Origin of the sequence: Nocardioides agariphilus (assembly GCF_015352445.1) — a bacterium.
In the GTDB taxonomy this organism is placed as follows: Bacteria; Actinomycetota; Actinomycetes; order Propionibacteriales; family Nocardioidaceae; genus Nocardioides; species Nocardioides agariphilus.
This window is the reverse complement of record NZ_JADKPO010000007.1, coordinates 57335-115005: the sequence shown is the minus strand read 5'-3', so window position 1 is coordinate 115005 and position 57671 is coordinate 57335. Positions and strand designations below refer to the sequence as shown.

Below are 57671 nucleotides of genomic sequence, written 5' to 3'. Positions count from 1 at the left end.
AGGACCTGGCCGACGCCGACTTCGTGGTCGAGGCGGTCGTGGAGTCCATCGACATCAAGAAGTCGGTCTTCAGGGCGCTCGACGACATCGTGTCCGATGAGGCGGTGCTCGCGACCAACACCTCGTCGCTGTCGGTCACCGAGATCTCGACGGCCAACCATCACCCGGGCCGCGTCGTCGGTGTGCACTTCTTCAACCCCGCGCCGGTCCAGCAGCTGGTCGAGGTGATCCGCACGGTGGTCACCGAGCCCGACGTGCTGGCCGATGTCCAGGAGCTCCTGACCAGGGTGGGCAAGAGCCCGGTCGTCTGTGGCGACAAGGCCGGGTTCATCGCCAACACCCTGCTGTTCGGCTACCTCAACCACGCCGTGTCGATGTACGAAGGGCACTACGCCACCCGCGAGGACATCGACGCGGCGATGCGCTACGGCTGCGGCTACCCGATGGGGCCTCTGGCGCTGCTCGACCTGATCGGTCTCGACACGGCCTACGAGATCCTCGACACGATGTACAAGCAGGGGCGCGACCGGCTGCACGCGCCCGCGCCGATCCTCAAGCAGATGGTCACGGCCGGACTGCTCGGTCGGAAGTCCGGTCGTGGCTTCTACACCTACGAACAGCCCGACAGCTCCCGGGTGGTGCCGGACCACCTCACCCCGTCGGCCGACGACGAGCCCCGGCTGCGCCGCGACATCAGCAGGGTCGGCGTGGTCGGCACCGGCACCATGGCCACGGGCATCGTCGAGGTCTTCGCCAAGGCCGGCTACGACGTGCTGTACGTCGGCCGTTCCGAGGCCAAGGTCGAGGGCGTCCGCCAGACCATCGAGCGCTCGCTCGACAAGGCCATCCAGCGCGGCAAGCTGGAGGAGTCCGCTCGTGACGGCGTGCTCGGGCGGCTCTCGGGCACCACCTCGATCGAGGACCTGGCCGACTGCGACCTGGTGGTGGAGGCGATCGCTGAGGACCTGCGGGTCAAGACCACCTTGTTCGAGAACCTCGACGAGATCTGCAAGCCCGGTGCCATCTTGGCGACCACCACCTCCTCCTTGCCGATCATCACGTGCGCGATGGCGACCAAGCGGCCAAGCGACGTCATCGGGATGCACTTCTTCAACCCGGCTCCGGTCATGCAGCTGGTCGAGGTGGTCTCGACCGTCGCCACCGACGACGAGGTGGCCGAGACGGTGCGCGCGTTGTGCGCCAAGATCGGCAAGGTCGCCGTCTCCTGCGGCGACCGATCGGGCTTCATCGTCAACGCCCTGCTCTTCCCCTACCTCAACGACGCGGTGAAGATGCTCGAGGCCCACTACGCGACCGCAGACGAGGTCGACACCGCGATGAAGCTCGGATGCGCGCTGCCGATGGGCCCCTTCGAGCTGCTCGACGTGGTCGGCAACGACGTCTCCCTGGCGATCCAGCGCGAGCTCTACCTGGAGTTCCGCGAGCCGGGCTTCGCGCCGGCGCCGCTGCTCGAGCATCTGGTGACGGCGGGCTACCTGGGTCGCAAGACCCAGCGCGGCTTCAGGGACTACACGCACCGCTGATGTCCCACCCTCGGGGGTGAGGGGCCGACCGTACGTTGCCTTCCCAGGGGTGAGGTACCTCGCCCCGGGCCGGCTTTAGCGTCGAGAGGCTTGCCCGGGAAGCACCACCCCCGCAACCTCTCGGGCGGAAAGGCGGGTGCCATGACCGTCGAGACCGGACGCATCACCACCGACATCCCGGCCCGGATGGACCGGCTGCCTTGGGCTCGGTGGCACTGGATGATCGTCGTCGGGCTGGGAGCCGTCTGGATCCTCGACGGCCTCGAGGTGACGATCGTGGGATCGATGTCGGAGGCGCTGAAGCCAGGCGACACCGGCCTGGGGCTGAGCAGCTCCGACATCGGCATGGCCGGCGCGGTCTACGTCGCGGGCGCGTGCCTCGGTGCGCTTGTGTTCGGGCAGCTGACCGACAGGTTCGGCCGCAAGAAGCTGTTCTTGATCACGCTGGGCGTCTACACGGTGGCCACCGTGCTGACGGCGTTCTCGATGAACCCGCTGTGGTACTTCGGCGCGCGCTTCCTCACCGGGGCGGGCATCGGCGGCGAGTACGCCGCCATCAACTCCGCGATCGACGAGCTGATCCCCGCCAAGTACCGCGGCCGCGTCGACGTGGCCATCAACGGCTCGTTCTGGGTCGGTGCCACGGCCGGCTCGCTGCTGACCATCCCCCTGCTCGACCCGACACTGGTCGACGAGGCATGGGGCTGGCGGTTCGCCTTCGGGCTCGGAGCGATCCTTGCGGTCGGCATTCTGATCGTCCGCAGGCACGTTCCGGAGAGCCCGCGCTGGCTGTTCATCCACGGTCGCGAGGACGAGGCCGAGAAGATCGTCCAAGACGTCGAGCGCACGGTGGCACAGGAGACCGGCAAGGAGCTTGGCTCGGTTTCCGACACCATCACGATCCGGCAGCGCCAGACCGTCAGCCTGGTGCTGATCGCCAAGACGGTCTTCACGCTCTACCCCAAGCGCACGATCCTGTGCTTCTCGCTCTTCGTCGGACAGGCGTTCCTCTACAACGCCTTCTTCTTCACCTACGGCGACAGCCTGAGCACCTTCCTCGACGTCAAGCAGACCGGCTATTACATCGCGGTCTTCGCGATCAGCAACTTCTTGGGCGCACTGGTCCTGAGCACGCTGTTCGACACGGTCGGACGGGTGCGGATGATCGCGGGCACCTACATCCTCTCGGGGATCTTGCTGGCAGGGACGGGCTTCTTCCTCGGCGAGGTGACCGCGGTGACGCTGACCCTGCTGGGCTGCATCATCTTCTTCTTCGCCTCGGCCGGCGCCAGCGCGGCGTACCTCACGGCCAGCGAGGTGTTCCCGATGGAGACCCGAGCCCTGTGCATCGCGTTCTTCTACGCCATCGGCACCGCCGTCGGGGGTATCAGCGGCCCGCTGTACTTCGGCAAGCTCATCGACGACGCCTCTGCCTCCAAGGACATCACCGGTATCGCCATCGGGTACTTCGTCGGGGCAGCGCTGATGATCGCCGGCGGCATCGTGGCGGCCTTCTTGGGCGTGCACGCCGAGGGCAAGTCGCTGGAGTCCTTGGCGCAGCCGTTGACCGCTGAGGACGACGCACCATCCGGCGGGGCCGGAGCGACCACAGCTGCAGACGCGGCCAACCCGACCGGCACCACCACCGGAACAGGAGGAGGACGATGACCCCCATGCCACCCCCCAAGGCGTCCACCGAAGGACCCCGAGACCGCCACGTGCACTACGAGATCGGCCAGATCGTGCGCGCCGTGCAGGCGGAGGGCCCGCAGGCGCCCGACGACCTCAAGTCCCTCGTCGGCGCGGAGTACTGGGAGCAGGCCCGCTTCGACAGGGCCCTGGCCCTGGCCGTCGCCGACGGCATGTTGACGCGTCAGGGCGACGGGCGGCTGGCCGCGGTCTGAGCTGTCGGTCTGAGCTGTCGGTCTGAGCTGTCGGTTCGGGCCTTCAGTCGAGGCAGAACTCGTTGCCTTCGGGGTCTTGCATCACGATGTGGCCGAAGTTGAGGCCGTCGGGCTCGTGGCGCTGCACGCGCGTCGCTCCGAGCACGACCAGCGAGTCGGCCTTGGCCTCCAGGGCGGCCATCCGCTCCTCGCCCTGGAGCCCGACGGCCGCACGCACGTCGAGGTGCACGCGGTTCTTGGCGGTCTTGCCCTCCGGCACCCTCTGGAACCACAGCCTCGGCCCGTTGCCCTCGGGATCGACCGAGGCCGAGGCGTCGTTGCGCCGCTCCTCAGGGATGTTCCAGGCATCGAGCGCCTCGTCCCACGACTCGTAGGGCGGTGGTGGACTGTCGAGCCGGTAGCCGAGCACCTCGTTCCAGAACCGCGAGAGCGCGGCCGGGTCGGCGCAGTCGAAGGTGACCTGGATCGGGAGTGTCATGGGGGCATCGTGCCTCCAGCCACCGACATTTGCCGCGTTACGTAGGGTGGCCGCATGATCTGGCTGCTCGCGGCCCTCCTGCTCGTGGCGATCGGCGCTGCGGGCCTGACGATGCGTCGCAGTCGAGACCGTGAGCTGGAGCGCAAGCGGGCCGAGCTCGAGCCGGTCAAGAAGCTGGCCTATGAGGACATCACCGCGCTCGGCATGGAGCTGCAAGACCTCGACGAGGACCTGACCGGGCGCGAGCTCGACAAGGGAGCGCGGGCCGACTACCAGCGAGCGCTGGACGCCTATGAGTCCGCGAAGTTCGCCGGCGACTACATGACCAAGCCCGAGGAGGTCACCAACGTGACCAAGATCCTCGACGACGGCCGCTACGCCATCGCCTGCGTGCGGGCCCGCGTCGCGGGCGACCCGCTCCCGACCCGTAGGCCCGCCTGCTTCTTCGACCCGCGTCACGGGATGGCTGTCGAGGACGTCCCCTATGCCCCGCCCGGAGGCGTGGAGCGCGACGTACCTGCCTGCGCCCTCGACGCCGAACGCGTCAAAGCCGGCGCCGACCCCGACTCGCGGATGGTGATGGTCGGCTCCCAGCGGGTGCCCTACTGGCAGGGAGGCCGCACCTACGCTCCCTACGCCAGCGGCTACTTCGGCGCCGTCGGGCCGATGGAATGGATGTTCATGGGGATGCTCTTCGGCGGCGGCTTCGACGGGCTCGGGGAGGGCCTGGGCGAGCTCGCCGGTGGCATCGGTGAAGGTCTCGGCAACATCGGCGAGGGCATCGGCGACCTGTTCGGCGGCTTCGACTTCTGAGCGAGCTGGTTGGTTGAGGAAGGCGCAGCGCCTGTCTGTCTCGTTGGTTGAGGAAGGCGCGCAGCGCCTGTCTGTCTCGTTGGTTGAGGAAGGCGCGCAGCGCCTGTCTCGAAACCATCCTCACGGGATCCTTCCCGGCGGTTTCGAGACGGTTGCTGCGCAACCTCCTCAACCAGCGGCACGAGGGCTGGGTAGCCTCGCGGGGTGCTGCACGCCACCACCATCGGCGACAGGGGCTCGTGGGTGCTCTTCTGCCACGGCCTGTTCGGCCAGGGCAAGAACTGGACGCAGGTCGCCAAGGGCCTCGCCGAGCGCCATCGGGTGCTGCTGCTCGACATGCCGCAGCACGGACGCTCTCCCTGGACGTCCGGCTTCGACTACCTCGACGCAGCCGACCAGGTGTCCTCGTCGCTGGGTGAGCAGGTCGGCGACGAACCCGTGGCGGTCGTGGGCCACTCGATGGGCGGCAAGATCGCCATGGTGCTGGCCTTGCTGCACCCCGCTCGGGTGGAGCGGCTGTGCGTCGTTGACGTCGCGCCGGTGGCCTACCGGAGCGCGCACTCCTTCGACCAGTACGTCGATGCGATGCGTGGTCTCGACCTGGAGGATCTGACCTCACGGGCCGAGGCCGAGCTGGCACTGAGCCAGGCGGTGCCCGACCCGGTCGTACGCGGCTTCCTCCTGCAGAACCTGCGCCGCCACCGCGAGGCGGACCGGGGCGGCCCGGGCTGGTACTGGCAGCCCAACCTCGAGGTCATCGGTGAGCGGCTCGACGCCATCACCGGCTGGCCGGCCCAGGAGCTCGCGGGGGTCGCGCCGTACGACGGGCCCGTGCTCTGGGTGCGTGGTGAGAGGTCCGACTACGTCGCCGACGAGCACGTGGCCGCGATGGCGGCCCTGTTTCCCAAGATGCGCAAGGTGACCGTGAAGGGCTCTGGTCACTGGGTGCACAGCGAGCAACCGGAGGCCTTCGCGAGCGTGATGCGAGCCTTCCTGGGCGACTAGCCGGCCCACCGCTCCGGCTACGGGGTCGGCATCCGGCCGTCGTACCAGCTGGTCTCGCCCCGACCGCCGGCGCGGGTCAGCGAGATGTGGAGGTGGTCGCGGTGGCGAAGTGTCGGCGAGCACCTGCTCACGCGCCGGCACGAGGAGCTGAGGTAGTCGTCCTTGGCGAAGCCGTCCCACGCCGACCACATGTGGTCGTTCCAGATGATGTACATGACGCCCATCCGGCGGGCCAGGGCGTGGGTGTTGCCTCCGCCGTCGGTGGCGAAGAGACGGGCGCGCAGCCGCGCGGCCCGTCGGCGGTCGCTTCGCTTGGTGGCATCGAGGGTCCAGTCGAAGGCACGTCCTTCGTGGTGTTCCGACGTCGAGCCGCTGCACGGGCGCCAGATGCCCCCGAGGCCTCCGCCGAACTTCGCCACGACCCAGGCCGCCAGCACCTCGGTGCCGGGCTTGGCACCCGAGGCGCAGTGCTGGGCGGGCTCGTAGGTCGCGTAGTCCTCGATCGCGGATGCGTCCGCGCGCCACGAGCTGAGCGTGACAGTCAGGACAGTGGCGACGACGACCGGCACCAGGCGATGGGGGGACATGGCCCGTCGAGGCTACGTCGGACAGGAGGAGGGTGGGACCGAAATGCCAAGTGTCATGGGTCAAGATGTTGTTGACACATGACAGCCGGCATCGGTAGCGTCACATGACATGGCGACGTTGGCAGATGACATCGAGGTTCTTGCCCCTTCGCCTCGCACGCTGTCCGGGCTGGCGTTCGCGCTGTTGTCCGCCGCGTCGTTCGGCATGTCCGGAGCGCTGGCCAGGGGCCTTCTCCACGAGGGCTGGACGCCCGGTGCGGTATCCGTCGTCCGCATCGCGCTCGCCGCGCTGGTGATCGCGCCGTTCGGCCTGACGGCGCTGCGGGGGCGGTGGCACCTGCTTGCCGCGCAGTGGCGCACGTTGCTGGCGTTCGGGATCGTGGCCGTCGCGGCTCCGCAGTTCTTCTACTTCTCGGCCGTTGCCCACATGGAGGTCGCGCCGGCGCTGCTGATCGAGTTCATCGCGCCAGCCGCCGTCGTGGTCTGGCTGTGGTTGCGTCACGGCGAGCGGCCGGGCCGCCTGACTCTTGCCGGCGCGTTGACCGCGGCTCTCGGCCTGGTGCTGGTGCTCGACCTGTTCTCCGGCGCCGGACTCAGCCTGACGGGTGTGCTCTGGGCCCTGGGGGCGATGGTCGGGTGCGCGACCTACTTCGTGATGTCCGGTGATCACAGCGGCGGGCTCCCGCCGATCGTGCTGGCCGCCGCCGGGCTGCTGGTGGCCGCGCTCACCATGGCCGTCTTGGGTGTCACCGGGCTCGTCGAGATGGCCGCGTCCGACGCGTCGGTCGATCTCGCTGGTGCCACGGTCGCCTGGTGGGTGCCAATCGTGCTCCTGGGCGTGTTCACCGCCGCGCTCTCCTATGCCTCGGGCATCGCCGCGATCCGACGGCTGGGATCGCGCCTGGCGTCGTTCGTGGCGCTGGCCGAGGTGCTGTTCGGCGTGCTGTGGGCCTGGGCGCTGCTCGATGAACTGCCACGCGCCGTCCAGGTCGCCGGAGGTGCGCTCATCCTGGCCGGCGTCGTGGCGGTGAAGCTGGGGGAGCGGACGACCGCGACGGCTACCGGGCGTCCTGACGCCTGATGAACACCTCGCGGACGATCAGGAGGATCGCGGCCGCCGTGGGGATCGCCAGCAGCGCGCCGACCACGCCCAGCAGGGCGGTACCGACGAGGGCAGCGATCACGGTGACGGCGCCGGGGATGTCGACCGACTTCGACATCACCCGCGGGTAGAGGACGTAGTTCTCGACCTGCTGGTAGATCAGGTAGAAGATCACGCAGAACAGCCCGATCTTGACGTCGGTGGCGAAGGCGATGGCGGACACGATCACCGCTCCGATGGTGGCGCCGATCATCGGGATCACGTCGAGGATGGCGACCACGAAGGCCAGCGCCACGGCGTACTGGCCCAGTCCGACGATGAACAAGAAGATCAGCGAGCTGATGCCGGCGCACGCCGCGACGACGAACGCCCCGGCCACATAGCCCCCCACACTCTCGACCACCCGGTCGCCGAGCTTGGTGACTCGCTCACGTCGTGACGCGGGGGCCAGGCGGTACAGCGCCCCCTTGGTGGCGTCGAGGGAGGACAGGAAGTAGAGCGTCATGACGATGATCAAGAAGCCGTTGGCGAGGGCGCCGAGGAGGCGGAGACCCAGGCCGAGGACGCCGCCGAAGATGCTCTGGCCGAAGTTGCCGTTCTGGACGTAGTCGCGGACCTTGTCGATGACGTCGAACCGGTCGTCGAGCTCCTGGACCCGCTTGTTGCGCTGGAGCTGGTCGAGCCAGCCGGGCGCGTTGTCGGTGATCTGGGTGACCTGCTCGGTGATGACGGGGACGATGGCCAGCACGAACAGGCCCACACCCACGAGGAACAGGACGATCACCATCGTCACGGCGACGCTGCGGCGCATCCCGCGGCGCTCGAACCACTCGACTGCGGGGTTGAGGCCAGCGGCCAGGAACAGCGAGACGACGATCAGGATCAGCACGCCGCCGATGCGCTCGAACTGCCCGAACAGCCACCCGGCCAGGACGAAGCCCAGGCCACCGAAGAAGCCGATGTAGAACGGAGAGTGCCGGTCGAATCGTGGCCCCGGCCGTCCGAGTTCGTCGGCTGAGTCCTCGGAACCGTCCTCGGAAGCCTCCTCGGGAACGGCTGCAGCGGAGTCGGGCGCCGTCGCGACACGGGTGGCCGGCCCGGGCGCCGACCTGGCGGTGCCCGGGACGTTGCTTGATGGGGTGCCGGGTGACTTCCGGCGCCCGAAGATCAAGCCCCGGCCTTGGCGTCGTCGGGAGCCTGCTGGTCGTCGTCGCTGCCGAAGCCTGCGACCACGTCGCGCAGCGAGGCCAGCTGCGCGGTGATCGCGTCGCGGCGCTTGGTGATGCGCTCGACCTCGGCGCGGGTGCTGGCCAGCTGCCGCTCGGCCTCGGCCCGGGCGGACGTGCCGACGGACTCGGACTGGCTGCGGGCCGAGGCGATGATCTGCTCGGCCTCCCGGCGGGCCCTGGCCAAGGTGGCCTCGGACTCGGTGTGGGCCTGCTCGCGGTGGGCTGTCGCCTGAGCCATCGCCTCGCGGGCGCGCTGCTCGGCCGCGGTCGCTCGCTGCTCGGCCTCCTGCACCAGCCGCGTCGTCTCGGCCGTGGCGGTGGCGTGGTGGTCGGTCGCCTCGCGGGCCAGACGCTCCTTCTCGACCGCCAGGGTGCGCCGTGCCTCCTGCACCTCGCGGTCGGCAGCAGCGCGAGCCTGCTCGGCCTCCCGCTTGGCCGAGATTCGCACCTCGTTGGCCTCCTGCTGTGCGCCCAGCCGGACCTGGTCGGCCTCGCGCTTGGCGCCGGCGAGCACATCGGCGGCCTCGGTGCGAGCCAGGCTGCGCTCCTGCTCCGCCTCGGCGATGATCCGCCCCCGACTCTCGTCGAGCTCCTTGAGCTGGACCAAGCGCATGTCCTCCGCCTCGCGGGTGGCATCGGCGCGGGTGGCTTGCGCATCACGCTGGGCCTGCTCGCGGATCTCGGCGGCGTCGCGCAGCGCGGCGGCCCGGACCTCGGCAGCTTCCTCCTCGGCCAGGCGCAGCATCGCTGTCGCACGGCCGCCGAGACCGGCGTACGACGGGTTCTTGTTCTCCTCGAGCTCTCGGCGGGCCGACTCGAGCGACGCCTCGAGCTCGGAGATGCGACCGTGGGCCTGACCCAGGCTGGCGTCGAGCCGTTGGTGCTCGCCGCCGAGCTGGCGCAGATGCTGGTCGACGGCGGCCTTGTCGTAGCCACCGCGTCGCACCGTGGGCAGCGCGGGAACAGCCGTTCCAGCGGGTGCCGGAGCAGCAGGCTGCGCGGCGGGCCGGGACGGAGGCGCCGCCGCCGGGGGGAGGACCCTCTGGACGGGTTGCGTGGGCGCGGATGCCTGGGTGGTCTGCCGCGCGTGGACCTGCGCGGCCTCGGCCACGGTTCGGGCCGGAGCGGGCGCCGGGGTCTGCGGCTTCGGCAGGTCTGCGGCCACCTGGCGGATGGGCTGGGTCGGCTGCGCTGGCGTCCGCTGGGGCAGCGGGGCGGCCTGCGGTGCACGGGGTGGTGGCTGGTCGACCGGGACCGCCGGCATCACCCGGGTCGCCTCGGTGTCGGGACCAGCCTTGCCCGCGCTCCGAGCCGCCTCGATGTCGTCCGCGTCCTCGAGGGCGTCGTCCTCGGGGTCGTCGTCGAAGATGGACAGGCCACGGTCGCTCATGCGGCGTTCACTCCCTCGGGTGGGCTCGGGCACCTGGACCCCAGTCTCCACGATCGGGCATGGTCAGCCCACCCCACCTCGCGGATCAGGCGAGGGGCGAGACGCTCACACGCCGCGGAAGCGGTTGATCGCGCTCTCGTGCTTGGCTCGCAGCTCGGGGTTGCGCACCCCGAGACCCTCCTCGGGCGCCAGGCAGAGCACGCCGACCTTGCCCTGGTGGGCGTTGCGGTGCACGTCGAGGGCGGCCTGGCCGGTCTCCTCGAGCGGGTACGCCTGCGACAGGGTCGGGTGGATCATCCCCTTCGCGATCAACCGGTTCGCCTCCCACGACTCGCGGTAGTTGGCGAAGTGGGAGCCGATGATCCGTTTGAGGTTCATCCAGAGGTACCGGTTGTCGTACTGGTGCAGGTAGCCGCTCGTGGAGGCACAGGTGACGATCGTGCCGCCCTTGCGTGCGGCGTACACGCTGGCGCCGAACGTCTCCCGGCCCGGGTGCTCGAAGACGATGTCGACGTCCTCGCCACCGGTGAGCTCGCGGATGTCGTTGCCGAACCGGCGCCACTCCTTGGGGTCCTGGGTGTGCTCGTCCTTCCAGAACCGGTAGCCCGCCTCGGAGCGGTTGATGATCAGCTCCGCGCCCATCGCCCGGCAGATGTCGGCCTTCTCCTCGTTGGAGACGACACATACGGGCACCGCGCCACCGTTCAGGGCGTACTGCGTGGCGAACCCGCCGAGGCCGCCGCTGGCGCCCCAGATCAAGACGTTGTCCCCCTGCTTCATGCCGGCCCCGTTGCGGCTGACGAGCTGGCGGTACGCCGTGGAGTTGACCAGCCCGGGGGACGCGGCCTCCTCCCACGTGAGGTGCGCGGGCTTGGGCATCAGCTGGTTGGACTTGACCAGCGCCAGCTCGGCGAGCCCGCCGAAGTTCGTCTCGAAGCCCCAGATCCGCTGCTCGGGGTCGAGCATCGTGTCGTTGTGACCGTCAGGGCTCTCCAGCTCCACGCTTAGGCAGTGGGCGACGACCTCGTCGCCGGCCTTCCAGAGGTGCACGCCCGGGCCGGTCCGGAGCACGACGCCGGAGAGGTCGGAGCCGACGACGTGGTAGGGCAGGTCGTGGCGCTTCGACAGCGGGCTGAGCCGGCCGTACCGCTCCAGGAACGAGAACGTCGAGACCGGCTCGAAGATGCTCGTCCAGACGGTGTTGTAGTTGATCGCGCTGGCCATCACCGCGACCAGTGCCTCGCCGGGGCCGAGCTCGGGGACCGGTACGTCGTCGAGGTGCAAGGTCTCGCGAGGGTCCTTGTCCTTGGTGGCCAGGCCCTCGAAGTAGCCGACCTCGTCCTTGTGCACGGTGACGGCGCGGTAGGAGTCGGGCACCGGCAAGGCGGCGTACTCGTCTGCTGTGGTGTCGCCGGCGAGAATGGCGTCGCGGATGTGTTGCATCCTCGGGAAGTTAGCGGCCATTCACCGCGGGTGGGCCGCACTGTGGGTCACCTAACACCGCCCGGGGGTTGAGGAGGTTGCGCAGCAACCGTCTCGAAACCCCGCGAGTGAACCGCCGACGTCGCGGTCACCGGGTTTCGAGGCAGGCGCCAGCGCGCCCCTTCCTCAACCAACGGGGGTGGCCGGCTCGACCAGCTCGACGAGGACCCCGCCGGCGTCCTTGGGGTGAACGAAGTTGACGCGGGAGCCGGAGGTACCGCGGCGAGGCTCGTCGTACAGCAGGCGCAGACCACGCTCGCGGAGCACGGCGCAGACGGCGTCGAGGTCCGCGACGCGGTAGGCCAGCTGCTGGATGCCCGGGCCGGAGCGGTCGAGGAACTTCGCGATCGTCGACTCGGGAGACAGCGGGGCGAGCAGCTGGATACTGGGGCCTCCGGGCTGCGAGGGGTCGCCGACCGCGAGCATCGCCTCGCGCACACCCTGCTCCTCGTTGGTCTCCTCGTGCACCACCCGCAGCCCGAAGGTGTCGCGGTAGAACACGATGGCCTCGTCGAGGTCGGGCACGGCGATGCCGACGTGGTCGATGGCGGTGAAGAGGTCGCTCGGAAGGGCCATGGCGTCATCGTCGCCGCGCGACACCTGACGGGCCAACGGTTGTGAGCATTTCCACGCTGTGTGCGGGCCGTTCGCCATGGCCGGGCGGTGAGCGCCGTGGGTACTCTCGCCAGAGGCACACCCAGCTTTCAGGAGGCACCGCATGTCCGGATCCGTCATCGTCGCCGGGGCCCGCACGCCGATCGGCCGGCTGCTCGGAGGGCTCAAGGACCAGTCGGCAGCCCAGCTCGGCGGAGTAGCGATCGCCGGTGCACTCGAGAAGGCCGGAGTGTCCGGTGACCAGGTCGACTACGTGATCATGGGCCACGTCATCCAGGCCGGAGCCGGGCAGAACCCCGCCCGCACCGCTGCCGTGGCCGGCGGCATCCCGATGAGCGTCCCGAGCATCACCATCAACAAGGTGTGCCTGTCCGGCATCAATGCGATCGCCCTGGCCGACCAATTGATCCGCGCGGGCGAGGTCGACATCGTCGTCGCCGGCGGCATGGAGTCGATGACCCAAGCTCCCCACCTGCTGCCCAAGTCACGCGAGGGCTTCAAGTACGGCGACACCTCGCTGGTCGACTCGATGGCCTACGACGCGCTGTGGGACCAGGCCACCGCCCAGGCCATGGGCATGCTCACCGAGCAGTGCAACGCTGCCGCGGACAACCTCACCCGCGAGGAGCAGGATGCCTTCGCCGCGCGTTCGCACCAGCGTGCCGCCGAGGCCTGGAAGAACGGTGTGTTCGACGACGAGGTCGTCCCCGTCACCGTCAAGGCACGCGGCGGAGACATCCAGGTCAGCGCCGACGAGGGAGTTCGCGGCGACACCACGGTCGAGTCGCTGGGCAAGCTGCGCCCGGCCTTCAGCAAGGACGGCACCATCACCGCCGGCTCCGCCTCCCAGATCTCCGACGGCGCTGCGGCCGTCGTGGTGATGAGCAAGGCGAAGGCCGAGGAGCTGGGGCTCAGCTGGCTGGCCGAGATCGGCGCGCATGCCCAGGTGGCCGGCCCCGACTCGACGCTCCAGCAGCAGCCCGCCAACGCGATCGCAACGGCGTGCGCCAAGGACGGCATCACCGCCGCAGACCTCGACCTCGTCGAGATCAACGAGGCCTTCGCCGCTGTCGGCATCGCCTCGGGCCGCTCCCTGGGCGTGTCGGAGGACATCATCAACGTCAACGGTGGCGCCATCGCCCTGGGTCACCCGGTCGGCATGTCCGGGGCCCGGATCGTGCTGCACCTGGCTCACGAGCTCAAGCGGCGCGGCGGCGGTGTCGGGGCGGCGGCCCTCTGCGGTGGTGGCGGCCAGGGCGACGCCCTGATCGTGCGTGTTCCCTGAGTGGGTCTCGACAGGCGCGACCATCGCAAGCCGCGGGGGTCGGTCGACGAGCTGGTCTCGCGAGCCCGCGAGGGTAACGCCCGCGCCGTCGCGCGGCTGATCTCCTGGGTCGAGGACGAAGCCCCCCAGCTACGCGAGGTGATGGCCGCGCTGGCGCCGTACGCCGGGCACGCCCAGATCGTGGGCATCACCGGCTCGCCGGGGGTCGGCAAGTCGACCTCGACCAACGCCATCGTCGGCGAGCTGCGCAAGGCCGGCAAGCGGGTCGGCGTCCTCGCGGTGGACCCCTCCTCTCCGTTCTCCGGCGGCGCCCTGCTCGGGGACCGCGTGCGGATGCAGGACCACGCGCTCGACGCCGACGTCTACATCCGGTCGATGGCCTCGCGCGGGCACCTCGGCGGACTGGCGTGGAGCACGCCCCAGGCGCTGCGCGTTCTCGACGCCGCCGGATGCGACGTGGTGGTCATCGAGACCGTGGGTGTCGGTCAGAGTGAGGTCGAGATCGCGGGTCTCGCCGACACCACCTTGGTGCTGCTGGCTCCTGGCGCGGGGGATGGCATCCAGGCCGCCAAGGCGGGCATCTTGGAGATCGGTGACATCTACGTCGTCAACAAGGCCGACCGCGAGGGGGCCGACCAGCTGCGCCGCGACCTGCGGTCCATGATCGCGTTGGGCCAGACGGTTTCGGGTGAGCGCCCCGAGGGTGGCTGGAAGCCACCGATCGTCAAGACCGAGGCCCATCGCGGTGAGGGTGCCGCCGAGGTGGTCTCCGAGATCGACCGGCACTTCGCGTGGCTGGTGGAGTCCGGCGAGCTCGAGCGCCGACGTACTCGCCGGGTCCGCGACGAGATCGAGACCATCGCCGTGACCGCCCTGCGCCGGCGCTGGGACGGTGTCCATGCCCGGGTCGAGCTCGACGACCTGGCGGCGGAGGTGCTCGCGGGCGACTCCGATCCCTACACCGCGGCCGACACGCTGCTGGAGAACTTGTAGCGAGGCGGGCCGAAGAGGTCACGATTTCGGCACATCGGGGGGTCCGGCGTGGGAATCGTCGGTGGCGATCCCTAAGGTCGCTCGGGTGAGCGGTGTCGGGGGAGGAGCGCGCCTGCTCGTGGGGCACGACCTCAGCTTCGACGTCGAGGGACGTCGGGTCCTCGACTCGGTCTCGCTGCGCGCAGAACCCGGACGCATGCTCGCGGTGACCGGCACCTCCGGATCGGGCAAGACCACGCTGCTGTCGCTGGTCGGCGGGCTGGCCAGACCGGCAGCAGGGGAGGCGACCTACGACGGCGGGCCGGTGACCACCAAGCAGGGCGAGCCGCTGCCGACCACGGGGTTCGTGCTGCAGAGCTACGGCCTGGTGGCGACCTTGACCGCGGCAGAAAACGTCGCCGTCGCCCTTCGCGGCCGCGGCGCCGCCGCCACGGAGGCGACCGACAGGGCCCTGGAAGCACTGGCTCGAGTCGGCGTCGACGAGCTCGCCGACCGCCTGATCTCCGAGCTGTCGGGCGGGCAGCTGCAGCGCGTGGCCGTCGCCCGCGCTCTGGTCGTCGGGGCAGACGTCGTGCTTGCAGACGAGCCGACCAGCGAGCTCGACGAGACCAACCGCGATGTCGTGGTGGCCCAGCTGCGCCTGGAGGCCAACCGTGGCGCGGTCGTCCTGGTCGCGACCCACGACCCCGCGGTGGCCGAGGAGTGCGACGACGAGCTCCACCTCGTCGACGGTCGCGTCGAGCAGATGCAGGCGCCGCCCCCGCCCCCCGAGCCCGGCCACGAGCACGATGCGTTCATGCGGCCCGTCACGGACCCGGGCCGGCCCTGATGACGCTCGACAGCCTGGTCTCGGCGAGTCCCGCCGGCCCCGCTCGGTCGGCCGGCATCGGCGTTCGCTGCCAGAACGTCGTCCACATCTACACCACCGTCGCCGGGCACGATGTCGTGGCGCTCAGGGGCGTCAACCTCGACATCGCGCCCGGCGAGCAGGTAGCCCTGCTCGGTCCGTCGGGTTCGGGCAAGTCGACCCTGCTGGGCTTGTTCGGTGGGCTCCAGCGCGCCTCTGCCGGCAAGGTCCTCGTCGACGGCATCGACATCAGCCGCATCCCCGAAGCCGAGCTGACCCGGCTGCGGGCGGGCAAGGTCGCCTCGCTGCTCCAAGGCGCTCGCCGCAACCTGCTGACCTACGCCACGGCAGCCGGCAACGTGGATTTCGCCCGGCGTGGCATGGCCTCCGCCGACGTACGCCGTCTGCCTACCGCCCGCCAGCTCCTCGAGCAGCTCGGGCTCGGCGAGCTCACCGACACTCCGGTGAACTCCATGTCTGGCGGTGAGCAGCAACGCGTCGCTCTCGCCGTGACCGTCTCCAGCGGCGCCGGCCTGCTGCTCGCAGACGAGCCGACCTCGCAGCTGGGCCACGCCGACCGCGACGCGATGGTCGACCTGATCCAGCGCGTCAACGCCGGGCTCGGCACGACCGTGGTGATCGTCACCCACGACCCCGACATCGCCGCCCGCATCCCCCGCCGGATCACCATTCGCAACGGCCGCATCGGCTCGGAGGGGGTCCACGGCCGCGACTACGCCGTCATCGACCAAGACGGTGCGGTCCACCTGCCCGAGGACTGGGCCGACGACTACCCACCCGGCTCGCTCGTGGAGTTCGAGGAGACCGACGACGGCTTCTTCGTGCGGCGCGTCGACGTCGCACCTCCCGGTGAGCACTGATGGGCACCTTCATCGCCGGGCTCCGGTCGCGAAGGTGGCTCAACCTCGGCGTCTTCGCGCTCGGCGTGCTCGCCATGGTCGTCGCCGTCGCCACACCGCTCTATGCCAGGTCATCGGCCGAGCACCTGCTCGACCAGCGCGTCGAGCAGCGTCCGGTCTACGAGACCGGGCTCAGCATCCAGACCGCACCCCAGTCCGACCACGCCGATGGTGCCAAGCCGCCGCACCCGCTCACCTCCGATGAGCGCGCGCAGATGCTGGCCAAGGTCGCCGACCTCGTGACCACCGACGGGCCCGACCGGTTCTGGCAGGCGCCCACGACCTATCTCTACAGCCTGGGCGACTACCACTCCGGCCCGCGGACCTACCAGATCAAGACCTACTGGCGAGACGGGATGTGCGGGCTGGCTCACGTCGAGGGACGCTGCCCGTCGGCTCCGGGTGAGGCCCTGATCGACCCCCTGATGCTGGAGTCCATCCACGGGCAGCTCGGCGACAAGATCCAGGTCATCTTCAGCTACTCCACGGGGGACGACAAGCCGGCGGGTGAGCTGAAGGTCGACTACACGATCGTCGGCACCTACGCGATCGACGACCCGGCCTCGCCGGAGTGGTTCAACCCGGCGCGCACGTTCGGCGACGGCACCCTGCGGCCGACCCCGCTCGGCTCGAGGGCGCCGATGACCGCACCGAGCCTGCTCGTCGACCAGTCGTCGATCACCTTCGCTCCCAGCACCGTCGCCGGTGCCGACCGACCGATCGACCTCGACAGGCTCGACATCGACTCGATGGACGCCGCCGAGTCCGCGCTGGCCGCGTGGCAGGTGGCCATCGCCAACGAGGGCCCACCGGTCATCCAGCCCGACGAAGCGATCACGCTGCAGAGCGTCTTCGACGACGTCGACGCCGAGCAGACGCTCCTCTCGCGAGTGACCCTCGCGGCCGTCGTCCCCCTCATCGTGCTGGCGCTGCTCCTGCTCTACGTCCTGGTCGCCGCGGCCGCCGACGTACGCCGCCAAGAGGTCGCCCTGGCCAAGCTTCGCGGCTTCTCGGCGGTCAAGGTCGTCCGGTTCGCGGTCGCGGAGCCGGTCATGGTGCTGCTGCTCACGGTCCCGGTCGGCATCGCCCTGGCCGTGCTGCTCGAGCGCACGGTGTCGCGCACCTGGCTCGGGGGCACGCCCTTCGCGGTGACGCCGCAGGCCGTGGCGTCGGCGGTGGTCGTGACTGCCGCTGCGCTGGCCGCAGCCTTCGTCGCGGTGCTCGGAGTGGTGCGCGAACCCCTGGCCTCGTCACTGGCGTCGGTCAACCGGCAGCGCGGCACCTCCCGGTGGGGCCTGCTCGCACAAGGTGCCCTGGTCATGCTGTCGGTGGCAGCGGTCGTGCAGATGGTGACGTCCGATGCCGAGCAGTCCTCGAGCTTCGTGGAGCTGCTCGCCCCGCTCTTCGTGGCGATGGGGGCCTCGGTCCTGGCGATGGTGCTCATCGGTGTGGTCGCCCGTGGCTGGCTGCGCAACACCGTCAGCCGGGGCCGCCTGTCGTCGTTCCTCGCCTCGCGCCGGCTGGTCCGCCGTCACGACCTCGTCCAGCTCGTGCTCCCGCTCCTGCTGGCCACCGCGATGGCCTCGTTCGCGGCATCGGCGTGGAAGGTCGCCGACGACTGGCGGGTCTCCAAGGCCGCCGCGACCGTCGGTGCTGCCAAGGTCTACTACGTCGACACGGCGCCGTCTCGCCTGCAGTGGGTCACCCAGCAGGTCGACCCCGACGGGCGCTACCTCGCCGCGGCCGTCCCGCCGGCACCACGCACCGTCGGCGGCGGGCGCGTCGGCCTGGTCGACGCGTCGCGCTTCGCGGCGGTCTCGGCGTGGGACGACCAGTGGGGAGGAGGCGGGGTCCAGCGGGTCCAGGACCAGCTGACACCACCTGACGGGCCGGGCCCCATCGAGTTCTCCGGCACCCGAGTCGAGGTCGAGGTCACCGACATCAGCCTGAAGGGCGAGCTCAACTTCCCGCTCGAGGTCTGGGTGCGCTACCTCACCGCCTCATCCGGCGAGGAGCACGTCGTGCCTCTGGGCACGCTGAGGAGGCACGGAGACGTCACCCTCGACGGGTTCGTGTCGGAATGCGAGGAGGGCTGCTCCCTCGAGCAGCTGTTCATCGCGGGCAGTTCCTCGTCGGTCACCGACGCGGCCGGACGCCTCACCATCGGCAGCATCAGGGCCAACGGTGACACTCCAGGCGACTGGCGGACCGACGATCCTGACGCCTGGCGTCCCGCGCGGCCCTTCGGTGACTCCGGGCTCGCCCCGGTCGACATCGAGGCCGGTCCCGACGGGCTGGCCCTGCGACTGACGGGCGAGCCGGCGGTGATCCGGCTGACGACGACCGACATCCCCGCAGCACCACCGCTGGTCGCCACCGCGACCACGGAGCTCGACCCCGACGAGGACGAGCCGGACGCCGTCAGCGGGGCGTCCGTGCTCGGCGTCCGCACGCCGATGGTGCTGGCCGGCACTGCCGAGGCCCTGCCGTTCGTGGGCAGCGACGGGGGTCTGTCCGACCTGACATCGGCGTTGCGCGAGTACGGCGACCAGGCCACCGACGTGTCCATCACCGAGCTGCTGGTCGCCGACGGCACGCCCAGCTCCCTGCTCGACCAGGTCGAGAAGCTCGGCGTCCCGCTCACCGACTCGCGCACCGAGAGCGAGGAGCTCGGCCTGTTGCGCTCCGACGCTTTCTCCCTCGGCTGGCGGGTGTTCCTGCTGGTCGGGGTGCTGACCCTGCTGCTGGCGTTCCTCGGCGTGCTGGCGCTGGCCGTCGTGCAGCTGCGGTGGCGGTCCTACGAGGTCGCGGCGCTGCGCGTGGTCGGCGTACGCCGTCGCGACCTGCGCCGCGCGATCGTCACCGAGTACGTCGCCTTGCTCGGCATGGCCGTCATCGGTGGCGGGCTGGCGGCGGTGGGCTCGCTGCTCATGGTGCTGCCCTCCCTCGACATCGGCACGATCGGGGAGTTCGACCCACCGGTCGACTTCGGCCTGCGCTGGCTGGTGCTGGCCGGTGTGCTGGGGGTGGTGCTGGTCGTGGTGCTGGCGATCGCGTTCTGGATCTCGCGCCGCACCGTCAAGCAGGGCACGCCCTCCACCCTTCGGCAGGCCGACGCGAGGTAGCGCCCATCGGTCGGTCGTGTGGTCGATACTGAGCCCCATGTCACCGAAGGACGGGCCGTTGCCGTTCGACCCGATCGACGAGGCCGCCCGTCAGTGGGGCAAGCGGTGGGACCGCGTGCCGGCCATGCACGCCGTCACCTCGCTGATGCGGGTGCAGCAGCTGGTGATCGGGCGACTGGATGCGATCCTCAAGCCGCACGGCCTGACCTTCGCCCGCTACGAAGCCTTGGTGCTGCTGGTCTTCTCCAGCCGCGGTTCGCTGCCGCTGGGCAAGATGGGAGAGCGGTTGCAGGTGCACCCCACCTCGGTGACATCGATCGTGCGACGGCTGGTCGAGGACGGGCTGATCGTGCGGCTACCGCATCCCGACGACGGGCGCGGGGTCCTGGCCGAGATCACTCCGCGCGGTCGTGAGCTGGTCACGGCGGCGACGCGGGACCTCGTGGCGACCGACTTCGCCCTCGCGTCGCTGACCGAGGAGGAGCTCGGTCAGCTCTCGGAGCTGCTGCGGCCGGTCCGCCGCGACGCGGGGGACTTCGAGGTCGAAGCGAGCTCGTGACGCACCCATGACCGACGCCGACGCCGTTCGTCGCGTGGGGCTGGCGCTGCCCCGCAGCTACGAGGTGCAGGTGCGCGGCCGCTGGAAGCTGCGAGTCGGCCAGATCGTCTACGTCGCCTTCTCTCACGACGAGACCGAGATGGGGTTCGGCTTCCCCAAGGCCGAGCGCGACGGACTGGTCGCCTCGAACCCCGAGACGTTCTACCTGCCGGGCGAGTCCGACCTGCGCTACCAGTGGGTCTGCGCCCACCTCGACCGCCTCGACACCGCCGAGATGCGCGAGCTGGTCACCGACGCATGGCGCATGTGCACCCCGAAGATGCTGCACGACCTGCCGGAGATGCGCGAGCCGGCCATGGCGGCGTACGGGTTCCTCGACGCCGGGGAGTACGGCGAGCTCCGGCCGCTGCTCCACCCCTACCTGCACTTCGAGGACGGCGCGGTGTCCCTACGGGGTCGCACGAAGGTCCTCGACCACCTGCGTGCGCACGGTGCCAGGCCGCCCACCGACGTCGAGGTGCGCGACGGGCAGATCTACCGGTGGACGCGCCGAGTCACCGAAAACTAGTTGGACGTCCTACTATCTTCCTATGGTCTCGACAAGCTCGACCGACGACAGCTCTGCACGCTCGACCGACGACAGCTCTGCACGCGCCCGGTGGCAGGCCCGCTATGACGCGTCTCGCACGCGCGAGGCGGACTTCACGACGCTGTCGGGGATGGTCGTCGAACCGGCGTACGGGACCGACGACTCGGAGTGGCCGGGGGAGTTCCCGTTCACGCGTGGGCTCTACCCGACGGGCTACCGCGGGCGCACGTGGACGATCCGGCAGTTCGCCGGGTTCGGCAACGCCGAGCAGACCAACGAGCGCTACCGGATGATCCTCGGGCGTGGCGGTGGCGGCCTCAGCGTCGCCTTCGACATGCCGACGTTGATGGGCCGTGACTCCGATGATCCCAAGTCGCTCGGCGAGGTCGGGCACTGTGGCGTGGCCATCGACTCCGCGGCCGACATGGAGCGGCTCTTCCACGGCATCGATCTCGGCTCCGTGACCACCTCGATGACGATCAGCGGTCCGGCCGTGCCGGTGTTCTGCATGATGCTGGTCGCGGCCGAGCGCGCGGGCGTCGACACGGGTGTCCTGAACGGCACGCTCCAGACCGACATCTTCAAGGAGTACATCGCCCAGAAGGAGTGGCTCTTCGGGCCCGAGCCGCACCTGCGATTGATCGGCGACCTGATGGAGTACTGCGCCGAGCACATCGCCGACTACAAGCCGCTCTCGGTCTCCGGCTACCACATCCGCGAGGCGGGGTCGACGGCGGCGCAGGAGCTGGCCTTCACGCTGGCCGACGGGTTCGGCTACGTCGAGCTCGGCTTGTCCCGAGGGCTCGATGTCAACGCGTTCGCCCCTGGGCTCTCGTTCTTCTTCGACGCCCATGTCGACTTCTTCGAGGAGATCGCCAAGTTCCGGGCCGCACGCCGGATCTGGGCGCGCTGGATGCGAGACGTCTATGGCGCGACCTCGGAGAAGGCGCAGTGGCTGCGGTTCCACACCCAGACCGCCGGCGTCAGCCTCACCGCCCAGCAGCCCTACAACAACGTGGTGCGCACGGGCATCGAGGCGCTCGCCGCCGTGCTCGGCGGCACCAACTCGCTGCACACCAACGCGCTCGACGAGACCCTGGCCCTGCCGAGCGAGCAGGCAGCCGAGATTGCGCTCCGCACCCAGCAGGTGATCATGGAGGAGACGGGCGTCGTCAACGTCGCGGACCCGCTCGGCGGCTCGTGGTACGTCGAGGCGCTCACCGACCAGATCGAGGCCGAGGCCAACGCGATCTTCGACAAGATCCTGGCGATGGGCGGCAGCACCCTCACCCACGCCGACAGCGCCGAGCTGTCGGTGGCCACGCGCAACGGTGAGAAGCCGGTGACCAAGGGCCTCCTGCGCGGTATCGAGGAGGGCTGGTTCATGTCCGAGATCGCCGACGCGGCCTTCGCCTACCAGGTCGCCCTGGAGAAGGGCGAGAAGAAGGTCGTCGGCGTCAACGTGAACCCGGAGTCGGTGACGCACGACCTGGAGATCCTGCGGGTCTCCCACGAGGTCGAGGTCGAGCAGGTCCGCCTCCTCGCGCAGCGCCGTACCCATCGTGACGACGTGGCGGTCAAGGCAGCCATCGAGCAGATGGTCGAGGTCTCCCGCACCGATGCCAACCTGATCCCGAGCATGCTCGACGCCGTCCGTGTCGAGGCAACCCTCGGCGAGATCTGCGACGCGCTGCGCGCCGAGTGGGGCGAGTACCGGGAGCCGGCGAGGTTCTGAGGCCGCGTGGCGGCACGCTCGGGCCCAGCCGCATGCGCGCGCGCTGGATGGGCGCTCTAGTGTCGGAGCCATGAGCGAGAGCGACAGCGAGATCTACGGCGGCTACAGCGTCGATGACGAGGACCAGCCGCAAGGCGACGGCGACAGCATGACCGACAACCGCGGTCTCCTCGACCCGCTCGACGAGGGCTACTCACCGCCCGAGAAGTGGTCGGTCGCCGAGGGCTGGGGCAACACCCCGCTCGAGGAGGAGCTCGGCGAGACCCTCGACATGAGGCTTGCGCAGGAGGAGCCGGAGCCGGACCCCTACGCCGAGGAGGACGACGACTTCCTCGACGACGGCGAGGTCGGCGACCGGCGGGCCGGCCGGCTGGTGGCGCCCGACGAGGGCTCCCACGAGGACATCGACTCCGAGGACTGGGCCACCGACGTCGGCATCGACGGCGCTGGCGCCTCGGCCGAGGAAGCCGCGATGCACGTCGTCGAGCCCGACGGGCCGGAGCTCTGACCCACATGCCGGCTCTCGCGAGTTGGTGGGCCAGGGCGGGTTCGAGAAGATAGCGACATGACGCAGCAGCCGTTCTCCCGTCCTGGAGCGATCGACCTCTCCGGCCTGAAGCGGCCCCAGCAGCCGGCTGGCGCGGGGGCCGCGCAGCCAGGCGCAGGCACCGCCACCGCGGGCACGTCCGCCTACGCGCTCGACGTCGACGAGCAGAACTTCCAGTCGCTGCTCGAGGCCTCGATGACCGCTCCGGTGGTGCTGGTCTTCTACTCGACGGCGCAGGCGCCCGAGAGCGCGGACATGGCCCGCGACGTCGCGACGGTCGCCGGTGAGTACGACGGGCGGTTCCTGGCCGGCCTGATCGACATCGACGCCACGCCGGCCATCGCCCAGGCCATGCAGATCCCGCAGGTCCCGATGCTGTTCGTGCTGCTCGACGGACGGCCGGCCACCCAACCCATCCCCGGCCTGCTCAAGCTCGACGAGCTGCGGGTGCTGTTCAACCAGCTCGGTCAGCAGCTCACCGCCCAGGGCATCACCGGGCGTCACCAGCCTCGCTCGGCCGGCGCCCCCGCCGTCGGGGGTGACGAAGGCCAGGAGCCGGTCCTCGACCCGCGCTACGCGGCCGCCCAGGACGCGCTCGGCGACGGTGACCTCGAGCGTGCCGTGGCCGAGTACCAAAAGCTCGTCGACGCCAACCCGGCCGACATCGAGGCGGCAGCCGGTCTGGCGATGGCCAAGGTGCTCCGGCGCACGCAGGGCGTCGACCTCACCGCCGCTCGCGAGACCGCAGCCGCCAACCCCGACGACGTCGAGGCGCAGACTCTGGTCGCCGACCTCGACATGCTCGGCGGTCACGTGGACGACGCGTTCAACCGGTTGATCGACGTCGTACGCCGCACCTCCGACGCCGATCGCAACAAGGCGCGAGAGCACCTGCTGGGGTTGTTCGCGGCCGTCGGCAACGCCGACCCGCGCGTCGTCAAGGCCAGGCAGAACCTCGCGTCCGCGTTGTTCTGACGAGCGCCACAGGGAGCCGGCGGACGGCTCAGCCGAGCGCGGCCCGGCCGGCCTCGAGCCGCGCCACCGGCACCCGGAACGGCGAGCAGGAGACGTAGTCCAGACCCACCGACTCGAAGAAGTGGATCGAGGCGGGGTCGCCGCCGTGCTCGCCGCAGACTCCGAGCTTGAGCGTGGCGTTCACCTCGCGGCCGGACTCGCTGGCCGTGCGGACCAGTGCGCCGACCCCCTCGGTGTCCAGCGACTCGAACGGTGAGACGGGGAAGATCCCCTGCTCGAGGTAGGTCGAGAAGAACGAGGCCTCGACGTCGTCGCGCGAGAAACCCCACGTCATCTGGGTCAGGTCGTTGGTGCCGAAGGAGAAGAAGTCGGCCGACCCGGCGATCTTTCCGGCGGTCAGCGCGGCGCGCGGCAGCTCGATCATGGTGCCGATCAGGTGCGGGATCTCGATGCCCTGCTGCTCCTGCACCTGGCGGGCGATCTCCTGGATCTGGCCGCGCACGATGTCGAGCTCTCGCACGGAGGCGACCAGCGGGATCATGATCTCCGGCTCGGCGCGGCCGCCACGCTTGAGATGGGCCGCGGCGGCCTCGAGGATGGCCCGGGCCTGCATGGTGAACAGGTGGGGGATGGCGATGCCGAGGCGCACACCCCGCAGCCCCAGCATCGGGTTCTGCTCGTGCAGGCGCTGCACCGCGGCGAGCAGCTTGCGGTCCCGCTTCTTGCGGTGCCCGCGCGAGTCGGCGAGGGCCAGCTTGACCGAGAGCTCGGTCAGGTCGGGCAGGAACTCGTGCAGCGGCGGGTCGATCAGCCGGATCGTGACCGGGAGTCCGTCCATGGCCTCGAAGATGCGCGTGAAGTCCTCGCGCTGGAGGGGGAGCAGCTCCGCCAAGGCGGCCTCCTGGCCCGCCTCGTCCTCGGCCACGATCAGGTTCTCGACCAGCTGACGCCGGTCACCGAGGAACATGTGCTCGGTGCGGCACAGGCCGATGCCCTGGGCGCCGAAGCGCCGAGCCCGTGCGGCGTCCTCGGCGGTGTCGGCGTTCGTGCGGACCTTGAGCCGGCGGGCCTTGTCGGCGTGCTCGATCAGCCGCGTGACGGCCTGGACGAGGGGCTGGTCGACGTCGTCGCCCTCGAAGTAGCGCACCACGTCGGAGGGTGTCACCGGCACGGCTCCCAAGAACACCTCACCCGTCGAGCCGTCGATGGAGATGACGTCGCCCTCGCGGACGGTCGGCCCGCCCCTCACCTCGAACTCGCCTTCACGGGCGTCCACCTCGAGAGCCTCGGCACCGCACACGCAGGTCCGGCCCATGCCGCGCGCCACCACGGCAGCATGGGAGGTCTTGCCGCCGCGGCTGGTGAGCACTCCGCGGGCCACCATCATCCCGTGCAGGTCGTCGGGGGTCGTCTCCTTGCGGACCAAGATGACGTCCTCGCCCCGCTCGGCCCACTCGACGGCTGTCGCCCAGTCGAAGACCGCCTTGCCCACGGCGGCGCCAGGTGAGGCGTTCATGCCCTTGGCCAGCAGCGTGCGCTCGGCCTTCTCGTCGAAGCGCGGAAACATCAGGTTGGCCAGCTGCTCGCCGGTGACCCGGCGCAGCGCCTCGTCCATGTCGATGAGGCCCTCGTCGGCCATGTGCACGGCGATCCGGAAGGCCGCCTCGGGCGTCCGCTTGCCCACCCGGGTCTGGAGCATCCAGAGCTTGCCGCGCTCGACGGTGAACTCGATGTCGCACATGTCGCGGTAGTGCTGCTCGAGCTTGGACATGATGCCGAGCAGCTCGTCGTGGGACTTCTTGTCGACCTCAGCCATGTCGGCGAGCGACACCGTGTTGCGGATGCCGGCGACGACGTCCTCACCTTGCGCGTTCTGGAGGTAGTCGCCGTAGACGCCTTGGTCGCCGCTCGCCGGGTCGCGGGTGAAGCAGACACCCGACCCGGAGTCCATGCCGAAGTTGCCGAACACCATCGCCTGGATGTTCACGGCCGTGCCGAGGTCCTCGGCGATCTGCTCCTGGCGGCGGTAGAGGACGGCCCGGTCGGTGTTCCAGGAGTCGAAGACGGCCCGGACCGCGAGGTCGAGCTGCTCGCGCGGATCCTGCGGGAACGACCGGCCGGTGTGCTTCTCGATGATCGTCTTGTAGGTCTCGATCAGCTCCTGCAGGTCCTCCACGCCGAGGTCGGTGTCAGCGGTGGTGCCGCGCTCCTTCTTGAGGTCGTCCAGCGCGTCGCGGAAGGTCTCGCCCTCGATGCCGAGAACGGTGTTGCCGAACATCTGCAGCAACCGGCGGTAGGAGTCGTAGGCGAAGCGCGGGTTGTCGCTGCTGCGAGCCAGGCCCTGCACCGACTCGTCGTTGAGACCGACGTTGAGAACGGTCTCCATCATGCCGGGCATCGAGGCAGCGGCGCCCGAACGCACGCTGACCAGCAGCGGGTCACCCGGGGCGCCGAGGCTGCGCCCCATCGCCTTCTCGAGCGAGGTCAGGTGCGCCGAGACCTCGTCGGCGAGGCCTTCGGGCTCGCCGCCGTTCTTGAGGTAGGCCCGGCACGCCTCGGTCGAGATCGTGAACCCGGGTGGCACGGGCAGCCCGAGGTTGGTCATCTCGGCAAGGTTGGCTCCCTTGCCTCCGAGAAGGTCCTTCTGGTCCTTGTTGCCCTGGGCGAAGTCGTAGACGAAGGTGACCATGAGGCATCCAAGCACGGCTGGAGCCGCCAGGGGCAGGTCGGACTTCCGGGGTCACCTACCGGACTCGGTGTACCCGGGCACGCCCGAGTCGGCAGCGGCCAGCGCAGCCCTGATCCGTCTGGCGGTGAAGTCGGCGCAGCGTTCCTCGACCTGGTCCAGGGTGCAGAACTCGGCGGTGCGGATCTCGCGCGGCTGGGTCACCATCTCGGCCAGGATCGCTGCGTCGTGCTGGCCCCCGTCGAAGACGAGGCACACCGCGTCGTCCCACCCGCCCCAGGGCGGCAGCCAGTCGGTCAGCAGCAGGCTGCCTGGCTCGATCTGGAGCGCCAGCTCCTCCTCGATCTCGCGGCCCACGGCCAGGCGCGGCGACTCGCCCACCTCGACGACCCCACCCGGGAGGTCCCAGTCACGCTTGTAGGTCAGCTGGCACAGCAGCACCCGTCGATCGCGGTCGCGCACCAGGAGCTGGCCGATAGCGCGCTTGCGTGGCAGGAACGAGTTGAGCAACGCCCGGAAGCTCTCGGGCTCGGTCAGCGGCGGGTCGCTGACCAGCCGCGCCAGCACGACGTACGACGTGGTCTCCTCGCGGTCCCCGCGACCCCGCTCGACCCGGCGCACGCCCTCGCGCCTGAGCCCACTGCGCGTGGCGACCCGCAGCGAGTCATGGTTGTCGGGCTCGACCTTGGCCTCGACCCGCCAGTAGCCCAGGCCTCCCTGGCCTTCTTCGGAGAGCGCGTAGTCGGCCATCATCCGCACCGCGCGAGTGGCGAACCCGCGCCCGCGCTGACCCTGGAACAACAGCCACGACAGCTCCCCCACGCCGTCGGCGCGTCGACGCAGATCGACGTTGCCGACCAGCTTGCCCTCGGCCTCCACGACGAACGCGACCTCGCTGCGCCCCTCGTCGTAGGCCGTGTGCCAGCGTTCGATGGCTGCCCGCATGCGCTCGGGCGTGACTCCGTCGACCGGCCAGCCGAACCAGTGCGCGATCACCTCGTCGTGCCCGGCGACGGCCTCGTCGACGTCCTCGGCCGACCAGCGCCGCAGGGTCACCACGCCGTCAGTCAGCGTCGGCTGCTCGGGGACGGGGCTGTCCAGGGGCACGAGTCGAACCCTAGCCGGGTGGTCTCGACGCGGTTGCCAGCACCGAGAGGTGATCGCGGACGAGAGCGACCGCTTCTTGGGGGGCCAGGCGGCCGAGGCACACGGCCAGCGTCGTGCCGTCGACGATGGCTCGCAGACGCGGATGCTGCTGGGCGCACTGCTCGGGGTCGAGCCCGAGCAGCTCGAGCGCGAGGTCCAAGCGGGCGGCAACGATCTCCTCGCGCTCGACGCGATGGTGGGCCAACGGGTCGGCCAACGGGTCGGCCAACGGGTCTGACGGGTTGGCTTGGGTGACGTCGGCGGGCGCGTCATCGACGCGCGGGGCGAAGACATACCCACGCTGGGCGATCTGGTAGCGCGCCCAGAGCGGCCCGTCGGGGTCGTCACTGCTCCCGAGGCCTGGTGGCACTCTGGGACCCTCGATCAGCAACCGCGGCCAGACGAGCTCCTCGTCGATGCGATCCGGGGTGTCGGGCATCAGGCTGCGGACGAGCCGGGTCGCCGCATCGGGTGGCTCACCCTGGCGGAGGTTGAACCGGCCCGCGGCCCGGCGGCTCTTCACCTCGCCTGCCGCCAGCACCCTCAGGTCTGCCTCGGCACGGAGAAGGTCGTCGATCCTGTTGCGAGAGGTGCCGAGCTCCTCGGCGATGGCGCGCCGGCTCAAGGCGCCGACGCCTCGGCTGCGCACGATCGCGAAGGCAGCCTCCCTGAAGAACTGGAAGCGACTCGCCTAGTCGACCTTGCGTGGCATCACGCCTTCGTAGGCGATCCAGGAGACGCGACGTGCCCGTCATCCACAGCCCCTGAGGTACGGGCCACCCCGGCACGAATCCCGGTACGACGGCACCTCGGGCCTCGGGAGTTGGGCCGAGGTGGCCCGGAACGTCAGCCGGAGCTCTTGCGGAACCACACCGTCGCGAGCGGCGGCAGGACCAGGGTGGCGTGGGCGGGCTGTCCGTCGTGGTCGCCCTCGACCGCCTCGATCGAGCCGAGGTTGCCGACGCCGGAGCCGGCGTAGGTCGCGGCGTCGGTGTTGACGACCTCCTCCCAGGTGCCCGCGGAGGTCAAACCGAGTCGGTAGTCGCCGTGAGGGACCGCGGCGAAGTTGGCGACACAGACCAGGTCGGGGTCGCCGTCACGGCCGTGGCGGACGAAGGAGAAGACGTTGCGTCCGGCGTCGTTGGCGTTGATCCACTCGAAGGACGCCGCCTCGTCGTCGCGCGACCAGATGGCGGGCGAGTCGACGTAGGCGCGGTTGAGGTCCCGGGTCAGGTCGTGCACACCGCGGTGCTCGGAGTGCTCCAGCAGCCACCAGTCGAGCTCGCGGGCCTCAGCCCACTCCGACTCCTGGCCGAACTCGGCGCCCATGAAGATCAGCTGCTTGCCCGGGTGGGCCCACATGTAGGCCAAGAAGGCGCGCACGTTGGCCAGCTGCTGCCAGCGATCACCGGGCATCTTGCGCAGCAGGGAGCCCTTGCCGTGGACGACCTCGTCGTGGCTGATCGGCAGGCAGAAGTTCTCCGCCCAGGCATAGACCAGCGCGAAGGTGAGCTCGTTGTGGTGCCAGGAGCGATGCACGGGCTCGCGCTGGAAGTAGCCGAGGGTGTCGTGCATCCAGCCCATGTTCCACTTGAAGCCGAAGCCGAGCCCGCCAGAGTCGGTTGGTCGGGTGACGCCCTCCCAGCTGGTCGACTCCTCGGCGATGGTGATCGCGCCGGGGACCCGCTTGTAGACCGTCGCGTTCATCTCCTGGAGGAACTGCACGGCCTCGAGGTTCTCGCGACCGCCGTGCACGTTCGGCTGCCACTGGCCGGCCTCGCGGCTGTAGTCGAGGTAGATCATCGAGGCGACGGCGTCCACGCGCAGTCCGTCGACGTGGTACTCCTCGAGCCAGTACAGCGCGTTGGCGACCAGGAAGTTGCGTACCTCCCGGCGGCCGAAGTTGAAGACGTAGGTGCCCCAGTCGGGGTGCTCGCCGCGCGAGGGGTTGGGGTCCTCGTAGAGCGGCGTGCCGTCGAAGCGGGACAGCGCGAACGTGTCCTTGGGGAAGTGCGCCGGCACCCAGTCGACGATCACGCCGATGCCGGCTTGGTGCAGCCGGTCGACGAGGTAGCGGAACCCGTCGGGGTCGCCGAACCTCGCGGTCGGGGCGAAGTAGGACGTGACCTGATAGCCCCAGGAGCCGCCGTACGGGTGCTCCATCACCGGCAGGAACTCCACGTGGGTGAAGCCGAGGTCGGTCAGGTAGGGCACCAGGTCGTCGGCGATCTGCTGGTAGGTGTAGGCCTCGCCGCCCCAGTGCTTCTTCCACGATCCGAGGTGCATCTCGTAGACCGACATCGGCCCGTGCACCGCAGGGCGGTCGCCGCGGTGGGTCATCCAGTCATCGTCACCCCAGGAGTACGACGACTCGAAGACGACCGACGAGGTCGCCGGGGGAGTCTCGGTGTGGAAGGCCATCGGGTCTGCCTTCTCGCGCCACTGGCCGTCGGCGCCCAGGATCAGGAACTTGTACTTCGTGCCGTTGCCGACGTCGGGCACGAACAGCTCCCACACCCCCGACTCGCCGAGCTGGCGCATGGGGTGCTCGCGGCCGTCCCAGCTGTTGAAGTCGCCCTTGATCCGCACCCCTTTGGCCGATGGCGCCCACACCGCGAACGACGTGCCGTCCACGGGCGCGGTGCCCAGTCCCTCGTAGTGGTGGCGATGGGCGCCCAGTACGGTCCACAGCTGCTCGTGACGGCCCTCGTTGATCAGGTGCAGGTCGACCTCGCCCAGGGTGGGGAGGAACCGGTAGGGGTCGTCGCGGGTGATCGCTCCCTGCCCGTAGTCGACCTCGACGCGGTAGTCGGGCACGTCGTCGATGGGCAGCTCGCCGACCCAGATCCCGGAGTACTCGTGGTCGAGCTCGACGACCTCGTCGGTGCCGTACCGCACTCGCACCGTCTTGGCCAACGGCTTGAACACACGCACGGTGACGCCGCTCTCGCCCAGGTGGGCCCCGAGGATCGAGTGCGGGTCGCCGTGGCCACCGTGCACCAGCAGCTCCAGCTCCTGTGCGGTCTTCTCAATGACAGCCATGGTGACCTCCCTGTTGTCGGTCGAGCTTGTCGAGACCCATCTAGCCCGCCAGCCGCTCGATCGCGGTCAACGGGACGGGTACCCACGACGGCCGGTTGCGTGCTTCGTAGACCGCTTCGTAGACGGCCTTGTCGGCGACATAGGCGTCGAGCAGGGTCTGCTCGTCAGCTGTCAGCCCGCGGTCGCCGACGTAGGCGGCCAGGAACGCCGAGCAGTTGCGCGCGGCCCACTCCGCAGCCCGGAACGCGCGCTGCTCGGCACCGGTGTCGTCGGTGGTGTCGGCCTGTCGCTCGGCCACGCGCGGTGCGTAGTCGAAGGAGCGCAGCATGCCGGCCACGTCTCGCCACGGGGAGTCCGGCAGCACGCGCTCGGCCAGCGGCTTGGCCGGCTCGCCCTCGAAGTCGACGATCTTCCAGCCCTTGACGGTGCGCAGCGTCTGACCGAGGTGCAGGTCGCCGTGCACCTGCTGGACCACGACGTCGGGCACGTCGGCCGCAGCGGCGAACTTGGCTCGCAGACCCGCGGCGTACGGCGCGAGCTCGGGCACCACCTCTACTGCGGCGTCGAGCCGGGCTGCCATCTCCGTGGCCAGGTCGGCCTGCTGCTGCGCCGTGCGCACGTAGCTGGGGAAGTGGGAAGCCAGCGCCCGATGCACGTCTGCGAGCGACTCGCCGAGCCGCGCTGCCTCGGCGGCGAAGTCCCCACCGACCTCGTCGGCGTGCAGGTCGGCCTCCGCGAACAGGTTGCGCACACTGGAGAGTGCCGCGTCCCACCCGTCGGTCGCCGTGCGCAGGAACTGCTGCAGCATCGCCAGCTGCAGCGGCTGTTCCTCGCTTGAGGAAGGCGCGCCAGCGTCCCCGCTGGTTGAGGAAGGCGCGCCAGCGTCCCCGCTGGTTGAGGAAGGCGCGCCAGCGTCCCCGCTGGTTGAGGAAGGCGCGCTAGCGTCCCCGCTGGTTGAGGAAGGCGCGCCAGCGTCCCCGCTGGTTGAGGAAGGCGCGCCAGCGTCCCCGCTGGTTGAGGAAGGCGCGCTAGCGCCTGTCTCGAAACCACGAACCTCAAGCCACCCGTACAGATGCGCCACGTGGTCCGACCCCGCCTCGGTCAGCACCCGATGCACGGCGATGTCGGGGTTGAGGCCAGGGGTCACCTTGCGAAAGACCTTCAGCAGCGCGTCGTCGCCGAAGGCCATCGAGGAGTTCGACTGCTCGCCTGAGAACAGCGTCGAGTGGGCCTCCGTGTCGAGGTCGTAGCCGGGAAGCCGGTGCCAGCGCAGGGTGGTCGAGCTCGTTGAGACCCCGTCGCCCCTCGCGGCCTCGTCGAAGGACCTCAGCCAGCCCGCCATCGCGTCGCGGTCGTGCACCGCGTCGTACGCGTGTACGAAACCGCCGAGCTCGGGCTCCTCCCACCAGCCGACGAAGGCATGGTCGAGCCGGTCCTGGCGCTCGGCGTAGTAGGCCAGCGGCAGCTGGTAGAGCTCCTCGCTCGAGTCGTCGTAGGTGAGCGTGACCAGCTCGATCGAGGCGCGGGCCACCGTGCCGGTCTCCACCCAGCCCAGTCGCCGGACCCTCGTCACCTCGAAGTCGCGTCCCTTGCCGCCGAACCAGCGGGCCGACTCGATGAACGTCTTGAGGTCGTGCAGGGGAAGGGTCACGGCGTCGTCGACTCCTCGTCGGGGCGGGTCAACCGGAACCAGTAGAAGCCGTAGCCGCCGAGCGTGAGCAGGTAGGGCAGCTCGCCGATGCGCGGGAAGGTCACGCCGCCGAGCAGCTCGATCGGCACCATCCCCTCGAACCGGCGCAGGTCGAGCTCGACCGGCTGGGCGAACCGCGACAGGTTGTTGACGCACACGATCACGTCGGTGCCCGCGTCGGTCACGTGCTCGCGGGCATACGACAAGACAGTGGCGTTGCTGCCGCCGAGATCGGTGAAGCTGCCGAGACCGAACGCTGGGTGGCCGCGCCGCGCGTGGATCATCCGTCGGGTCCAGTGCAGCAGGGACGACGCGTTCTCGAGCTGTGCCTCGACGTTCACGCTCTGGTAGCCGTAGACAGGATCCTGGATCGCCGGCAGGTGCAGCTTGCCGGGCGTCGCGGCCGAGAAGCCTGCGTTGCGGTCCGGAGTCCACTGCATCGGCGTGCGGACGCCGTCTCGGTCGCCGAGCCAGATGTTGTCACCCATGCCGATCTCGTCGCCGTAGTAGAGGACCGGCGAGCCGGGCAGCGAGAGCAGCAGTGCGGTGAACAGCTCGATCTGGTTGGTGTCGTTGTCGAGCAGGGGCGCCAGCCGCCGGCGGATGCCGATGTTGGCCTTCATCCGCGGGTCCTTGGCGTACTCGGCCCACATGTAGTCGCGGTCCTCGTCGGTGACCATCTCGAGCGTGAGCTCGTCGTGGTTGCGCAAGAAGATGCCCCACTGGCAGCGGTCGGGGATGGCCGGGGTCTGCTCCATGATCTCCGAGATCGGCCAACGCGACTCGCGGCGCACCGCCATGAAGATGCGCGGCATCACCGGGAAGTGGAAGCACATGTGGCACTCGTCGCCGCCCACCTCGAAGTCGCCGAAGTAGTCGACGACGTCGGCGGGCCACTGGTTGGCCTCGGCGAGCAGCACCCGACCGGGGTAGTTCGTGTCGACGAACCTGCGCACGGCCCTGAGGGCCTCGTGGGTCTCCGGGAGGTTCTCCCCGTTGGTGCCGGGCCGCTCGAAGAGGTAGGGCACGGCGTCGAGGCGGAACCCGTCCAGGCCCATGTCGAGCCAGAACGCCATCGCCTCCAGCATCGCCTCCAGCACCTTCGGGTTGTCGAAGTTGAGGTCGGGCTGGTGGCTGAAGAACCGGTGCCAGTAGTACTGCTGGCGCACGGGGTCCCAGGTCCAGTTCGACGGCTCGGTGTCGACGAAGATGATCCGAGCCTCCTCGTAGAGCTCGTCGGTGTCGGACCAGACGTAGAAGTCGCCGTAGGGCCCGTCGGGGTCGGAGCGGCTGGCCTGGAACCACGGGTGTGCGTCGCTGGTGTGGTTCATGACGAAGTCGATGATCACGCGGATGCCGCGCTGGTGGGCCTCGTCGAGGAAGTGGTGGAAGTCCTCGACGGTACCGATCTCCGGGAGGATGTCGGTGTAGTCGGCCACGTCGTACCCGCCGTCGCGCAGGGGCGAGGTGAAGAACGGCGGCACCCACAGGCAGTCGACGCCCAGCCACTGCAGGTAGTCGAGCTTCTCGGTCAGCCCCCGGAAGTCGCCCGTGCCGTCGCCGTTGGAGTCCCGGAACGAGCGGACCAGCACCTCGTAGAACACCGCTGTCTTGAACCAGTCGGGAGTGGACAGCGACTCCGTCGGTGCGTCGACCTCGCGGACCTCCTCCGAGACGTCGACCCCTGCCGGGGGCGTCGGCGTCTGTTCACTGAAGTCCCCCCGGACCGACTCGAGCACGGCGGGATCGCTGGGGTCCTGGGTCACGACTTCCTCACGCTGAGGATGTGGGCGGGCTCGTGGCCGGGATCGAGACGCACGTAGTTGCGCTCCTTCCAGTTCCAGGTCTGCTCGGTGATCTCGTCGTAGACGTTGAAGGTGTCGTGCCAGCCCATGCCCAGCGCGGGCATGTTGAGGTTCACGGTCGTCTCTCGCGCGCCGTGCGGGTCGAGGTTGACCACGACGATGACCACGTCGTCGGGGTCGTCGGGGTCGTCGCCGGCTCGCTTGGAGAACACGAGCACGTTCTCGTCCTCGGCCGAGTGGATGGTCACGTTGCGCAGCAGCTGCAGAGCCGGGTGTGCGCGTCGTACGTGGTTCAGGCCCCGGATGTACGGCGCGAGCGTGCGGCCCTCCGCCTCCGCGCGGTCCCAGTCGCGGATCCGGATCTGGTACTTCTCCGAGTCGAGGTACTCCTCGCTGCCCGGCTTGACCGCCACGTGCTCGTAGAGCTCGTAGCCGGAGTAGACGCCCCAGCTCGGAGAGCCGGTGGCCGCCAGCACCGCGCGGATCTTGAACATCGCCGGGCCGCCGTACTGCAGCGACTCGTGGAGGATGTCGGGGGTGTTGACGAAGAAGTTCGGCCGCATCAGGTGGTCGGTGTGGTGGGACAGCTCGCGGAGGTAGTCCTCGATCTCCCACTTGGCCGTGCGCCAGGTGAAGTACGTGTAGGACTGGTGGTAGCCGATCGCGCCGAGGGTGCTCATCATCGCGGGCCTCGTGAAGGCCTCGGCCAGGAACAGCACGTCGGGGTCGGTGCGGCGCACCTCGCGCAGCAGCCACTCCCAGAACGCGACGGGCTTGGTGTGGGGGTTGTCGACGCGGAAGATGCGGATGCCGTGCGACATCCACAGCTTCACGATCCGCAGCACCTCGCGGCAGATGCCGATCGGGTCGTTGTCGAAGTTGACGGGGTAGATGTCCTGGTACTTCTTGGGCGGGTTCTCGGCGTAGGCGATGGTGCCGTCGGCGCGGGTGGTGAACCACTCCGGGTGGCTCTCGACCCACGGGTGGTCCGGCGCGCACTGGAGCGCGAGGTCGAGCGCGATCTCCAGCCCGAGCTCCTTGGCGTGGCCGACGAACGCGTCGAAGTCCTCGAAGGTCCCGAGGTCGGGGTGGATCGCGTCATGACCCCCGTGCTTGGAGCCGATCGCCCACGGTGAGCCGGTGTCCTCGGGTCCGGGGTCCAAGGTGTTGTTGGGGCCCTTGCGGTTGACCTCGCCGATCGGATGGATCGGCGGCAGGTAGACCACGTCGAAGCCGAGGTCGGCCGCGTAGTCCAGGCGCTTGCGGGCGGTCACGAAGTTCCCGCTGACGACCTTGCCCGTCGCCTCGTCGACGTAGGCGCCTTCGGAGCGGGGGAAGAATTCGTACCAGGAGCCGTACAGCGCGCGCTGACGGTCGGCGTACATCGGGTAGGGGCCCTCGACGGTCACCAGTTCGCGGATCGGGTGTGCGGCCAGCAGTCTGGTCAGGGCGGGGGACTGGAGGGCAGCCAGCCGCGCCTCGACGGGTCGCGCGAGGTCCTGCGTGGCCGCGATCGCCCCCTCGAGGGTCTCCTTCTCCGCCGCCTCGCTCACCATCTCCTTGACCCGCTCGAGCAGCAACCGGCCCTCGGTGAACATCAGCTCGACGTCGACGCCGGCGGGGATCTTCAGACCGGCGGCGTGCTGCCAGGTGCCGATCGGGTCGGACCACGCCTGCACCTCGAAGGTCCAGGCTCCCTGGGCGTCGGGGGTCACGAAGCCCTCGTAGACGTCGGGCCGCTCGGGATGCTTGACCAGGGCGGCCGGTTCGCGCCGGTTGCCGCGTGGGTCCGTGGCGATGACCTCGGCGCCGAGCTTGTCGTGCCCCTCGCGGAACACGGTCGCCGAGACCGGCATCGGCTCGCCAACGGTGGCCTTGGCCGCCTGCCGGCCGAGATCGACGACGGGCATGACGTGGAGGATGGGGATACGCCCGACCATGCTCCCCACCATTGCGGGTCGCCGGGCACCCGTGCAAGCCGCGCTCCGGGTGTGAGACGGGGAAGCTGAGTCCTCAACCACCGAGATGCGGCGAGAATTTGGAACGATCCAGAGGAAAAGGACTACCTTCCTCAAATGCGCGCGATCCGTCGATTCATCGTACGTCCCGTCCTGCCGCCGGTGTTGGCCCCGCTGGCCGACCTGGCAGGCAACCTCCGGTGGTCGTGGCACCCCTCGACCCAGGACGTCTTCGCCTCCGTCGACCCGCAGATCTGGGACTCCGTGCAGCACGACCCGGTGCGGCTGCTGGGCGCCGTCGGGCGCGAGCGTTGGGGACAGCTCGCCGACGACGACGGGTTCCTCGACCGTCTCGTTGCGGCCAAGGCCGACCTGGACGCCTACCTGACCACGGACCGCTGGTACCAGCGAAAGGCCGGTGCCGACGCGCCGCGCGCGATCGCCTACTTCTCGCCGGAGTTCGGCATCACCGCAGTGCTGCCCCAGTACTCCGGCGGCTTGGGCATCCTGGCCGGCGACCACCTGAAGGCAGCCAGCGACCTCGGCGTGCCGCTGGTCGGTGTGGGGCTGCTCTACAAGTCGGGCTACTTCAAGCAGTCGCTCTCACGGGAGGGCTGGCAGCAGGAGACCTACCCCGTGCTCGACCCCGACGAGCTGCCGCTCTCGATGCTGCGCGAGCCAGACGGCACCCGAGCCACGGTGTCCATCGAGATGCCCGGGGGTCCGGCACTGCTGGCGGGCATCTGGGTGGCGAGCGTCGGTCGGGTTCCGCTGCTGCTGCTCGACTCCGACGTCGAGGGCAACCCTGACCCCTACCGCGAGGTCACCGACCGCCTCTACGGCGGCACCAAGGAGCACCGACTCCGCCAGGAGCTGCTCCTCGGCGTCGGCGGGGTGCGGGCCCTGCGCGTCTACTCCCGCCTGACCGGAGCGCCGGCGCCCGAGGTCTTCCACACCAACGAGGGCCACGCGGGCTTCCTGGGTCTCGAACGCATCCGCGAGCTCACCGTCGGCGACGGGTCGCCGGACGGGTCACCGGACGGATCACCGGACGGATCACCGGACGGGGGTCCGAAGCTCGACTGGGACACCGCCCTCGAGGTCTCCCGCGCGTCGACCGTGTTCACCACCCACACTCCCGTGCCCGCCGGCATCGACCGTTTCCCGCGCGAGCTGGTGGAGCAGTACTTCGGCGCCAGCGGCCCAACAGCCGGCGTACCCGTCGAGAGGGTGCTCGCCCTCGGGGCCGAGGACTACGAGGGCGGCGACCCCTCGGTGTTCAACATGGCCGTGATGGGCTTCCGCCTCTCCCAGCGCGCCAACGGCGTATCCCTGCTCCACGGCCATGTCAGCCGCGAGATGTTCAACGGCCTGTGGCCCGCCTTCGACGAGGCCGAGGTGCCGATCGGGTCGATCACCAACGGCGTCCACGCGCCGACCTGGGTGGCCCGCGAGGTCATCGAGCTGGCCACCTCCCGCGGGGTCGACCCCGACGGCGACGACGTCGACGCCTTCTTCCGCACCGTCGACGAGGTGCCCGGCACCGAGATCTGGGCCGTCAAGCGCGAGCTGCGAGAGCGACTGGTCCACGACGCCCGCCGTCGGTTGCGCAAGTCCAGCCAGGACCGCGGCATCGCCAAGGCGGAGCTGGGCTGGGTCGACACGGCCCTCGACCCCGACGTGCTCACGATCGGCTTCGCGCGGCGCGTGCCGTCCTACAAGCGGCTCACCTTGATGCTGCGCGACCCCGCACGCCTGAAGAAGCTGCTCACGCACCCCGAGCGTCCGATCCAGCTGATCATCGCGGGCAAGTCGCACCCGGCCGACGACGGCGGCAAGAAGCTGATCCAGGAGATCGTCCGGTTCGCCGACGACCCCGAGGTCCGCCACCGCATCGTGTTCCTGCCCAACTACGACATCGCGATGGCGCAGCCGCTCTACCCCGGCTGCGACGTGTGGCTCAACAACCCGCTGCGCCCCTACGAGGCGTGCGGCACGTCCGGCATGAAGGCCGCCCTCAACGGCGGCCTGAACCTCTCGATCCTCGATGGCTGGTGGGACGAGTGGTACGACGGCAACAACGGCTGGGCCATCCCGTCGGCCGACGGCATCGAGGACCCCGACCGTCGTGACGACATCGAGGCCCACGCGCTCTACGACCTGATCGAGAACGACGTGGCGCCGAAGTTCTACGACCTCGACGGCGAGGGCGTCCCGACCCGCTGGCTGGAGATGGTGCGCCACACCCTCAAGTCGCTCGGCCCGAAGGTGCTGGCGAGTCGGATGGTGCGCGACTACACCCGCAACCTCTACACCCCGGCGGCCGTCAACGGGCGGGCGCTCAACGACGACTACGCCGGCGCTGCCAAGCTCGCCGCCTGGAAGAAGAAGGTCAAGGGCGGCTGGGCCGAGGTTCGCGTCGAGCACGTCGAGAGCGAGGGCGTCGGCGACGCTCCCGAGGTCGGTGACTCGCTCACGGTCCGGGCGTTCGTGGCCCTGGGCTCGCTGAGTCCCGACGACGTCGACGTCCAGCTGGTGCACGGGGTGATCGACAGTGACGACGCACTGGTCAACACGACCACGGCCTCTCTGGCGCCGGTGGAGACCTACGAGGGGGGCCGGTACCGCTTCGACGGCACCGTCACCCTCGAGCACTCCGGCGCCTTCGGCTACACCGTGCGCGTCGTACCCCGCAACTCCCTGCTCGCCTCCGTCGCCGAGCTCGGCGTGGTGGCCGTGCCTGGCTGAGCCTCGGCTCAGGAGTGGCGCAGGACGACGACCGTGCGGGGGCCCAATGTGAGGGTCTCGCCGGCCTCGGCCGGGGTGCCGACGGGGTGGTCGGCGCACGTCGAGAGCACCACTTCGCCCGACTTCACCCAGTCGTCCTTCGGCAGGGTCACCTCGACCTCGGCGTCATCGGCGTTGAACCACATCAGGAACGAGCTGTCGCGCTGCTGCTCGCCGCGCGGGCCGGGGGAGCGCAGCGGGTCGCCCGAGACGAACATGCCGATCACGTGCAGCGACTCGTCGAACCAGTCCTGCGCCTCCATCTCACGGCCCGAGGGGTGCATCCAGGCGAGGTCCTTGGGACCCCCCTCGAGGCTCGGGGTGCCGGCGAAGTGGTGCCGTTGGCGCAGCGTGTGGTGGTCGCGGCGCAGGCGCAGCGCGGTCTTGGTCAGCTCGTAGACGTCGAGCCAGGCGTCGTCGGGGCGCCAGTCGACCCAGGAGACCTCGTTGTCCTGCACGTAGGCGTTGTTGTTGCCGCGTTGGGTGCGCCCGCGCTCGTCGCCGGCCGTGATCATCGGGCTGCCGCTCGACAGGCACAGCGTGATCATCAGGTTCGCAGCCTGCCGGCGCCGCAGGGCCAGGATCTCCGGGTCGTCGGTCTCGCCCTCGACGCCGTGGTTCCACGACCGGTTGTGGTCGGCCCCGTCGCGGTTGCCCTCGCCGTTGTCCTCGTTGTGCTTGTGGTCGTAGCTGACCAGGTCGCGCAGGGTGAAGCCGTCATGCGCCGTCACGAAGTTCACCGAGGAGTACGGCGAGCGCCCGTCGTCGGCGTACAGGTCGGAAGAGCCCGACAGCCGTGAGGCCACGGCCCGGATCGGGCCCGGGTTGAGCCAGAACTCGCGCATCGTGTCGCGGTAGGTGTCGTTCCACTCCACCCATGGCGGCGGGAAGAGCCCCACCTGGTAACCGTCCATCGAGGCGTCCCACGGCTCGGCGATCAGCTTCACGTTGCGCAGCACGGGGTCCTGGCCGATGGTGGTCAGGAAGGCGCTCCGCATGTCGATCTCGTGCCCGGTGCGCGCGAGCGCGGAGGCCAGGTCGAAGCGGAAGCCGTCGACGTGCATCTCGGTCACCCAGTAGCGCAGGGAGTCGAGGATCAGGCGCAGCGCGTCGTTGTTGGAGGAGTCGACCGTGTTGCCGCAGCCGGTGATGTCCAGGTAGGCGCTACCGGGTGCCCCCGAACGCTTGTAGAAGCCTAGGTCGTCGAGGCCGCGGAAGGAGTACGTCGGTCCGGTCGACTCACCCTCGACGGTGTGGTTGTAGACCACGTCGAGGAACACCTCGATGCCGGCGTCGTGGAAGCTCTTGACCATCTGCTTGAACTCGGTGACCTGCTGCCCGCGGTCCCCCGAGGAGCTGTAGGCGGCGTGGGGGGCGAAGAACCCGATGCTGTTGTAGCCCCAGTAGTTGACCATCCCGCGGGCGGCGACGGCCGGCTCGGTGAAGAACTGATGCACGGGCATCAGCTCGACAGCGGTCACGCCCAGGTCGTTGAGGTAGTTGGTCACAGTGGGGGTGCCGAGACCGGCGTAGGTGCCGCGCAGGTGCTCGGGGATCTCGTTGTGGAGCTGGGTGAACCCCTTGACGTGCAGCTCGTAGATCACGGTGTCGCGCCAGCGCCGCCGCATCGGCCGGTCCTCGCCCCAGTCGAACTCGTCGTGCACCACGACACTGCGCGGCATGGACGGCGCGGAGTCGACCGCGCTGCGGGTGTTCGTGACCGGGTCGTAGTCGAGGAGGGCCGGCCCCGGAGTCGGCTCGCCGGTGATCGCCATCGCGTAGGGGTCCAGAAGAAGCTTGTTGGGGTTGTGACGGCGGCCGTGCCGCGGGTCCCACGGGCCGTCGGCGCGAAACCCGTAGCGCTGGCCGACGCGAACCCCCGGCACCTGGCCGTTCCAGACACCCAGCGTGTGCTCGGTCAGCTGGTGCCGGGTCTCGACGTCGTCGTCGTCGAACAGGCACACCCACACGGCGGTGGCCTCGGGAGCCGACACCGCGAAGTTCGTGGCCTCCGGACGCCACGTGGCACCCAGGTCCTGGTGGTGGCCGGGCCAGACGGGGAGCGTCTCGTCGCGGGTCCGCCACGCCCAGCTCTCCGGAATCACCCGACACATTGTGCTGCCAGTGCCCGGCAACCCGTCGCAGGACCCGGGAAACGGTGGTCGCTAAGGTCTCCTGCGTCCGCACGAAGGGAGACACGCCATGGGCGAGCACGTGCGCCTCGAGGTGGCCGACGGGGTCGGCACCATCCGACTGGACCGTCCCAAGATGAACGCGCTCAGCGCTGCGATGCAAGACGACATCAAGGCCGCGGCCCAGGAGGCGACCGAGCGTGACGACGTACGCGCCGTGGTGCTGTGGGGCGGCGAACGTGTCTTCGCCGCCGGTGTGGACATCAAGGAGATGGCCGACATGTCGTACGTCGACATGGCGCGGCGCTCGGGCGTCATGCACGGCGCCTTCACGACGGTGGCGCGCATCCCCAAGCCGGTCGTGGCCGCCATCAACGGCTACGCACTCGGCGGCGGGTTCGAGCTGACCTTGTGTGCTGACGTGCGCTTCGCAGCCGAGGACGCCGTGGTCGGCCAGCCCGAGGTCCTCCTCGGCGTGATGCCGGGTGCCGGCGGCACCCAGCGGCTGACCCGGCTGATCGGGCCGAGCAAGGCCAAGGACCTGATCTTCACCGGACGCTTCGTCAAGGCCGATGAGGCGCTGGCGCTGGGCATGGTGGACCGGGTCGTGCCGGCCGACCAGGTGTACGCCGAAGCGGTCGCGTGGGCGGGCCAGTTCGCCAACGCCGCTGCCTTCGCCCTCCGCGCGGCCAAGGAGACCATCGATCGCGGGCTCGAGACCGACCTCGAGACCGGGTTGGAGATGGAGAGGCAGCAGTTCGCGGCGCTGTTCGCGACCGAGGACCGCGACATCGGCATGAGGTCGTTCGTCGAGAACGGCCCGGGGAAAGCGCGGTTCGTCGGTCGTTGACGGCGCGGAAGTGGGATTCTGAGCACGTGTCCGACCAGAGCAACGACCCGCAGAGCTGGCGCAACCGCCAGGCCGGTGGAGCAGGCCAGGACTCCGACCAGCAGCCCGGGCGGGGTGCAGCCGCAGCAGCCAAGGCCAAGGCCGGTGCGGACTTCGTCCGCCTCCGGCTGGCGCAGCTGGTCTGGCTGGTCTGCGTCATCGCTGCGTTGATCCTGGCCGCCGGAGCGCTGTTGATCGCGCTGCAGGACTCCGTCAACCGGGGCAACGACCTCGTCCAGTTCGTGCTCGACGCCGCCGACAAGCTGGACCTCGGGGTCTTCGACCGCGGCAATGGCGTGTTCGGGTTCGACGGCAAGAACGCCGAGACCAAGGACGCCCTGATCAACTGGGGCATCGCCGCCGTCGTCTGGCTCGTGGTCGGCAAGATCATCGACCGAGTCATCAGGCCCTGAGACCAGAACCTCCGGGGCACAGGCCCGGTCGGCTCACATTCTCGAGGTGCGCCACGAGATCTTGGTGACCGACGTGTAGCCCGGCTTGCGCCCGGGTCGGCCGCCGGTCGCGCCAGGAGCGCGCATCGCCAGATGGCGACGCCGTCAGCGCCGTCTGTGAGGCATCGCACCCCGACCGCCGGGGGACGGGCGGTTACGCGCTAGTAGCCTCTGGGCCGTGACTTCGATCGTCGTGTGTGTGAAGTACGTGCCGGATGCCACTGCTCACCGTGGCTTCGAGGCTGACAACACCGTGGACCGGTTGGGTGTGGATGGGTTGTTGTCGGAGCTCGATGAGTATGCGGTGGAGCAGGCGTTGCGGTTGAAGGAGAAGGCCGAGGATCCGGAGTCGGTGTCGGTGACGGCGTTGACGGTGGGTCCGGAGAAGGCTGTGGACGCGGTCCGCAAGGCGTTGCAGATGGGCGCTGATGCTGGGGTGCATGTCTCGGACGAGGCCATCGCCGGGTCCGACGCGATCGCGACGTCGCTGGTGCTGGCCGCGGCGGTCAAGAAGGCCGCCGGCGGCGACGTACCGGATCTGGTGATGTGCGGCATGGCCTCGACCGATGGGTCGATGGGGGTGTTGCCGGCGATGTTGGCCGAGCGGCTCGGTGTGCCGCAGGTGACGTTGGCCTCGGTGGTGGAGACCCAGGGCGACCAGGTCCGGATCAAGCGCGATGGTGACACCGCGACCGAGGTGATCGGCGGCACGATGCCGTTGGTGTTGTCGGTGACCGACCAGTCCGGTGAGGCCAGGTACCCGTCGTTCAAGGGGATCATGGCGGCCAAGAAGAAGCCGATGGCGACCTACTCGCTGGCCGACCTCGACGTGCCGGCCGACCAGGTCGGCCTGTCGGTGGCGTGGTCGGTGGTCGAGGGCACCGAGGCCCGCCCGCCCCGCAGCCAGGGCGAGATCGTCAAGGACGAGGACGGCTCGGGCGCTACGGCGCTGACCGAGTTCATGGCTTCCAAGAAGTTCATCTGACCCCCACGGATTGTCTGAGGAGCACCGTTCCATGTCTGAGGTTCTCGTTCTTGTCGACCATGCCGACGGCGTGGTCAAGAAGCCGACCTTCGAGCTGCTGACCATCGCCAAGCGGCTGGGGGAGCCCTCGGCGGTGTTCATCGGCCCCGCTGATGCCGGCATGGCGGCCGCCGAGTCGCTGGGCCGGTACGGCGCCGAGAAGGTCTACGTCGTCGAGGACGCCGAGATCGCGGGCTTCCTGGTCGCCCCGAAGGCCGAGGCGCTGGCCCAGCTGGTCGAGAAGATCGGCGAGGGGGGCCCGGCCGCCGTGTTGATCACCTCGACGCCGGAGGGCAAGGAGATCGCCGCCCGGTTGGCGATCAAGACCGGATCGGGACTGATCACCGACGCGGTCGACGTCCAGCCCGGTGACGGAGCGCCGGTGACGACCCAGTCGGTGTTCGCCGGCAACTACACCGTGACCGCCAAGGTCACCCAGGGCACCCCGATCATCACGGTCAAGCCCAACGCGGCCAACCCCGAGGAGTCGGCCGGGGCCGGCACCGTCGAGGCGTTCGCGGCCACCATCTCCGAGGCGGCCAAGACCGCCAAGATCGTGGCCGCCCAGCCGCGGGAGAAGTCCGGGCGCCCCGAGCTGACCGAGGCCGCGATCGTCGTCTCCGGGGGCCGCGGCACCGGTGGGGACTTCGCCCCCATCGAGGCCCTGGCCGACGCCCTGGGCGCCGCGGTCGGCGCCTCCCGCGCCGCGGTCGACTCCGGCTGGGTGCCCCACACCTACCAGGTCGGACAGACCGGCAAGACCGTCTCCCCCCAGCTCTACGTCGCCGCCGGCATCTCCGGAGCCATCCAGCACCGCGCCGGCATGCAGACCTCCAAGACCATCATCGCCATCAACAAGGACGACGAGGCCCCCATCTTCGAGCTCGTCGACTTCGGCGTCGTGGGTGATCTCCACACCGTCCTGCCCGCCGCCACCGACGCCATCAACCAACGCAAGGGCTGACCGCCGCCACTCGGGTGTAGACAGAAACGAACGGTCGTACTATTCTGCTCGCATGAGCAAGGGACAGGCGACCAAGGCGTCGATCCTCCACGAGGCGTTGCAGGTCGCCTCGACGGTCGGCTTCGAGGCGCTGTCGATCGGTCAGCTCGCCGAGCGCACCGAGATGAGCAAGAGCGGGCTGTTCGCGCACTTCCGCTCCAAGGAGCAGCTCCAGCTCCAGGCGCTGGACCATGCTGCGGCGTGGTTCACGGACGCTGTGGTCCGCCCGACGCTGAAGGCGTCGCGCGGCGAGCCTCGGGTGCGCGAGCTCTTCGAGCGTTGGCTCGTGTGGGAGACCGAGGTCTTCCCCGGCGGCTGCGTCTTCATCGCTGGCTCCAACGAGTACGACGACCAGCCCGGCCTCATGCATGACTCGGTCGTCAACCACCAGCGAGACTGGGCCGAGTTCATCACCACCGTCGCCGGCACGGCCGTCTCCGAGGGGCACTTCCGCCCGGACCTCGACACCGGGCAGTTCACGTTCCTCCTCCAGGGCCTGATGCTGGGCTACCACCACGCGGCTCGACTGTTGCGCGACCCACGTGCGGTCGATCGCACCCGCTCCGCCTTCGAGCAGCTGCTCGCCTCGTCTCGTTAGTCCCGTCCTCACGTCAGGAGTCCGTCATGTCATCGTTCCAGAAAAGCACGATCGTTCGCATACGTACCGGCCTGGCACGTGGCTGGTTCCGGGTCGTCGACCAGGTGGCGCCCCATGTAGCCGCCCGGATCGCCAGGGACCTGTGGTTCACCGTGCCGCCGCAGCCGGAGGCGGCGGGCCTGCCGGCAGGTGGGACACCGTTCAGTGTCGAGTCGCTCGGCGCGACCGTCCGCGGGCACGTGTGGGGCGAGGGCCCGGTCGTCTACCTCGTGCACGGGTGGGGTGGGCGAGGCTCGCAGCTGGGCTCGTTCGTGCCACCTCTGGTGAGCCGCGGCTACCGGGTGGTGGTCTTCGACGGGCCGTCCCACGGCGACTCCGACCCTGGCCCCTCCGGACCCCAGCGCTCCCACGGCGTGGAGCTGGGCAAGGCGCTCGACGCGGTGTTCGCGAAGTTCGGTCCGGCCGAGGCCGTCGTCGCACACTCGCTGGGTGCCATCTCGACCCTGCTGACCTTGCGCTTCGGCTGGCTCTCCACCAAGCGGCTGGTCCTGGTCGCGCCCATGGTGGCGGCCCTGCCCCTGTTCGACCAGTACCAGCGGATCCTGGGGTTCGGGCATCGCACCCGGCGGGCCTTCGACCGCCTGCTCGACGACTTCGTCGGAGTGCCGATGGCTGAGTTCGACGCCATCCACCAGGCCTCCCACGTGGACCCCGTGCCCACGCTGGTGATCCACGACCGCGGCGATCGCCAGACGCCGTACGCCGGCGCGGTGCGGCTGGTCGAGTCCCTTCCGGATGCGCGGTTGGTGAGCACCGAGGGGCTCGGCCACCGCAGCATCCTCAAGGACCCCAGCGTGGTCCGACAGGCCGTCGACTTCCTGGCTGGCACGGACGCCCGCGAGGGAGCGGCCTGACGCCGCCTACCCTGAGCACATGAGCATCCAGCAAGAGGTCGTGGAGGCGGCTGTTCGCGCCCGCTCGGCCGCGCGCGTACTGGCTCTCGCGACGCGCGCCGAGAAGGACGCGGTGCTCACCGCCCTGGCCGAGGCGCTCGTCACCCACGAGACCAGCGTGCTCGCCGCCAATGCCGAGGACGTGGAGCGCGCCCGGTCCGACGGCACGAGCGCCGGCATCGTCGACCGGCTGCGGCTGGACCCGGCGCGGATCCTCGCCATGGCCGACGGTCTTCGTCAGCTGGTGGCACTGCCCGACCCGGTCGGCGAGGTCGTCCGCGGAGACACGCTCGCCAACGGCCTCGAGCTGCGTCAGGTGCGGGTGCCGTTCGGAGTGGTCGGGATGATCTACGAGGCCAGGCCCAACGTCACCGTCGACGCCGCCGGCATCTGCCTGAAGTCCGGCAACGCCGTGCTGCTGCGCGGCTCCTCCAGCGCCCGCAGCAGCAACCGGGCACTCGTGGAGGTCATTCGCGAGGCGGTGCAGGTCTTCGGTCTCCCGGCCGACGTCGTCCAGCTCGTGCCTGGTGACACCCACGAGAGCGTCAAGGCGCTGATGCGCGCTCGCGGCCTGGTCGACGTCCTCATCCCTCGCGGCGGGGCCGGCCTGATCCGCTCGGTCGTCGAGGAGTCGACGGTGCCCGTCATCGAGACGGGGGTGGGCAACTGCCACGTCTACGTCGACCGCGCCGCTGACCTCGATCAAGCTCTCGAGATCGTGATCAACAGCAAGACCCAGCGCACCAGCGTGTGCAACGCCGCCGAGTCGCTGCTGGTGCACGCAGACGTCGCCGACGTGTTCGTCCCCCGGGTGGTAGCCGCGCTCCAGGAGGCGGGTGTGAGGATCCACGGCGACGAGACCTTCGCCACCCATCAAGGCGTGCTGCCGGCCACCGACGAGGACTGGGCCACCGAGTACCTCGACCTCGACATCGCCGCTGCCGTCGTTCCCGACATCGACGCCGCCATCGACCACGTCATGCGCTGGTCCACGGGGCACACCGAAGCCATCGTGACCACCGACCTGACGGCCGCCCGGCGCTTCACCGCCGAGGTCGACGCGGCTGCCGTCCTGGTCAACGCCTCGACGCGGTTCACCGACGGGGGTGAGTTCGGGTTCGGTGCCGAGATCGGCATCTCGACCCAGAAGCTGCACGCCCGCGGCCCGATGGGCCTGACCGAGATGACCTCGACCAAGTACGTCGTGACCGGCGACGGCCAGCTCAGGTAGGGGACCGGTACAGTTCCGGCCATGTCGACGCTAGTCGTGATGGCCGCGGAGCACGGCGAGACCTGGGGTGGAGTCAACCACTGGGTCATCGGCGGCTTGACCCTGCTGATCCTGTTGGCGGCGATGGGCGTGCTGATCGCCTTCGGCGGCGGGCGCGAGCACAGCTGAGCACCGCACCCGGCACCACCCCGCCCCCGCGACGTGTCGGGGTGATGGGCGGCACCTTCGACCCGATCCACCACGGACACCTGGTGGCAGCCTCCGAGGTGCAGTCCTGGTTCGACCTCGACGAGGTCGTCTTCGTGCCCACGGGCGCCCCGTGGCAGAAGTCCGACCAGACGGTCTCGCCGCCGGAGCACCGCTACCTGATGACGGTGATCGCCACTGCGGCGAACCCCAGGTTCTGGGTGTCGCGCGTCGACATCGACCGCGACGGACCGACGTACACGATCGACACCCTGCGCGACCTCAAGACCCAGCTGCCCGACGCCGAGCTCTACTTCATCACCGGAGCCGACGCGCTCGCCGACATCTTCACCTGGCGCGACGTCGAGGAGCTCTTCGAGCTGGCCAACTTCGTGGGCTGCACGCGGCCGGGCTACGCGATGGACCGGCAGACGCTTTCGGCGATCCCGTCCAACCGTGTGACGATGGTCGAGATCCCTGCTCTGGCGATCAGCTCGACCGACTGCCGTGCGCGCAAGCGTCGCGGCGAACCCGTCTGGTACCTCGTACCCGACGGAGTCGTCCAGTACATCGCCAAGCACCACCTCTACGTAGGCAAGGAAGGCCAGAAGTGACCGCCACCGACCGGGCTGTGGAGCTCGTCGTGACCGCCGCCCGTGCGGCGTCCGACAAGCTCGCCAGCCAGATCGTCGCCTTCGACGTCAGCGACCAGCTGGCCATCACGGACGCGTTCTTGATCGCCAGCGCCTCCAACGACCGCCAGGTCAAGGCCATCGTCGACGAGGTCGAGGACAAGCTGCGCGAGGTGGGTGCCAAGCCCCTGCGTCGTGAGGGTGAGCGTGACGGACGCTGGGTGCTGATCGACTACGGCGAGGTCGTCGTGCACATCCAGCACGAGGAGGAGCGGCAGTTCTACGCGCTCGAGCGCTTGTGGCGTGACTGCCCGTCGATCGACCTGCCGGCCGACGTGGTCTCCCACTCGCGGTGACCCGTCGCCTGGTCCTGGTCAGGCATGGCCAGACCTCGTGGAACGCGCTGTGGAAGGCCCAGGGCCACGCCGACATCTCGCTCGACGACACCGGCCGTGGGCAGGCACGAGCCGCGGCGCCCTACCTTGCCGGCATGTCGCCTGTCGGCATCTGGTCGAGCGACCTGGCTCGTGCGCGTGAGACGGCCGAGATCTTCGCCGCCGCGGCCGGCGTGCCGGTCGTGCTCGACCCGCGCCTGCGCGAGTACGACGTCGGGGTGCGCTCCGGGCTGACCACTGCGGAGTTCGCCGAGCGGTACCCCGCCGAGCATGCCGCTTGGCTGGTCAACGACGAGTCGCTGCTGGTCGAGGGCGAGGAGTCCAGCGCGCAGGTGCGTGAGCGAGTGCTCCCGGCACTCCGAGAGATCCTGTCCGGCCTGGAGGCAGAGCAGACCGCTCTGGTCGTGATGCACGGCGCGTGCTTGAAGGTCGGGCTGTCCGCCATGCTCGGCTGGCCTCGCGAGGTGGCCGCGACGGTGCGCGGCATGGAGAACTGTGCGTGGGCGGTGCTCGGCGAGAACTCCGCCAACGGCGACCTGCGGCTGGTGTCCTACAACGAGACCGCGGCGGTGGGCCAGCATCCGTCGCGCGCTGCCGGGGGCGATTTCGCCAGCGAGGATGCCGTTGGCTAAGATTCCAGGTCGTTGCCCGCTCGCGCGGGGAGCAACCGATCTGGGGCTGTGGCGCAGCTGGTAGCGCACCTGCATGGCATGCAGGGGGTCAGGGGTTCGAGTCCCCTCAGCTCCACCAGATTCCTTCTTTCGCGGCGGCTTCACCAGCCCCAGACCACGAGATCATTCGATGTGGGGGCAATTTCTCGGTGTATTCGGCTAAGTCCCGCCGAAATGGCACTGCTTTCGATGCCCGGGCTGCCATGATCCTTTCCGAGAAGGGAGTCCGTTGAGCAAGGAGACCGGTGAGCGCGTACGCGCGCTCCGCACCGCGCGCGGCATCGCGCAGGCTGACCTGGCTGCCACCCTCGGGGTGTCGAAGAGCTATCTGTCGCACATCGAGGCCGGCCGTCGGCCGATCCCGGGACCCATGCTCCAACGAGTCGCGAGCGCGCTCGAGGTTGAGGTCGAGCAGCTCGAGTCGGGCATTCCAGCCGGGCTGTACGAAGATGTCGAGCTGAAGCTGGCCTTCGCCGAGCTGTCGTTGCGCAACGGCGACCGGGCCACGGCTGCTGAGGAGTTCGCCGCGATCCTCGAGCGCGCCAAGGATCTCCCTCTTCAACGTTTCCTCGACGAGGCGACCTGGGGTCTGGCTCGCGCCGATGAGGCCAACGGCCAGCTCGAGTCCGCCATCGTCCGCTACGAGGAGCTGCTGGGGCGTCATGCGCTCAGCGGCGCCGTCTCCAAGGCCGTCTTGTCGATGCGCCTGTTGATGGCCTACAGCGAGTGCGGAGACCTCGGCCGGGCCGTCGACATCGGCGAGCGCGCCATCGAGGAGGCTACGCAGAGCGACCCGGCCGAAGAGGTGACGACGATCGTCGAGCTCATCTCGTCCGTGGCCGGCTGCTACCTCGAGCGCGGTGACCTGATGCGCGCGCAGATGCTGATCGACCGAGCCATTGCGCTCGCCGCCGAGGACGGCACTCCACGCTCACGCGCGGCAGCCGCCTGGAACGCCGCGATCATCGCCGAAAGGCGCCACGACGCAGTCGGCGCTCGTCGGCATGCCGACCGGGCACTGGCCCTCTACTCCGAGATCGACGGCACCCGGTCCGTGGCGATGTTGCGGGTCGTGTCGGCCATGCTCCGGCTGCACCAGGACGAGCCCGACCACGTCGGCGCGCTGGCCGAGGTCGAGGTCGCGCTCGAGGAGCTGCGCGAGGTCGGCAGCAGGCTCGACCTCGCCTACGCCCGCAGCCAGCAAGCGCGCGCGCTCCTGCGGGGCGGTGACCCCGTCGGGGCAGGCGAGGTCGCCCGACGAGCACTCCAGGACCTGTCCACCGGAGACCGGTTGTTGACCGGCCACATGATGATCGTCCTGGGTCACGTCTCGATGATGCTCGGCGACGACGAGGAGGCGCTGGCCTACTTCGAGCAGGCCGCCACCGCCATCGAGGACGTCGAGGGCCCGGGTCAGGCCGGCACCGCCTGGCGCGAGGTCGGCGAGGCCTACCTCGAGCTCGGCAGGCAGCAGGAGGGCATCGCGGCCCTGCGCCGCGCCAGCGACCTCGCCGGCGCGACGTACAACCCGTTGCGTCCGTCGCTAGCAGCAGCGACCGGTCGGGTCGCCCGCTAGAGCAGAGCTCGTCGGGCTGCTGAGGATCCCTCCGGTCGCCAGGAGGGCGGCGGTCAGGGCCACGGCGCTGATCAGGCGGGCGCGGCGGGTGGGCGTGGTGTTCGGCGTGTTCTTCGACATGCGCAGAACGTGGCCGCACCTCCCTGGTAATGTCAACGTGTTGACAACAAGTTGTCACGATAGTCACAGATCTAGTCCGGCCGACGACCCTCGCCTGGTCGCCGGCCTCGGGCAACCCCGCATTCACGGCACACGACCGCACCGCCCACCACGGAGGCCGCGATGAGCGAGATGGCTCTTAGGGTCCGCGACGGACTCGTGGCCGACTCAGCGTCCTACAACATGCTGATGACGACCATGCTGCGTGCGGACGTCGGAGGATCGACGTGGGGCAACTGGACGCTCGACCGCGCCGTCGAGCCCGGCATGGTCGGCGTCCTCGACCCGGTGGCGGGCACGTTCGAACGTCACAAGCGGGGCGCGATCCCGTTGGAGGTCGAGGTCGTCGAGGAGCACGACCCGCACAGCTGGGACTACCGGAGCCAGGGCGTGCGACATGTCCCGGCGTGCCCCTCGACCGGCAGCGCGGAGTCCTGGCACTTCGCGCAGTCCCACACGATCGCCTCGCGCGGCGAGCATCGTCAGCGGCGAGCGTTGGCCGACCCGCTGGGGATCGCCGACACGCAGTACGACCTCCTGCGCCGGTGGGCCGATGCCCGTGGCTACGCGACGGATGCGGGGATCATCCAGGGCTTCGGCATCATCACCGCGACCTACGAGGCGACCGAGGTGTTGAACCTCGCTTCACGCGAACCAGGTCAGCAGTTCGTCCGGGGCAGTCAGTGGCAGGGAGCGCGCAACATGGAGGCGTTCGTGCACCCCGGCCCGATCAGTGGGCCGGCCCCGGCGATGGTGCCGTACGCCTTCGAGTTCATGTCGTTCGCCGGCCGCACCCCGTTGCCGCGCTGGGTGGGCCAGATCCCGGCCGTGACGGTCAGCTTCCACAACGCCGGGTCCTACGTCGTGCAGTGCACCGTCACCTGCGACACCCCCGCCGGAAGCAGCCACCGCAAGCGCATCCAGGTCGGCTGCGGCATCCCCGGCTGGGCCTACCTGCCGCTCGATGCGACCGACATCCGGGTCACCTGCCGCTTCTGGCACGTCGACGAGTGGGGCCCGCCGCTCCAGCTGCGCACCGTCATCCATCCGATGCAGGAGTGGCCACAAGGACAGGGCGTGGTGGAGATCGAGGGCTGGTGGCCCAGCGACTACGAGGCTCACTGGTCGCAGTAGCACCGTGTCGCGTACTTCGCGGAGACCGCGGTCCAGACATCGGCGTACGGGGGTTGATGTCTGGACCGCGGGCTGACGAGAGCCCGGGTCGGGGGTTACCTTGCCCGCATGAGGCGCGCGCCCCACGAGAACGTCGCGACCGTTCTCGTCGATCCGGCGATGCTCGAGGACCTCGAGCTCGTCTTGATGGTGCGCGACATGAGGGTGTGGCCGATCCGAACGGCACCCAACTGCCTGGACGGTCGGCGTACGGAGTTCCAGGTACGCCGTCGCCTCGTCGAGGCGCAACGCGGCGCCTGGGACTGTGCGACGAACTGGGTTGCTGTCTGGATCGCCTTCGGCTCCACGTGGCGCCACGGCGACGAGCCGCTGCCCTGGGAGGCGCACCGAGCCCTGTGGAAGGTCCTCGACGCGTACGCCGCGCACGTGCGGTTCCATCGGCGGCTCGGTGGGATCACGCCACTGCTGGTGGAGCCGGACATCGCCCGCCACCACACCTGACCACCAGAGATATCCGAGCCCCCGGCGCGGTCGACGCCGGGGGCTCGTGCACTGGCCGCCGTGACGCGGCCAGGGTCCGCAGGGACGTCGAGCAGGTCCCTCGGTGGGTCTGATGCGGCGCGGCGCGACTTGGTTCGGATGTTCGTAGAGGAAGCCGTCAGTCGAGCAGTCCGGTCGCCCTCAGTCGGGCCCAGATGTCGGCGCGCTGCTCGTCGAGGAACGTGCCCGTCACGTGGTGGGCGTCCTTCCACACGATCGTGCGGCCGCTGATCGGACGGCAGATCGGGTAGTCGGGACAGAGCACGGGGTTGAGGTCGACGGTGGCGGTGTCGTCGGGTGACTCGATCGCGAGAGTCTGCATGATGGCGTCGGTGAAGGGCTTGCCGATCGGCGGTATCAGCGCGCAGTCACCGAGGCGTTTGGCTCGGGCCAGGCAGTCGAGTGGGTCCGGTCCGTTGCGCAGGTAGCCCTCGGTGCCCAGTAGCGCCTTGACGATGATGAGTCGCGCTCCGGCCGCGTGGATCTTCTCGACCGTCTCGGAGGTCTTGCGCAGGTGCAGCTGGGCCAGCGTCTCTCCGGGGGGCCGGTCGGGAGAGTTGAGGCGTACCTGCCACCTCTTCTCGTACCTGGCCAGGCTGACAGCGACGACGACGTCGACGTCGAGCTGGGGCAGCACGTCGCGGTAGAACGTCTCGAGCTCATCGCCACAGCGCGGCACGAGCCCCGCGGGCCACGCGCATCCGCGCACGACGTTGGTCAGCAAGGTGAAGTCGTGCTCGCGTGCCAGGGAGCGGAAGGCGGTGACGAACATCGCGGTTTGGCTGTCGCCGATCAACAGCACTCGCTGTCTCGACCCGGACTCGAGCACACAGATGTCCAGGTCGTCGACCGTGCACGGATCCCCGGCGTCCGGGACGTCGCCCAACGCGCCTACCAGGTCCAGGCCAGCGGGCACGGGGTCATCGGCCCACGGCACCCCGCCCGCGCCAGCCGGACCGTCCTTCGAGGCCCGTTGGACGGCGGGACGCACCTCGGCATGCAGCACCGGCGGCAGCACCACCGCTGCGATCACGGCGCTGACCGCCAGACCCACGGTGACCACCGGCCAGCGGACCTTCTCGAGCGGCTCGGCACGCCGGATGGGCCGCTCGAAGAGCTGGTAGGACAGCGCCGCGAGCCCGGTGGCAACCGGGGCCGCGACCAGGGCCAGGACCAGCGGGCGCACGTCGAAGACGTCGCGCAGGACCAAGATGAGCGGCCAGTGCCACAGATAGGTGCCGTAGGAGATCTGCCCGAGGTAGCGGGGCGCGGGCAGGGCCAGGAGCCGCGACGTCGGCCCTTGCGGGTCGCCGTACAGTCCGGCGATCGCAGCAACCGAGAACAGGGTCGCCAGCAGTCCGCGCACCGATGCCGAGACGTCGACGAGCGACGATCCGACGACCACGATCCCGACGACACCGACCAGCGCCAGCACCCGGGCTCGCACGACCGGGATGGTGACCAGGCGGGTCACCTGGGCGAGCAGCACTCCGGCGGCGAGCTGGTAGATGCGCGTCTCGGTGGCGTAGTAGGCGTACGTCGGGTCACCGGCTGCGCGCCACAGCTGCAGAGCCACAGAGGCCACCACCACCGCGGCCAGCACGAGGAGCACGGTCCTGGCCGACCGCCGCAGTCGGAGCAGGACGAGCAGCACCAGGGGCAAGACGACGTAGAACTGCTCCTCGATCGACAGCGACCAGTAGTGGAGGAAAGGGCTCGTGTCGGTCGAGTCAGCCGCGAAGTAGTCGCGGGAGTCGGCGATGAACTGCCAGTTGGAGAGGTAGACGAGAGCGGCCTGGCCGTCGCGCACCATGCCGGCGCGCTGCGGTGTGCTGGCCACCAGCAGTTGGAGCGCAGCGGTCGTCACGATGACCAGCACGGCGGCTGGCAGCAGGCGCCGAACGCGCCTGGCGTAGAACCAGCCCAGCAACTGGCCCGGGCGGGCCGTGCCGCGCTTGTCGACCTCGGCCCAGATCACGTGCGAGACCAAGAACCCCGACAGCACGAAGAACAGGTCGACCCCGACGAACCCGCCGTCGAGCGGGCCCAGGCCGCAGTGGAACAGGAGCACGAGGTAGACCGCCACCGACCTGAGTCCGTCGAGCTCAGGGCGGTAGGTCCAGCGGTCCACCGGCGCAGGCTAGCGGGCTGGCTCCGCGATCGCTGCAGCGAGAGTCTCGACTGGGACCGGCGACCCGGGGCCGGTGAGGGCCTGCTCGGCTCAGGTGATCGTGATGCCGCCGTCGACCGCGATCGTCTGGCCGGTGACGTAGGCGCCGGCGTCGGACACCAGCCAGACGAGGGTCGCCGCGAGCTCGGCAGGATCTCCCATCCTGCCGGCGGGCACGCGGGAGATGGCCAGGTCGAGGTAGCCGTCGGGGTAGTGGTCGGTCATCTCGCTGGCGAAGAAGCCGGGCGCGAGCGCGTTGACGCGGATGCCCTTGCGACCCGTCCACTGCTGGGCCAGGTCGCGGGTCAGGCCGATGATCGCGGCCTTCGACGAGGCGTACGCCGCCTGCGGCAGGCCGCCGGTCGTGATGCCGAGCACCGAGGAGATGTTGACGATGCTCGAGCCCGGCTGCATGACCCGGCCGCAGGCCTGCGCCATCCAGTAGCTGCCGTTGAGGTTGATGTCGATCACCCGTCGGAACTGCTCGGGTGTCTCCCGGGTGGCGGGGACTGCCGTGCCGACACCGGCGTTGTTGACCAGCAGGTCGACCTTGCCGAACTCGGCGATCGCTGCCTCGACCAGAGCCGTGCACGACTCGGGATCACTGACGTCGGTGGTCACCGTCAGCGCCCGCCTCCCTGTGGCGCGCACCAAGGTCGCGGTCTCCTCGAGGAGCTCGGTGCGTCGCGCACCCAGGGCGACGTCGGCACCCGCCTCGGCCAGGGCCCTCGCGAACGCAACGCCCAGTCCGCTGGAGGCGCCGGTGACCACGGCGACCTTGTCGTCGAGCCGGAACAGGTCGGTGATCGTCATGGCGGCAGCGTAGAGGTGACAACACGTCGGCCCCGCTGGTGAGCGATCGAGTGGCTGGAGGGCCTGGTGTGACTGCGGGGGCTCCTGACCAGCAGAAATGTCCAGAAGTATGAACAGGGATACCGCTCCTCACCCGTAGGCTTGACACGTGACCAGCACCCCCATGCGGTCGGGCGCCACCCGGGCCGAGCGAACCGCTGAGCGACGCACCCAGCTCGCGCAGTCCGCCTTGGCCACTCTCGGCGAGTTGGGCTACGCGCGCACCTCGCTGCGGGAGATCGCGCAGAACTCCGAGTTCACCCACGGCGTCGTCCACTACTACTTCGCCGACAAGGTCGAGCTGATCACCCACTGCGTCCGTCTCTACAAGACCCAGTGCGTCACCCGCTTCGACGAGATCGTCGACACCTCGACGACCGCGGAGGAGCTGCTCGAGCGGTTCGCCCTGCGACTGGTGGAGTCGATCGTCACCGAGGCGCCGCTGCACCGGCTCTGGTACGACCTGCGCACCCAGAGCCTGTTCGAGGACGCCTTCCGACAAGACGTGCTCGAGATCGACGAGACCCTCCAGGGACTCACGTGGCGGGTGGTCACTCGCTACGCCGCGTTCCTCGGCGGATCGCCACTCCTCGACGAGCGCGCGACCTACGCACTGATCGACGGGCTGTTCGAGAAGGCTCTGCTCCATCACATCGCGGGGTTGCCATCTGCCGGCGCCGACCTCGCCGCCCGCGTCCGGTGGCTCCTCCCGCAGATCTGCCCTGGCGACAAGTCGGGCGCCTCAACGGCTGCTGAGGTAGCCTGATCCCATGAGTTTCCGGTCGCTTCTCCTTGGACAGCCGCGCTGATCGCCCACTGATCGCGCGGCTACCCCTCGACGACGAGGGGTTTTTTCATGTCCAGGACCAGACGGCAGGAGCAAGCGATGACCACCCGATCACATGGGACAGAGCCAGACGTTGAGAGAGTGACCCCCATGAGCGAGCCCGCGGAGACGCAGGAAGCCGCGACGTACGACGTCACGGCAGTCGAGGAGAAGTGGCTGCAGGTCTGGAAGGACCTGGACCCGTTCCGCGCCGACGATGCATCCGCACGGGAGAAGCGCTACGCGCTGACCATGTTTCCCTACCCCAGTGGCGACCTGCACATGGGTCACGCCGAGGTGTTCGCCCTGCACGACGTGGTGGCGCGCTACTGGTGGCTGAAGGGCTACGAGGTGCTGAACCCGATGGGCTTCGACTCCTTCGGGCTGAACGCCGAGAACGCCGCGATCCGCGACAACGAGCACCCGGCGACCTTCACCTACGCCAACATCGCGGTGTCCACGGAGTCCTGCAAGAAGTTCGGCACCAGCTTCGACTGGAGTCGCACGCTGAACACCTCCGACCCCGACTACTACAAGTGGACGCAGTGGCTGTTCCTGCGCTTCTACGAGCGCGGCCTGGCCTACCGCAAGGAGAGCCCGGTCAACTGGTGCCCGGTCGACCAGACCGTCTTGGCCAACGAGCAGGTCATCGACGGGCACTGCGAGCGCTGCGGCAACGAGGTCACCAAGCGTGAGCTGACGCAGTGGTACTTCAAGATCACCGACTACGCCCAGGAGCTGCTGGACAACCTGGACGAGCTGGAGAAGACCTGGCCGGACCGTGTCATCACCGCCCAACGCAACTGGATCGGCCGCTCCGAGGGCGCCCACGTCACCTTCCCGCTGGTTGAGGAGGGCGCGCAGCGCCCGTCTCGAAACCGGGCGAGCGAGATCACGGTCTACACGACGCGTCCCGACACGCTGTTCGGGACGACGTTCATGGTGGTGGCCGCCGACGCCCACCTGGCCCGCGAGCTGGTCACCGACGACCAGCGGCCGGCCTACGAGGACTACCTGGAGGAGGTCCGCAAGGCCTCCGACATCGAGCGACTGTCGACCGAGCGGCCGAAGACCGGAGTCTTCCTGGGGCGTTACGCCGTGAACCCGGTCAACGGCCAGCAGATCCCGATCTGGGCGGCCGACTACGTGCTGGCCGACTACGGCACCGGCGCGATCATGGCCGTGCCCGGTCAGGACCAGCGCGACTGGGACTTCGCCAAGCGGTTCGACCTGCCGATCATCCGCACGGTCCGCCCGCCCGACGACTTCGTCGACGACGCGGCCTACGTCGGACAGGGTCCGGCCATCAACTCGGCCAACGACGAGATCTCCCTCAACGGCCTGGGCATCGCCGAGGCCAAGCGGGCCATCATCGACTGGTTGGAGAGCAAGCAGTCCGGTAAGGGAGCG

General features: G+C 69.6%; 49 protein-coding genes and 1 tRNA gene (2 of these 50 running past the window's edge). 34 read left to right on the top strand and 16 right to left on the bottom strand.

Annotated elements, in window-relative coordinates; translation table 11 throughout:
• The 3 genes from ISU10_RS07105 to ISU10_RS07095 form a co-directional block, all read left to right on the top strand.
• Positions 1 to 1544: the 3' portion of a 3-hydroxyacyl-CoA dehydrogenase family protein gene (locus ISU10_RS07105; protein WP_194695678.1), read on the top strand. 274 nt of this gene lie to the left of the window's left edge; only the last 1544 of its 1818 coding nucleotides appear in the window; the start codon falls outside the window, past its left edge; its stop codon occupies positions 1542 to 1544.
• Positions 1545 to 1685: 141 nt separating this feature from the next.
• Entirely contained in the window at positions 1686 to 3212 is a 1527-nt protein-coding gene (locus tag ISU10_RS07100) for an MFS transporter (protein ID WP_194695677.1), read from the top strand.
• Positions 3213 to 3217: 5 nt separating this feature from the next.
• Positions 3218 to 3448, top strand: a complete 231-nt coding sequence (locus ISU10_RS07095; RefSeq protein ID WP_194695676.1) for a hypothetical protein — start codon at positions 3218 to 3220, stop codon at positions 3446 to 3448.
• Between the two features lie 43 nt (positions 3449 to 3491).
• Here the strand turns inward: ISU10_RS07095 and ISU10_RS07090 are convergent, their stop codons facing one another.
• Positions 3492 to 3926, bottom strand: coding sequence for a VOC family protein (locus ISU10_RS07090; protein ID WP_194695675.1), 435 nt, complete (start codon positions 3924 to 3926; stop codon positions 3492 to 3494).
• Positions 3927 to 3980: 54 nt separating this feature from the next.
• On the opposite strand from ISU10_RS07090, the gene ISU10_RS07085 reads away from it, so the two are divergent.
• Together ISU10_RS07085 and ISU10_RS07080 are read left to right on the top strand one after the other, a co-directional pair.
• Positions 3981 to 4739 (top strand): hypothetical protein, encoded by a 759-nt coding sequence (locus ISU10_RS07085; RefSeq protein ID WP_194695674.1) that lies wholly within the window; start codon positions 3981 to 3983, stop codon positions 4737 to 4739.
• Positions 4740 to 4943: 204 nt separating this feature from the next.
• A complete protein-coding gene (locus ISU10_RS07080; protein WP_194695673.1) occupies positions 4944 to 5744 on the top strand; it encodes an alpha/beta fold hydrolase in 801 nt (266 codons plus the stop codon).
• 17 nt (positions 5745 to 5761) lie between these two features.
• Here the strand turns inward: ISU10_RS07080 and ISU10_RS07075 are convergent, their stop codons facing one another.
• Positions 5762 to 6331 carry a VldE C-terminal domain-containing protein gene (locus tag ISU10_RS07075; RefSeq protein ID WP_194695672.1) on the bottom strand — a complete coding sequence of 190 codons (570 nt, stop codon included), beginning with the start codon at positions 6329 to 6331 and terminating at the stop codon, positions 5762 to 5764.
• Positions 6332 to 6440: 109 nt separating this feature from the next.
• Between ISU10_RS07075 and ISU10_RS07070 the strand changes: the two genes are divergently transcribed.
• Positions 6441 to 7412: an EamA family transporter gene (locus ISU10_RS07070; RefSeq protein ID WP_194695671.1), complete on the top strand. Its 972-nt coding sequence runs from the start codon at positions 6441 to 6443 to the stop codon at positions 7410 to 7412.
• Here ISU10_RS07070 and ISU10_RS07065 read toward each other — a convergent pair.
• The 4 genes from ISU10_RS07065 to mce form a co-directional block, all read right to left on the bottom strand.
• Entirely contained in the window at positions 7390 to 8604 is a 1215-nt protein-coding gene (locus tag ISU10_RS07065; protein WP_228499947.1) for an AI-2E family transporter, read from the bottom strand. The genes ISU10_RS07070 and ISU10_RS07065 overlap by 23 nt on opposite strands.
• Positions 8601 to 10052 (bottom strand): coiled-coil domain-containing protein, encoded by a 1452-nt coding sequence (locus ISU10_RS07060; RefSeq protein ID WP_194695670.1) that lies wholly within the window; start codon positions 10050 to 10052, stop codon positions 8601 to 8603. Before ISU10_RS07060 ends, ISU10_RS07065 begins: the two co-directional genes overlap by 4 nt.
• Positions 10053 to 10157: 105 nt before the next feature.
• Positions 10158 to 11495 carry a crotonyl-CoA carboxylase/reductase gene (gene ccrA / locus ISU10_RS07055; protein ID WP_194695669.1) on the bottom strand — a complete coding sequence of 446 codons (1338 nt, stop codon included), beginning with the start codon at positions 11493 to 11495 and terminating at the stop codon, positions 10158 to 10160.
• A 165-nt stretch (positions 11496 to 11660) separates the two neighbouring features.
• On the bottom strand, positions 11661 to 12110 hold the full coding sequence (gene mce, locus ISU10_RS07050) for a methylmalonyl-CoA epimerase (RefSeq protein ID WP_194695668.1): 450 nt from the start codon (positions 12108 to 12110) through the stop codon (positions 11661 to 11663).
• 142 nt (positions 12111 to 12252) lie between these two features.
• Here mce and ISU10_RS07045 point away from each other — a divergent pair, with 142 nt between their 5' ends.
• From ISU10_RS07045 to ISU10_RS06995, 10 genes are all read left to right on the top strand, one after another.
• Positions 12253 to 13434: an acetyl-CoA C-acetyltransferase gene (locus ISU10_RS07045; protein ID WP_194695667.1), complete on the top strand. Its 1182-nt coding sequence runs from the start codon at positions 12253 to 12255 to the stop codon at positions 13432 to 13434.
• Positions 13435 to 14427, top strand: coding sequence for a methylmalonyl Co-A mutase-associated GTPase MeaB (meaB, locus tag ISU10_RS07040; RefSeq protein WP_194695666.1), 993 nt, complete (start codon positions 13435 to 13437; stop codon positions 14425 to 14427).
• Between the two features lie 85 nt (positions 14428 to 14512).
• Positions 14513 to 15256 (top strand): ABC transporter ATP-binding protein, encoded by a 744-nt coding sequence (locus ISU10_RS07035; RefSeq protein WP_370864892.1) that lies wholly within the window; start codon positions 14513 to 14515, stop codon positions 15254 to 15256.
• Positions 15256 to 16155, top strand: a complete 900-nt coding sequence (locus ISU10_RS07030; protein ID WP_194695664.1) for an ABC transporter ATP-binding protein — start codon at positions 15256 to 15258, stop codon at positions 16153 to 16155. Before ISU10_RS07035 ends, ISU10_RS07030 begins: the two co-directional genes overlap by 1 nt.
• Entirely contained in the window at positions 16155 to 19319 is a 3165-nt protein-coding gene (locus ISU10_RS07025) for an FtsX-like permease family protein (RefSeq protein WP_194695663.1), read from the top strand. Before ISU10_RS07030 ends, ISU10_RS07025 begins: the two co-directional genes overlap by 1 nt.
• 37 nt (positions 19320 to 19356) lie before the next feature.
• Positions 19357 to 19878 carry a MarR family winged helix-turn-helix transcriptional regulator gene (locus ISU10_RS07020; RefSeq protein ID WP_194695662.1) on the top strand — a complete coding sequence of 174 codons (522 nt, stop codon included), beginning with the start codon at positions 19357 to 19359 and terminating at the stop codon, positions 19876 to 19878.
• Positions 19879 to 19885: 7 nt separating this feature from the next.
• Positions 19886 to 20446 (top strand): MmcQ/YjbR family DNA-binding protein, encoded by a 561-nt coding sequence (locus ISU10_RS22925; RefSeq protein ID WP_228499944.1) that lies wholly within the window; start codon positions 19886 to 19888, stop codon positions 20444 to 20446.
• 22 nt (positions 20447 to 20468) lie between these two features.
• Complete coding sequence (gene icmA, locus ISU10_RS07005; protein WP_194695661.1) at positions 20469 to 22202, top strand: coenzyme B12-dependent isobutyryl-CoA mutase large subunit; 1734 nt, start codon at positions 20469 to 20471, stop codon at positions 22200 to 22202.
• A gap of 70 nt (positions 22203 to 22272) precedes the next feature.
• Positions 22273 to 22710 carry a DUF5709 domain-containing protein gene (locus ISU10_RS07000; protein WP_194695660.1) on the top strand — a complete coding sequence of 146 codons (438 nt, stop codon included), beginning with the start codon at positions 22273 to 22275 and terminating at the stop codon, positions 22708 to 22710.
• A gap of 57 nt (positions 22711 to 22767) precedes the next feature.
• Positions 22768 to 23724, top strand: coding sequence for a tetratricopeptide repeat protein (locus ISU10_RS06995; protein ID WP_194695659.1), 957 nt, complete (start codon positions 22768 to 22770; stop codon positions 23722 to 23724).
• A 28-nt stretch (positions 23725 to 23752) separates the two neighbouring features.
• Here ISU10_RS06995 and ppdK read toward each other — a convergent pair whose 3' ends face one another.
• From ppdK to ISU10_RS06965, 7 genes are all read right to left on the bottom strand, one after another.
• Positions 23753 to 26413 (bottom strand): pyruvate, phosphate dikinase, encoded by a 2661-nt coding sequence (ppdK, locus tag ISU10_RS06990; protein ID WP_194695658.1) that lies wholly within the window; start codon positions 26411 to 26413, stop codon positions 23753 to 23755.
• A gap of 51 nt (positions 26414 to 26464) precedes the next feature.
• Positions 26465 to 27517, bottom strand: a complete 1053-nt coding sequence (locus ISU10_RS06985) for an NUDIX hydrolase (RefSeq protein WP_370864889.1) — start codon at positions 27515 to 27517, stop codon at positions 26465 to 26467.
• A 10-nt stretch (positions 27518 to 27527) separates the two neighbouring features.
• Complete coding sequence (locus ISU10_RS22920; protein WP_228499942.1) at positions 27528 to 28205, bottom strand: hypothetical protein; 678 nt, start codon at positions 28203 to 28205, stop codon at positions 27528 to 27530.
• A 197-nt stretch (positions 28206 to 28402) separates the two neighbouring features.
• On the bottom strand, positions 28403 to 30598 hold the full coding sequence (gene glgB / locus ISU10_RS06980) for a 1,4-alpha-glucan branching protein GlgB (RefSeq protein WP_194695656.1): 2196 nt from the start codon (positions 30596 to 30598) through the stop codon (positions 28403 to 28405).
• A 40-nt stretch (positions 30599 to 30638) separates the two neighbouring features.
• On the bottom strand, positions 30639 to 32249 hold the full coding sequence (locus ISU10_RS22915; protein WP_370864886.1) for a maltokinase N-terminal cap-like domain-containing protein: 1611 nt from the start codon (positions 32247 to 32249) through the stop codon (positions 30639 to 30641).
• The gene (treS, locus tag ISU10_RS06970; RefSeq protein WP_194695736.1) at positions 32246 to 33922 is read right to left on the bottom strand and encodes a maltose alpha-D-glucosyltransferase; all 1677 of its coding nucleotides are present in this window, start codon (positions 33920 to 33922) and stop codon (positions 32246 to 32248) included. The genes ISU10_RS22915 and treS overlap by 4 nt, the downstream gene beginning before the upstream one ends.
• Positions 33923 to 34050: 128 nt before the next feature.
• Entirely contained in the window at positions 34051 to 36033 is a 1983-nt protein-coding gene (locus tag ISU10_RS06965) for an alpha-1,4-glucan--maltose-1-phosphate maltosyltransferase (RefSeq protein WP_194695655.1), read from the bottom strand.
• Between the two features lie 135 nt (positions 36034 to 36168).
• Between ISU10_RS06965 and glgP the strand changes: the two genes are divergently transcribed.
• Positions 36169 to 38799: an alpha-glucan family phosphorylase gene (glgP, locus tag ISU10_RS06960; protein WP_194695654.1), complete on the top strand. Its 2631-nt coding sequence runs from the start codon at positions 36169 to 36171 to the stop codon at positions 38797 to 38799.
• Between the two features lie 8 nt (positions 38800 to 38807).
• On the opposite strand, the gene glgX is transcribed toward glgP, so the two are convergent.
• Positions 38808 to 40943, bottom strand: a complete 2136-nt coding sequence (gene glgX / locus ISU10_RS06955; RefSeq protein WP_370864884.1) for a glycogen debranching protein GlgX — start codon at positions 40941 to 40943, stop codon at positions 38808 to 38810.
• Between the two features lie 97 nt (positions 40944 to 41040).
• On the opposite strand from glgX, the gene ISU10_RS06950 reads away from it, so the two are divergent.
• The 15 genes from ISU10_RS06950 (at position 41041) to ISU10_RS06880 (ending at position 52374) form a co-directional block, all read left to right on the top strand.
• The gene (locus ISU10_RS06950; RefSeq protein ID WP_194695652.1) at positions 41041 to 41820 is read left to right on the top strand and encodes an enoyl-CoA hydratase/isomerase family protein; all 780 of its coding nucleotides are present in this window, start codon (positions 41041 to 41043) and stop codon (positions 41818 to 41820) included.
• A 26-nt stretch (positions 41821 to 41846) separates the two neighbouring features.
• Positions 41847 to 42272, top strand: coding sequence for a hypothetical protein (locus ISU10_RS06945; RefSeq protein ID WP_370864883.1), 426 nt, complete (start codon positions 41847 to 41849; stop codon positions 42270 to 42272).
• Between the two features lie 217 nt (positions 42273 to 42489).
• The gene (locus ISU10_RS06940; protein ID WP_370864881.1) at positions 42490 to 43296 is read left to right on the top strand and encodes an electron transfer flavoprotein subunit beta/FixA family protein; all 807 of its coding nucleotides are present in this window, start codon (positions 42490 to 42492) and stop codon (positions 43294 to 43296) included.
• Positions 43297 to 43327: 31 nt separating this feature from the next.
• Positions 43328 to 44299 carry an electron transfer flavoprotein subunit alpha/FixB family protein gene (locus tag ISU10_RS06935; RefSeq protein WP_194695651.1) on the top strand — a complete coding sequence of 324 codons (972 nt, stop codon included), beginning with the start codon at positions 43328 to 43330 and terminating at the stop codon, positions 44297 to 44299.
• A gap of 52 nt (positions 44300 to 44351) precedes the next feature.
• Positions 44352 to 44936: a TetR/AcrR family transcriptional regulator gene (locus tag ISU10_RS06930; RefSeq protein WP_194695650.1), complete on the top strand. Its 585-nt coding sequence runs from the start codon at positions 44352 to 44354 to the stop codon at positions 44934 to 44936.
• Between the two features lie 26 nt (positions 44937 to 44962).
• Positions 44963 to 45850, top strand: a complete 888-nt coding sequence (locus ISU10_RS06925; RefSeq protein ID WP_194695649.1) for an alpha/beta fold hydrolase — start codon at positions 44963 to 44965, stop codon at positions 45848 to 45850.
• 19 nt (positions 45851 to 45869) lie between these two features.
• Positions 45870 to 47120 carry a glutamate-5-semialdehyde dehydrogenase gene (locus tag ISU10_RS06920; RefSeq protein ID WP_194695648.1) on the top strand — a complete coding sequence of 417 codons (1251 nt, stop codon included), beginning with the start codon at positions 45870 to 45872 and terminating at the stop codon, positions 47118 to 47120.
• Between the two features lie 21 nt (positions 47121 to 47141).
• Positions 47142 to 47288 (top strand): hypothetical protein, encoded by a 147-nt coding sequence (locus ISU10_RS06915; protein ID WP_194695647.1) that lies wholly within the window; start codon positions 47142 to 47144, stop codon positions 47286 to 47288.
• On the top strand, positions 47285 to 47920 hold the full coding sequence (nadD, locus tag ISU10_RS06910) for a nicotinate-nucleotide adenylyltransferase (RefSeq protein WP_267239128.1): 636 nt from the start codon (positions 47285 to 47287) through the stop codon (positions 47918 to 47920). The genes ISU10_RS06915 and nadD overlap by 4 nt, the downstream gene beginning before the upstream one ends.
• A complete protein-coding gene (rsfS, locus tag ISU10_RS06905; protein ID WP_194695645.1) occupies positions 47917 to 48294 on the top strand; it encodes a ribosome silencing factor in 378 nt (125 codons plus the stop codon). Before nadD ends, rsfS begins: the two co-directional genes overlap by 4 nt.
• A complete protein-coding gene (locus tag ISU10_RS06900) occupies positions 48291 to 48965 on the top strand; it encodes a histidine phosphatase family protein (RefSeq protein ID WP_194695644.1) in 675 nt (224 codons plus the stop codon). Before rsfS ends, ISU10_RS06900 begins: the two co-directional genes overlap by 4 nt.
• A gap of 42 nt (positions 48966 to 49007) precedes the next feature.
• Positions 49008 to 49083: transfer RNA gene (locus ISU10_RS06895), tRNA-Ala, on the top strand.
• 150 nt (positions 49084 to 49233) lie between these two features.
• Positions 49234 to 50580, top strand: a complete 1347-nt coding sequence (locus tag ISU10_RS06890; RefSeq protein WP_194695643.1) for a helix-turn-helix transcriptional regulator — start codon at positions 49234 to 49236, stop codon at positions 50578 to 50580.
• A gap of 282 nt (positions 50581 to 50862) precedes the next feature.
• Positions 50863 to 51873, top strand: coding sequence for a hypothetical protein (locus tag ISU10_RS06885; RefSeq protein ID WP_194695642.1), 1011 nt, complete (start codon positions 50863 to 50865; stop codon positions 51871 to 51873).
• Between the two features lie 108 nt (positions 51874 to 51981).
• Positions 51982 to 52374, top strand: coding sequence for a hypothetical protein (locus ISU10_RS06880; RefSeq protein WP_194695641.1), 393 nt, complete (start codon positions 51982 to 51984; stop codon positions 52372 to 52374).
• 157 nt (positions 52375 to 52531) lie between these two features.
• Here ISU10_RS06880 and ISU10_RS24065 read toward each other — a convergent pair whose 3' ends face one another.
• Positions 52532 to 54544 carry an acyltransferase family protein gene (locus ISU10_RS24065; protein ID WP_194695640.1) on the bottom strand — a complete coding sequence of 671 codons (2013 nt, stop codon included), beginning with the start codon at positions 54542 to 54544 and terminating at the stop codon, positions 52532 to 52534.
• 90 nt (positions 54545 to 54634) lie between these two features.
• Complete coding sequence (locus ISU10_RS06870) at positions 54635 to 55396, bottom strand: SDR family NAD(P)-dependent oxidoreductase (RefSeq protein WP_194695639.1); 762 nt, start codon at positions 55394 to 55396, stop codon at positions 54635 to 54637.
• 148 nt (positions 55397 to 55544) lie between these two features.
• Between ISU10_RS06870 and ISU10_RS06865 the strand changes: the two genes are divergently transcribed.
• Both ISU10_RS06865 and leuS read left to right on the top strand, forming a co-directional pair.
• A complete protein-coding gene (locus tag ISU10_RS06865) occupies positions 55545 to 56201 on the top strand; it encodes a TetR/AcrR family transcriptional regulator (RefSeq protein WP_370864880.1) in 657 nt (218 codons plus the stop codon).
• Positions 56202 to 56372: 171 nt separating this feature from the next.
• Positions 56373 to 57671, top strand: the 5' portion of a protein-coding gene (gene leuS / locus ISU10_RS06860) for a leucine--tRNA ligase (RefSeq protein WP_194695638.1). The gene runs 1221 nt beyond the window's last position; 1299 of the gene's 2520 nt are visible here — the first part of the coding sequence; it begins with the start codon at positions 56373 to 56375; its stop codon lies off the right edge, out of view.

Coding starts and splice junctions, on each gene's coding strand:
- ISU10_RS07060 (WP_194695670.1), bottom strand. CDS start 10,052: ATGAGCGACCGTGGCCTGTCCATCTTCGACGACGACCCCGAGGACGAC.
- ISU10_RS07000 (WP_194695660.1), top strand. CDS start 22,273: ATGAGCGAGAGCGACAGCGAGATCTACGGCGGCTACAGCGTCGATGAC.
- ISU10_RS06920 (WP_194695648.1), top strand. CDS start 45,870: ATGAGCATCCAGCAAGAGGTCGTGGAGGCGGCTGTTCGCGCCCGCTCG.
- glgB (WP_194695656.1), bottom strand. CDS start 30,598: ATGGCTGTCATTGAGAAGACCGCACAGGAGCTGGAGCTGCTGGTGCAC.
- ISU10_RS06880 (WP_194695641.1), top strand. CDS start 51,982: ATGAGGCGCGCGCCCCACGAGAACGTCGCGACCGTTCTCGTCGATCCG.
- ISU10_RS07100 (WP_194695677.1), top strand. CDS start 1,686: ATGACCGTCGAGACCGGACGCATCACCACCGACATCCCGGCCCGGATG.
- ISU10_RS07025 (WP_194695663.1), top strand. CDS start 16,155: ATGGGCACCTTCATCGCCGGGCTCCGGTCGCGAAGGTGGCTCAACCTC.
- ISU10_RS06870 (WP_194695639.1), bottom strand. CDS start 55,396: ATGACGATCACCGACCTGTTCCGGCTCGACGACAAGGTCGCCGTGGTC.
- ISU10_RS06935 (WP_194695651.1), top strand. CDS start 43,328: ATGTCTGAGGTTCTCGTTCTTGTCGACCATGCCGACGGCGTGGTCAAG.
- ISU10_RS06915 (WP_194695647.1), top strand. CDS start 47,142: ATGTCGACGCTAGTCGTGATGGCCGCGGAGCACGGCGAGACCTGGGGT.
- ISU10_RS06925 (WP_194695649.1), top strand. CDS start 44,963: ATGTCATCGTTCCAGAAAAGCACGATCGTTCGCATACGTACCGGCCTG.
- ppdK (WP_194695658.1), bottom strand. CDS start 26,413: ATGGTCACCTTCGTCTACGACTTCGCCCAGGGCAACAAGGACCAGAAG.
- mce (WP_194695668.1), bottom strand. CDS start 12,110: ATGGCCCTTCCGAGCGACCTCTTCACCGCCATCGACCACGTCGGCATC.
- ISU10_RS07095 (WP_194695676.1), top strand. CDS start 3,218: ATGCCACCCCCCAAGGCGTCCACCGAAGGACCCCGAGACCGCCACGTG.
- ISU10_RS06930 (WP_194695650.1), top strand. CDS start 44,352: ATGAGCAAGGGACAGGCGACCAAGGCGTCGATCCTCCACGAGGCGTTG.
- ISU10_RS22925 (WP_228499944.1), top strand. CDS start 19,886: ATGACCGACGCCGACGCCGTTCGTCGCGTGGGGCTGGCGCTGCCCCGC.
- icmA (WP_194695661.1), top strand. CDS start 20,469: ATGGTCTCGACAAGCTCGACCGACGACAGCTCTGCACGCTCGACCGAC.
- ISU10_RS06950 (WP_194695652.1), top strand. CDS start 41,041: ATGGGCGAGCACGTGCGCCTCGAGGTGGCCGACGGGGTCGGCACCATC.
- ISU10_RS07020 (WP_194695662.1), top strand. CDS start 19,357: ATGTCACCGAAGGACGGGCCGTTGCCGTTCGACCCGATCGACGAGGCC.
- ISU10_RS07030 (WP_194695664.1), top strand. CDS start 15,256: ATGACGCTCGACAGCCTGGTCTCGGCGAGTCCCGCCGGCCCCGCTCGG.
- glgP (WP_194695654.1), top strand. CDS start 36,169: ATGCGCGCGATCCGTCGATTCATCGTACGTCCCGTCCTGCCGCCGGTG.
- ISU10_RS07090 (WP_194695675.1), bottom strand. CDS start 3,926: ATGACACTCCCGATCCAGGTCACCTTCGACTGCGCCGACCCGGCCGCG.
- ISU10_RS07070 (WP_194695671.1), top strand. CDS start 6,441: ATGGCGACGTTGGCAGATGACATCGAGGTTCTTGCCCCTTCGCCTCGC.
- ISU10_RS07045 (WP_194695667.1), top strand. CDS start 12,253: ATGTCCGGATCCGTCATCGTCGCCGGGGCCCGCACGCCGATCGGCCGG.
- ISU10_RS07075 (WP_194695672.1), bottom strand. CDS start 6,331: ATGTCCCCCCATCGCCTGGTGCCGGTCGTCGTCGCCACTGTCCTGACT.
- ISU10_RS06965 (WP_194695655.1), bottom strand. CDS start 36,033: ATGGTCGGGCGTATCCCCATCCTCCACGTCATGCCCGTCGTCGATCTC.
- ISU10_RS07085 (WP_194695674.1), top strand. CDS start 3,981: ATGATCTGGCTGCTCGCGGCCCTCCTGCTCGTGGCGATCGGCGCTGCG.
- ISU10_RS06885 (WP_194695642.1), top strand. CDS start 50,863: ATGAGCGAGATGGCTCTTAGGGTCCGCGACGGACTCGTGGCCGACTCA.
- ISU10_RS06995 (WP_194695659.1), top strand. CDS start 22,768: ATGACGCAGCAGCCGTTCTCCCGTCCTGGAGCGATCGACCTCTCCGGC.
- ccrA (WP_194695669.1), bottom strand. CDS start 11,495: ATGCAACACATCCGCGACGCCATTCTCGCCGGCGACACCACAGCAGAC.